The organism is Chthoniobacter flavus Ellin428 (genome assembly GCF_000173075.1).
Classification (GTDB): domain Bacteria; phylum Verrucomicrobiota; class Verrucomicrobiia; order Chthoniobacterales; family Chthoniobacteraceae; genus Chthoniobacter; species Chthoniobacter flavus.
Genome location: NZ_ABVL01000029.1, coordinates 1 through 56,954, shown reverse-complemented (window position 1 = coordinate 56,954; position 56,954 = coordinate 1). Strand labels below are relative to the sequence as shown.

Annotated in this window: 55 protein-coding genes and 1 pseudogene (1 of these 56 running past the window's edge); 32 read left to right on the top strand and 24 right to left on the bottom strand. The window is 61.2% G+C overall.

The window, feature by feature from the left end:
• The 22 genes from CFE428DRAFT_RS28255 to CFE428DRAFT_RS28145 form a co-directional block, all read left to right on the top strand.
• Positions 1-1,435: the 3' portion of a phage portal protein family protein gene (locus CFE428DRAFT_RS28255; RefSeq protein ID WP_006983127.1), read on the top strand. It extends 149 nt beyond the left edge of the window; the window shows 1,435 of its 1,584 coding nt (coding positions 150-1,584); its start codon lies off the left edge, out of view; it ends in the stop codon at positions 1,433-1,435.
• Positions 1,432-3,777: a phage protease gene (locus CFE428DRAFT_RS28250; RefSeq protein ID WP_006983126.1), complete on the top strand. Its 2,346-nt coding sequence runs from the start codon at positions 1,432-1,434 to the stop codon at positions 3,775-3,777. Before CFE428DRAFT_RS28255 ends, CFE428DRAFT_RS28250 begins: the two co-directional genes overlap by 4 nt.
• 124 nt (positions 3,778-3,901) lie before the next feature.
• A complete protein-coding gene (locus tag CFE428DRAFT_RS28245; protein WP_042725975.1) occupies positions 3,902-4,324 on the top strand; it encodes a hypothetical protein in 423 nt (140 codons plus the stop codon).
• A gap of 230 nt (positions 4,325-4,554) precedes the next feature.
• Positions 4,555-5,055, top strand: coding sequence for a hypothetical protein (locus tag CFE428DRAFT_RS28240; RefSeq protein WP_006983124.1), 501 nt, complete (start codon positions 4,555-4,557; stop codon positions 5,053-5,055).
• On the top strand, positions 5,052-5,471 hold the full coding sequence (locus CFE428DRAFT_RS28235; protein WP_006983123.1) for a hypothetical protein: 420 nt from the start codon (positions 5,052-5,054) through the stop codon (positions 5,469-5,471). Before CFE428DRAFT_RS28240 ends, CFE428DRAFT_RS28235 begins: the two co-directional genes overlap by 4 nt.
• Entirely contained in the window at positions 5,468-5,758 is a 291-nt protein-coding gene (locus CFE428DRAFT_RS28230) for a hypothetical protein (RefSeq protein ID WP_006983122.1), read from the top strand. Before CFE428DRAFT_RS28235 ends, CFE428DRAFT_RS28230 begins: the two co-directional genes overlap by 4 nt.
• Positions 5,755-6,648: a hypothetical protein gene (locus CFE428DRAFT_RS28225; protein ID WP_006983121.1), complete on the top strand. Its 894-nt coding sequence runs from the start codon at positions 5,755-5,757 to the stop codon at positions 6,646-6,648. The genes CFE428DRAFT_RS28230 and CFE428DRAFT_RS28225 overlap by 4 nt, the downstream gene beginning before the upstream one ends.
• A 334-nt stretch (positions 6,649-6,982) precedes the next feature.
• The gene (locus tag CFE428DRAFT_RS28215; protein WP_006983119.1) at positions 6,983-7,561 is read left to right on the top strand and encodes a hypothetical protein; all 579 of its coding nucleotides are present in this window, start codon (positions 6,983-6,985) and stop codon (positions 7,559-7,561) included.
• A gap of 138 nt (positions 7,562-7,699) precedes the next feature.
• A complete protein-coding gene (locus CFE428DRAFT_RS28210; RefSeq protein WP_006983118.1) occupies positions 7,700-8,503 on the top strand; it encodes a hypothetical protein in 804 nt (267 codons plus the stop codon).
• 92 nt (positions 8,504-8,595) lie between these two features.
• Entirely contained in the window at positions 8,596-10,686 is a 2,091-nt protein-coding gene (locus tag CFE428DRAFT_RS28205; RefSeq protein ID WP_006983117.1) for a hypothetical protein, read from the top strand.
• Between the two features lie 58 nt (positions 10,687-10,744).
• The gene (locus tag CFE428DRAFT_RS28200) at positions 10,745-11,449 is read left to right on the top strand and encodes a hypothetical protein (RefSeq protein ID WP_006983116.1); all 705 of its coding nucleotides are present in this window, start codon (positions 10,745-10,747) and stop codon (positions 11,447-11,449) included.
• Positions 11,450-11,506: 57 nt separating this feature from the next.
• Complete coding sequence (locus CFE428DRAFT_RS28195) at positions 11,507-12,280, top strand: hypothetical protein (RefSeq protein WP_006983115.1); 774 nt, start codon at positions 11,507-11,509, stop codon at positions 12,278-12,280.
• A 53-nt stretch (positions 12,281-12,333) separates the two neighbouring features.
• Positions 12,334-12,930: a hypothetical protein gene (locus tag CFE428DRAFT_RS28190; RefSeq protein ID WP_006983114.1), complete on the top strand. Its 597-nt coding sequence runs from the start codon at positions 12,334-12,336 to the stop codon at positions 12,928-12,930.
• Between the two features lie 3 nt (positions 12,931-12,933).
• Positions 12,934-14,055 carry a hypothetical protein gene (locus tag CFE428DRAFT_RS28185; RefSeq protein WP_006983113.1) on the top strand — a complete coding sequence of 374 codons (1,122 nt, stop codon included), beginning with the start codon at positions 12,934-12,936 and terminating at the stop codon, positions 14,053-14,055.
• 6 nt (positions 14,056-14,061) lie between these two features.
• Entirely contained in the window at positions 14,062-14,340 is a 279-nt protein-coding gene (locus tag CFE428DRAFT_RS28180; protein WP_006983112.1) for a hypothetical protein, read from the top strand.
• Positions 14,315-14,833 carry a hypothetical protein gene (locus CFE428DRAFT_RS28175; RefSeq protein ID WP_006983111.1) on the top strand — a complete coding sequence of 173 codons (519 nt, stop codon included), beginning with the start codon at positions 14,315-14,317 and terminating at the stop codon, positions 14,831-14,833. The genes CFE428DRAFT_RS28180 and CFE428DRAFT_RS28175 overlap by 26 nt, the downstream gene beginning before the upstream one ends.
• Positions 14,830-15,420 (top strand): hypothetical protein, encoded by a 591-nt coding sequence (locus tag CFE428DRAFT_RS28170; RefSeq protein ID WP_042725972.1) that lies wholly within the window; start codon positions 14,830-14,832, stop codon positions 15,418-15,420. Before CFE428DRAFT_RS28175 ends, CFE428DRAFT_RS28170 begins: the two co-directional genes overlap by 4 nt.
• A gap of 55 nt (positions 15,421-15,475) precedes the next feature.
• Positions 15,476-16,702: a hypothetical protein gene (locus CFE428DRAFT_RS28165; RefSeq protein ID WP_006983109.1), complete on the top strand. Its 1,227-nt coding sequence runs from the start codon at positions 15,476-15,478 to the stop codon at positions 16,700-16,702.
• Positions 16,703-16,742: 40 nt separating this feature from the next.
• Complete coding sequence (locus CFE428DRAFT_RS28160; protein WP_006983108.1) at positions 16,743-19,100, top strand: hypothetical protein; 2,358 nt, start codon at positions 16,743-16,745, stop codon at positions 19,098-19,100.
• A gap of 45 nt (positions 19,101-19,145) precedes the next feature.
• A complete protein-coding gene (locus CFE428DRAFT_RS28155; RefSeq protein WP_006983107.1) occupies positions 19,146-20,144 on the top strand; it encodes a hypothetical protein in 999 nt (332 codons plus the stop codon).
• Between the two features lie 42 nt (positions 20,145-20,186).
• Positions 20,187-20,504 (top strand): hypothetical protein, encoded by a 318-nt coding sequence (locus tag CFE428DRAFT_RS28150; protein WP_131989947.1) that lies wholly within the window; start codon positions 20,187-20,189, stop codon positions 20,502-20,504.
• Positions 20,501-21,250 (top strand): hypothetical protein, encoded by a 750-nt coding sequence (locus tag CFE428DRAFT_RS28145; RefSeq protein ID WP_006983105.1) that lies wholly within the window; start codon positions 20,501-20,503, stop codon positions 21,248-21,250. Before CFE428DRAFT_RS28150 ends, CFE428DRAFT_RS28145 begins: the two co-directional genes overlap by 4 nt.
• Before the next feature lie 306 nt (positions 21,251-21,556).
• Here CFE428DRAFT_RS28145 and CFE428DRAFT_RS34635 read toward each other — a convergent pair whose 3' ends face one another.
• From CFE428DRAFT_RS34635 to CFE428DRAFT_RS28040, 21 genes are all read right to left on the bottom strand, one after another.
• A complete protein-coding gene (locus tag CFE428DRAFT_RS34635; RefSeq protein ID WP_006983104.1) occupies positions 21,557-24,208 on the bottom strand; it encodes a VWA domain-containing protein in 2,652 nt (883 codons plus the stop codon).
• Complete coding sequence (locus CFE428DRAFT_RS28135) at positions 24,205-24,756, bottom strand: RNA polymerase sigma factor (RefSeq protein WP_006983103.1); 552 nt, start codon at positions 24,754-24,756, stop codon at positions 24,205-24,207. The genes CFE428DRAFT_RS34635 and CFE428DRAFT_RS28135 overlap by 4 nt, the downstream gene beginning before the upstream one ends.
• Positions 24,757-25,023: 267 nt before the next feature.
• Positions 25,024-25,845, bottom strand: coding sequence for a twin-arginine translocase subunit TatC (gene tatC / locus CFE428DRAFT_RS28130; RefSeq protein WP_006983101.1), 822 nt, complete (start codon positions 25,843-25,845; stop codon positions 25,024-25,026).
• A gap of 357 nt (positions 25,846-26,202) precedes the next feature.
• Positions 26,203-27,117, bottom strand: coding sequence for an alpha/beta hydrolase (locus CFE428DRAFT_RS28125; RefSeq protein ID WP_006983100.1), 915 nt, complete (start codon positions 27,115-27,117; stop codon positions 26,203-26,205).
• A gap of 169 nt (positions 27,118-27,286) precedes the next feature.
• Entirely contained in the window at positions 27,287-28,414 is a 1,128-nt protein-coding gene (locus tag CFE428DRAFT_RS28120; protein WP_131989946.1) for an Lnb N-terminal periplasmic domain-containing protein, read from the bottom strand.
• Positions 28,415-28,504: 90 nt separating this feature from the next.
• Entirely contained in the window at positions 28,505-28,888 is a 384-nt protein-coding gene (locus CFE428DRAFT_RS28115) for a response regulator (RefSeq protein ID WP_006983098.1), read from the bottom strand.
• Between the two features lie 233 nt (positions 28,889-29,121).
• Complete coding sequence (locus CFE428DRAFT_RS28110; RefSeq protein ID WP_006983097.1) at positions 29,122-29,391, bottom strand: cytochrome C oxidase subunit IV family protein; 270 nt, start codon at positions 29,389-29,391, stop codon at positions 29,122-29,124.
• Positions 29,388-30,032 carry a cytochrome c oxidase subunit 3 family protein gene (locus CFE428DRAFT_RS28105; RefSeq protein WP_006983096.1) on the bottom strand — a complete coding sequence of 215 codons (645 nt, stop codon included), beginning with the start codon at positions 30,030-30,032 and terminating at the stop codon, positions 29,388-29,390. The genes CFE428DRAFT_RS28110 and CFE428DRAFT_RS28105 overlap by 4 nt, the downstream gene beginning before the upstream one ends.
• Complete coding sequence (ctaD, locus tag CFE428DRAFT_RS28100) at positions 30,022-31,704, bottom strand: cytochrome c oxidase subunit I (RefSeq protein ID WP_006983095.1); 1,683 nt, start codon at positions 31,702-31,704, stop codon at positions 30,022-30,024. Before ctaD ends, CFE428DRAFT_RS28105 begins: the two co-directional genes overlap by 11 nt.
• Positions 31,701-32,654 (bottom strand): cytochrome c oxidase subunit II, encoded by a 954-nt coding sequence (gene coxB / locus CFE428DRAFT_RS28095; protein ID WP_006983094.1) that lies wholly within the window; start codon positions 32,652-32,654, stop codon positions 31,701-31,703. The genes ctaD and coxB overlap by 4 nt, the downstream gene beginning before the upstream one ends.
• Positions 32,651-33,454: an SCO family protein gene (locus CFE428DRAFT_RS28090; RefSeq protein ID WP_006983093.1), complete on the bottom strand. Its 804-nt coding sequence runs from the start codon at positions 33,452-33,454 to the stop codon at positions 32,651-32,653. Before CFE428DRAFT_RS28090 ends, coxB begins: the two co-directional genes overlap by 4 nt.
• Complete coding sequence (locus tag CFE428DRAFT_RS28085; protein WP_006983092.1) at positions 33,451-33,885, bottom strand: hypothetical protein; 435 nt, start codon at positions 33,883-33,885, stop codon at positions 33,451-33,453. The genes CFE428DRAFT_RS28090 and CFE428DRAFT_RS28085 overlap by 4 nt, the downstream gene beginning before the upstream one ends.
• Positions 33,878-34,312 carry a hypothetical protein gene (locus tag CFE428DRAFT_RS28080; protein ID WP_042725970.1) on the bottom strand — a complete coding sequence of 145 codons (435 nt, stop codon included), beginning with the start codon at positions 34,310-34,312 and terminating at the stop codon, positions 33,878-33,880. Before CFE428DRAFT_RS28080 ends, CFE428DRAFT_RS28085 begins: the two co-directional genes overlap by 8 nt.
• Entirely contained in the window at positions 34,305-35,000 is a 696-nt protein-coding gene (locus CFE428DRAFT_RS28075) for a hypothetical protein (RefSeq protein WP_006983090.1), read from the bottom strand. Before CFE428DRAFT_RS28075 ends, CFE428DRAFT_RS28080 begins: the two co-directional genes overlap by 8 nt.
• Positions 34,997-35,578 carry a c-type cytochrome gene (locus CFE428DRAFT_RS28070; protein ID WP_006983089.1) on the bottom strand — a complete coding sequence of 194 codons (582 nt, stop codon included), beginning with the start codon at positions 35,576-35,578 and terminating at the stop codon, positions 34,997-34,999. The genes CFE428DRAFT_RS28075 and CFE428DRAFT_RS28070 overlap by 4 nt, the downstream gene beginning before the upstream one ends.
• Positions 35,575-36,111 (bottom strand): DUF3341 domain-containing protein, encoded by a 537-nt coding sequence (locus CFE428DRAFT_RS28065; protein ID WP_006983088.1) that lies wholly within the window; start codon positions 36,109-36,111, stop codon positions 35,575-35,577. The genes CFE428DRAFT_RS28070 and CFE428DRAFT_RS28065 overlap by 4 nt, the downstream gene beginning before the upstream one ends.
• Complete coding sequence (gene nrfD / locus CFE428DRAFT_RS28060) at positions 36,108-37,436, bottom strand: NrfD/PsrC family molybdoenzyme membrane anchor subunit (RefSeq protein ID WP_006983087.1); 1,329 nt, start codon at positions 37,434-37,436, stop codon at positions 36,108-36,110. Before nrfD ends, CFE428DRAFT_RS28065 begins: the two co-directional genes overlap by 4 nt.
• 1 nt (position 37,437) lies before the next feature.
• Positions 37,438-40,242 carry a 4Fe-4S dicluster domain-containing protein gene (locus CFE428DRAFT_RS28055; protein ID WP_006983086.1) on the bottom strand — a complete coding sequence of 935 codons (2,805 nt, stop codon included), beginning with the start codon at positions 40,240-40,242 and terminating at the stop codon, positions 37,438-37,440.
• Complete coding sequence (locus CFE428DRAFT_RS28050; RefSeq protein WP_006983085.1) at positions 40,239-40,889, bottom strand: cytochrome c3 family protein; 651 nt, start codon at positions 40,887-40,889, stop codon at positions 40,239-40,241. The genes CFE428DRAFT_RS28055 and CFE428DRAFT_RS28050 overlap by 4 nt, the downstream gene beginning before the upstream one ends.
• Positions 40,890-40,997: 108 nt before the next feature.
• Positions 40,998-42,416: a phytoene desaturase family protein gene (locus tag CFE428DRAFT_RS28045; protein ID WP_006983084.1), complete on the bottom strand. Its 1,419-nt coding sequence runs from the start codon at positions 42,414-42,416 to the stop codon at positions 40,998-41,000.
• Positions 42,417-42,425: 9 nt separating this feature from the next.
• Positions 42,426-42,659 carry a hypothetical protein gene (locus tag CFE428DRAFT_RS28040; protein WP_131989943.1) on the bottom strand — a complete coding sequence of 78 codons (234 nt, stop codon included), beginning with the start codon at positions 42,657-42,659 and terminating at the stop codon, positions 42,426-42,428.
• Between the two features lie 293 nt (positions 42,660-42,952).
• Here CFE428DRAFT_RS28040 and CFE428DRAFT_RS28035 point away from each other — a divergent pair, with 293 nt between their 5' ends.
• Complete coding sequence (locus tag CFE428DRAFT_RS28035) at positions 42,953-43,153, top strand: hypothetical protein (protein WP_131989942.1); 201 nt, start codon at positions 42,953-42,955, stop codon at positions 43,151-43,153.
• 6 nt (positions 43,154-43,159) lie between these two features.
• On the opposite strand, the gene CFE428DRAFT_RS28030 is transcribed toward CFE428DRAFT_RS28035, so the two are convergent.
• Positions 43,160-43,960, bottom strand: coding sequence for a nucleotidyltransferase family protein (locus tag CFE428DRAFT_RS28030; RefSeq protein ID WP_006983081.1), 801 nt, complete (start codon positions 43,958-43,960; stop codon positions 43,160-43,162).
• A gap of 81 nt (positions 43,961-44,041) precedes the next feature.
• Between CFE428DRAFT_RS28030 and CFE428DRAFT_RS28025 the strand changes: the two genes are divergently transcribed.
• Entirely contained in the window at positions 44,042-44,821 is a 780-nt protein-coding gene (locus CFE428DRAFT_RS28025; RefSeq protein WP_006983080.1) for a metallophosphoesterase family protein, read from the top strand.
• Between the two features lie 282 nt (positions 44,822-45,103).
• On the opposite strand, the gene CFE428DRAFT_RS28020 is transcribed toward CFE428DRAFT_RS28025, so the two are convergent.
• The gene (locus CFE428DRAFT_RS28020; RefSeq protein WP_006983079.1) at positions 45,104-47,644 is read right to left on the bottom strand and encodes an FdhF/YdeP family oxidoreductase; all 2,541 of its coding nucleotides are present in this window, start codon (positions 47,642-47,644) and stop codon (positions 45,104-45,106) included.
• Between the two features lie 179 nt (positions 47,645-47,823).
• Between CFE428DRAFT_RS28020 and CFE428DRAFT_RS28015 the strand changes: the two genes are divergently transcribed.
• Positions 47,824-48,099, top strand: coding sequence for a hypothetical protein (locus tag CFE428DRAFT_RS28015; protein ID WP_006983078.1), 276 nt, complete (start codon positions 47,824-47,826; stop codon positions 48,097-48,099).
• Positions 48,100-48,104: 5 nt separating this feature from the next.
• Here the strand turns inward: CFE428DRAFT_RS28015 and CFE428DRAFT_RS28010 are convergent, their stop codons facing one another.
• The gene (locus CFE428DRAFT_RS28010) at positions 48,105-49,016 is read right to left on the bottom strand and encodes a DUF72 domain-containing protein (RefSeq protein ID WP_006983077.1); all 912 of its coding nucleotides are present in this window, start codon (positions 49,014-49,016) and stop codon (positions 48,105-48,107) included.
• Positions 49,017-49,542: 526 nt separating this feature from the next.
• Between CFE428DRAFT_RS28010 and CFE428DRAFT_RS38505 the strand changes: the two genes are divergently transcribed.
• The 7 genes and pseudogenes from CFE428DRAFT_RS38505 (at position 49,543) to CFE428DRAFT_RS27980 (ending at position 56,736) form a co-directional block, all read left to right on the top strand.
• Positions 49,543-49,884 (top strand): hypothetical protein, encoded by a 342-nt coding sequence (locus CFE428DRAFT_RS38505; RefSeq protein WP_049975777.1) that lies wholly within the window; start codon positions 49,543-49,545, stop codon positions 49,882-49,884.
• Between the two features lie 303 nt (positions 49,885-50,187).
• Entirely contained in the window at positions 50,188-50,709 is a 522-nt protein-coding gene (locus CFE428DRAFT_RS37895; RefSeq protein WP_157447663.1) for a hypothetical protein, read from the top strand.
• On the top strand, positions 50,693-51,130 hold the full coding sequence (locus CFE428DRAFT_RS37890) for a response regulator (RefSeq protein WP_006983074.1): 438 nt from the start codon (positions 50,693-50,695) through the stop codon (positions 51,128-51,130). The genes CFE428DRAFT_RS37895 and CFE428DRAFT_RS37890 overlap by 17 nt, the downstream gene beginning before the upstream one ends.
• 87 nt (positions 51,131-51,217) lie before the next feature.
• Positions 51,218-51,844 (top strand): annotated as a pseudogene (locus CFE428DRAFT_RS41420) (chemotaxis protein CheB); the annotation flags it as partial.
• A 14-nt stretch (positions 51,845-51,858) separates the two neighbouring features.
• Positions 51,859-54,282: a CheR family methyltransferase gene (locus tag CFE428DRAFT_RS27990; protein WP_006983072.1), complete on the top strand. Its 2,424-nt coding sequence runs from the start codon at positions 51,859-51,861 to the stop codon at positions 54,280-54,282.
• Positions 54,283-54,363: 81 nt separating this feature from the next.
• Positions 54,364-55,980 (top strand): PAS domain-containing sensor histidine kinase, encoded by a 1,617-nt coding sequence (locus tag CFE428DRAFT_RS34620; RefSeq protein WP_049975776.1) that lies wholly within the window; start codon positions 54,364-54,366, stop codon positions 55,978-55,980.
• A 6-nt stretch (positions 55,981-55,986) separates the two neighbouring features.
• On the top strand, positions 55,987-56,736 hold the full coding sequence (locus CFE428DRAFT_RS27980; RefSeq protein WP_006983070.1) for a response regulator transcription factor: 750 nt from the start codon (positions 55,987-55,989) through the stop codon (positions 56,734-56,736).
• Positions 56,737-56,954: the final 218 nt, after the last annotated feature.

Sequence of the window (56,954 nt, the reverse complement as noted above, 5' to 3'; positions counted from 1 at the left end):
CCTGCGCCCGCAAGCGGCCACCCGGTGGATGATGCCCATGGTGGCGGCAATCACGCCGCAATACATCGAGATGGTGCTGCGCAGCGCGCTCACCGGAAATCACGTCCAGCAATGGCAGCTCTTCGATCTCATGCTCGACACCTGGCCGGAGCTCTCGGCGTGTGCCCAGGAGCTCACCCTTGGAGTCTCTCGACTCAAGCTCATCTTCGAACCCTTCACCGAGGAGGATGAAGATCCGACCCCGAGCGCCATCGAGCGATGCAAGCTGGTCAGCTCCGCGCTGCGCCGGATGCAGCCCGACGCCGCCGCCGATGAGAACGACATGGAGGGCACGATCCAGGATCTCATCGACGGCTGGTTCCGCGGAGTCACCTGTCTGGAAGTCAACTGGCAGGCCGTTTCCTCGGCCTCGCAGGGCCGGATCCTCGCGCCGAAGAGCACTTTCGCCGTGCACCCCGTTTGGTTCGGCTTCGATACCTACGGACGTCTCGGCTTGCGCACTGATGGCCGGCAACAAATCGGCCAGATCGATTTCACCGGCGGCCCGCCTCCTGCCGACTCCTCGCTCATCGGCGCCTTCCCGCCGCACAAGTTTTTGATCGGTATCCACAAGGCACGCAGCGGCACGGCGCTTGGCGGCGCGATCCTTCGCCCGCTCGCCTGGTGGTGGTGCGCGGCCAATTTCTCCAGCGATTGGCTGCTCAATCTCGCCCAGCTCTTTGGCATCCCGTTCCGCTGGGTCAATTACGACCCGACCGCCTCGCAGGAAACCGTGGATCGCATTTGCTCCATGCTCCAAAGCATGGGGAGCAGCGGCTACGGCGCCTTCCCCACTGGGGCGATGCTCAACTTCGTCGAGACCGGAAAGCAAGGCAGCGACCACAGCCCGCAGGGCGAGTTGCTCGATCGCGCCGATCGCTACGCCCGCATGCTCATTCTCGGCCAGACGATGAGCGGCAGCCAGGACGCCAGCAAGGGCGGCGGCAAAGCCTTCGGCGAAGTCGAAGGCGACGTGAAGAGCCAGCGCATCGAAGCCGCCGGCCGCTATGCCTGCCGCGTCCTCAATACGCAGCTCATTCCTTCCATCCTCACCTTGAACTATGGCGACGCGGACGAAGCTCCCTCCGTGCGACTGCTGGAAGACGACGAGGGCGGATTGCCGGAAGCGCAGCGTGATCAGATCCTCAGCCAGCTCATGCCGCTCAGCCAGGCGTTCCTGCGCAAGAAATACGGGCAACCCGAGCCGCAGGATGAGGACGACGCGATCGGTGGCCAGCCCGATCCGGAACCGGACCCCACAGCCAAAGGCGAAAATCCCGAGCCCGGAAAAGCCGAAGAGGATCCGGAGAAAAGCGCCGCCATGGCCCGCATCCTCGCCATCGAGGACGACACGATTTTCGCCCGCGAGCTTTCCGCTTTCCTCGAAAAACCATGACCCCTCTCGATACCTCCATCCTGTGTCGCACATCCGTCACGCTGCCCGCCACGGCCAGCGGCGAGATGATGTATATGCCCGGCGGTCTGCAGGGCATCACGCCCATGGAAGGCGCGCCGGAAAACCAGCCGAAGATCAATGTCTTAGTGGACGCCTCGGGTGCGCAGTCCCTGGAGAAGCAGCGCAGCGCCCTCGCCGCCAAAGGCAAGCGTCCTTACTTCGATTTCAATCATGAAGGCGGCGAAGCGTCCTTCTGGCCGGAAGCCTTCTTTTGGAAAGAGTCCCCCGAGCCCGGAATCTATTGCCGCGGCGAATGGACAGCCGATGGAAAGGCCAAGGTGGAAGGCAAAGCCTGGCGCCAATTCTCGCCCGTCTTCCACGTGGACGACAAGCGGGCCAACCCAGCCCGCATCGTCGCCCGGGAATGGGCACATCCCAACATGGGCGGCTTGGTCAACGACCCCGCCTTTCGAACCATTTTGCCCCTGTGGGCAAAGAACGCCGCTGGAGCGCATCCAGACCAACCAAACCAAAACCACGCAGCAGCTATTGCAATGAACGAACAAGAACTGGCCGCGCTCCAGGCTAAAATTCAGGAGCAGAACCGCGAACTCGACGCCCTCAAGGCGAAGGAAGCGGACACCAAGCAGAAAAAGGAAAATGCCGATCTCGTCACCGCCGAGATCAAGGCCAAAGAGCACGAGATGAAAGTCAGCGAGCAGAAGCTCGAGATCGAATCGCTCAAGGCCAAGAGCGCGAAGCAGGATGAAACCATCAAGGCCCGCAGCAAAGCCGACGCGGAAGCGGCGGTGAAGCGCGCCGTTGAACGTGCGGCCATCGCCGCCAAGGACACCAAGACGCAGGAAACGCTGGTCACCAAGGCCACCGAAGACCCGGCCTTCCTCGCCGTGATCGACGCCATGCAGGGGCAGGCGATCAGCGCCCGCGTGACCGCTCCGGTCACGCGCCCCGAAGTGCGTGTCTCCGCCATCTCCGGCCGGGAAATGGTCACGGCGTTTGCCCGCCTGGTCTGCCAGAACGCCTCGATCCACGACGTGCGCAGCCCGGAAAAAGCCAAGCTCGCCAAAGCCGCCGCCGCCATCTTCGCAGCGGAAATGCGCGGTCAGGAAGATTCCTGGATGGGCGTTCCGCTCGATGAGGCGATCAAGGCGGCCGACGTCACCAACGCCGCGGTGGGCACGCTCGCCGGCACGCTGGTCCTCCAGCGCAACCTGCCGTTGCTCGTTTACCGCTACCCGATGTTGAAGACGCTCTTCTCCGACTTCAGCGATGCGGTCGGTCTGTGGCAGCAAGTCGAGACGACCCGCATTCCGATTACCCCCGCGGTCACGGAATACGATGCCACCCTCGACACCAACGGTCGCCCGAAAGGCTTCGTCGTCGTCACGCCGGCGCAGACCGTCGATGTGCCGATCCAGCTCACCAAGCATGTCGGCATCCCGATGGTTTTCGGCGTGCAGACGCTCGCCTCCACGGTGCGCGATCTCTTCGCCGAGCAATCGGCCGGGGCGATCAATGCGCTGGGCGGTTATTTCGTGGACATGGCCACGGCACTCATGACGTCGGCGAACTTCAACGCCTACGCCCAGATCACCGACGCGAGCTGCGGCACGACCAGCGGTTCCACCGCCATCACCCTGGGCAGCACGGCCGGTGTCTATCCCGGCCAGGAAATCAGCGGCACCGGTATTCCCACCGGCACGCACATTGCCAGCGTGCCCAGCTCGGGCAATGCGGTCATGACCCAGGCCGCCACCGCGACCGCCACTGTCACCGCCACGCTCGGCGGCGGCAAGGTCCCGACGCTCTACACGACCTATGTGAAGGCGCTCACCGACTTCAATTTCGCCAGCCTCGGCGATATCGGAGTCGCCTTCGATACCAACCGCGTGCCCTACGACGAACGTTACGCGATGCTCAATGCCAGCTACTATCAGCGGCTGGCGCAAGACCCGACGTTCAACACGTTCTTCGCGGCGATGCAAAATCCGGACATCATTCGCAAGGGCCAGTTGCCGGAGTTGAATAACTTCCTCCCGCAAAAGGCGCCGTTCTTCCCGGCCTCGAGCAATCGCGTGGGCTTCGCTTATCACAAGGCGGCCATCGCGTTGAAGTCCCGCTTGCCGGTGGACTTCACCCAGGCGGTCAGCGCCATGGTGCCCGGCTCGATCACCACGGTCACCGATCCCGATACCGGCATCAGCGTGCTCCATGTGGAGCGCGTGGATGTGGTCGGGCGTTATGCGGAAAGCAGCATCGAAGTGATGCTCGGCGCCAATGTCGGCGACCGCCGCGCCGGTCTCGTCCTCACCTCGCAGTAACCGATCGGCAGCCCCGCCCAAGGGGAAGCGTCCCAATCACCCGGTGCTGCGCAAGCGGCACCGGGTTGAGGCGGCGCAAGACCCAGTGGTCACATCAAAAACCAAACACAAAACCTTGATTCACATGAAATCCTTCCGCTCCTTCCTCGGCGCCGTCGCCTCGATCGCGCTGCTCTCCGTCCTCGCCCTCGCGCCTTCTGCGCGTGCCGGCGATCTCAGCTACACCACGTTGCCGCAACAGAACGACAGCGATCTCATCATCGCCCACAAGCTGGCCGCGGCGCCGGCGAGTAATCTTTACTCGAACGTCTCCACCGCCACGACCACCGTTTGCAAAAGCGGCTCCGGCGTCCTCGAGCGGATCATCATCAACACCGGCGCCAGCACCTCGACGGTCACCGTCTACGACAATACCGCCGGCAGTGGCACGAAGATCGCCACCGCCGCCACCACCGCGCAGGGCGTGCTGGTCTATGGCTGCCACTTCAGCACCGGCTTGACCATCGTCACTTCCAGCACGGCCGACGTCACCGTGGTCTACCGCTAACCCGGCCATGCCCACCAAAAACAAAACCGTGGCGGCGTCGGCCGCGTCGCCACTCGATTCCGAGAAAGGCCGCGACTGGGCTAGGCCGGGAACTCGCCGCCAGCCAGCGCGAATTGCAGACGGGCCCGGATAATCTCGGCTGGCGCTTCAACGAACATCTCCGGCACGCGCTCGAGGAACGCATCGCCTTCCTCGAAGCGCTCATCGCCCTCCTGCCGCGCTAAGCCGCCATGAACTGGATCGCCATCATTCCCGATGATCTCAAGGCCAGCGGCCATGGCACGATCATCGACAAGGCACAGACCCTCGCCGTGGGCGGTGTCGATCCAGTCGCGGATGCCATCGCCAACATCACCGCGGAAGTGCGCTCCGCCGTGCGAACCGGCAACCAGCTCGATACCGACCCGACGAAGATCCCGCGTTCGCTGAAGCGTCTCGCCGTGCAGATGATCCTCTTCGCTCTCATGGAGCGGATCGGCGTGCCGCTCAGCGATGCGCAGGCCAAGGAATCCGACCGCCACGCCAAGCGCCTAGAGCAGCTCTACGAGCGCAAGGAAGTGTTGGAACCGCCAGACAGTCCCGACACCACCGGCAGCCCGGTCAATCCCGGCATGTGGAACAGCGAGAACAAACTGATCATGCGCACCCACCCGACCCCGGTTCCGGGCGTGCAGTTTCCGCCTACCGGCGGCTACGCCAACCCCGACGCACCGCAGGATCCCACGTCATGACTCTGGAGCAGCATCGCCACGTGCAGCGCGTCGGCCGTCTGGCCTTGAGAGGCCAGATGCAGCTCACCACCGCCCGCCGAAGCATCGCGCTCATCTGCGCGACGGGCGATGCCCCGATCTCCGATCTCCCATCTCCCATCTCCGAGACGGAGTCTCTCGCCGATTTCTCGCGCCGCGCCGCGGCCGCTTTCGAAAGCGACCTCGCCCCGGTGCGCCAGGCGATCGTCGCCGCGCTCCTGGCCGGCGACGTCGCCGCCCTCAAGGGCCTGCGCGCCTTGCTGCCTCATCTGCTCCAGCAGGTCAACGCCGATCCCACCCTCGCCGATCTCCTCGCCCATCAGCTCGGCAAGGAAGTCATGGCCGGCCTCACGGAAGATCCGGAGAGCGAGGGAATGGGAGAAAGGGGGAACGGTTGAAACGCTTCATCATAGTCCTGCGTCTTACCTGGCGATTGATCGTCTTGGGCAAGAAGGGCACGGCCATCATCGAGCAGACGAACTTCTGGTCGAAGCAGCTCGATGCTATTTTCGACGATTTGCAGAGCGCTCATGAAAGACGCGACTATGTCGCGTTTTCGAAAGCTTACGCACGGTGGCAGATCTGCCGCCGCCGCTACTACGAGGAAGGCAAGGAGCTGCACCGCGGCCTCACGGAGGGTCCGGACTCTCAACCCTCAACTATCAACTCTCAACTCCTGCCGTGAGCATCAGCTTCCATCACGATCCCCAAGTGACGGCGTCCCTGCAGCATTGGCGCGGCCGTGCAGCGTTTCCCACGGACCTCTCCTCGAGCGACCTGCGCGGGCTTAGCTCGCAGTTGCATCTGCGCAGCGTCTTCAGCGCTCGCACGACCAATGCGGATTACCTCAACGAGGTGGCCTCGATCGTCGACAAGATGCTCTCCGGCGAAATCAACCTCGCCACCGGCCGGCTGGCCCTGATGAAGAAGCTCAAACAACTCGGCTACAATCCCGAGACCGGTTTCCCGCAGGACATGGCCGCGATCCCGCCGGCGGAGCGGGGGAGCCTGCGCGACATTTCCAGCGAGCAGCGAATCGATCTCATGCTCAAGACCAACATCTCCGTGGCCCGCAATTACGGGCGCGTGGTCGATGGCAACACCGAGGCCGCGCGTTATTCCTTTCCCGCGTGGGAGCTGACCCGCACCGGCCGGCGCATCGTCCCGCGGGGCGAACGCCGCGGGGAAGACGGCGCGCTCCTCCCCGATCCGGAGAACGCCTGGCCGGAACGCTGGCAGCAAGCCGGCGAAAGCGTCGGCTTCGAAGGGGCGGCGAAGTCGGTGATGATCGCCCTCAAAGACTCGCCGATCTGGCAGGCCCTGGCCGATGGCGTGGGCGGTTACACCGATACTTTGGGCCATCCCTTTCCGCCCTTCGCTTTCAACAGCGGCATGGGCTGGCTCGGCGTCCGCCGCGCCCAGGCCGAAAGCCTCGGTCTCCTCGCCCCCGGCGCATCCACCGGCCCGATGGCCGCCCAACTTTCCCCGACCAAACGCGAAGCGAAAAAGGTCCTCGATAGTCTGGGCCCGGACTTCCGCAAGCGCCTGCTCGCCGAACTGGAGGACGCCGCGTGAAAACATTTAAACGCAGAGGCGCAGAGACGCAGAGAGGAAAGGCATTTTCTGAGATTCAATTTTTGCGCAATTCCATCGACTGGCTGATCGACGTGGATCGAAAGATCAAACGCTTCGAGAACCGGATCCGCTATTGGAACGCGCAGGAAAAGAAATGGCGGCCGACTCAACCGAATCGCGCGTGGAGATGCGAACTCATGGCCGATAAAATCGGCAGCGAGCTTTTCGACCTGAGGTTGAGGAAAACGCAAATGGAGAAACACCTGCGCCGTTTCTACTCCTCCTCTGCGACCTCTGCGTCTCCGCGTCTCTGCGTTTTAAAAAAGGAGGCCCGGTGAAGATCGACGTCACCGTCCGCTCGCCCAAGCTCGCGCTCTTTGCGGCGAAGCTCTCCGGCGCCGGCCGCATGGAACTGCACGAGTCCATGGCGATCAGCGTCCGCGACCTCACCGAGCGGCACCTCGTCAATCTCGCCCAATCGCGGCAGAACAAGTTCGGCGCGCCCTCCTCGGATTTCTACAAGCAGGCGGCCGAGGCGGTGGAGAAAGCGCCGATCGATGCCGAAGCCGAAGGCGCGACGCTCACCATCAACGCGCTCGGTCTGGGGCGCGCCTTTCACGATGTGACCATCACCCCGAAGTCGGCCAAGGCCCTGACCATTCCCGTCTGCGCCCTGGCTTACAACCGCCGCGCCCGGCAATTTCCCAACCTCTTCGTTTTCAAAAGCAAGAGCACCGGCACCGCTTTCCTGGCGATGCGCGATCCCGGCGCGGGGAGCAAACCCATCCTCATGTATCTCCTCGTGCGCAGCGTCACGCAAAAGCAGGACCGCTCCCTCCTGCCCAGCGATCGCGACTGGGAGAAGGCCGCCAAGACCGGCGCCGCTGATTACATCCATTCCCTCGGTAACTGACCCAGATTTTATGAAACCGCAGATTCGATGCTTTGAGAGAAGTCCGCGGTGCCGTGGGGACAAACGCAGAGACGCAGAGGCGAACAAGAACGCGCGGCTCTCAACTATCCACTCTCAACCATCAACTTTCCCTGCTGAATGACTATTACGATTAACTATTCCGTCGCCACCGGCACCGCGAAGCTATCGACGACGACCATCGTCAAGCAAGGCAAGCAGATCCCGGTGCAGGTCATCTTTGACCAAGCGCCCGGCACGGTGAACAGCATTCAAGTGGCGCTGGGAACCGACGCCACGCCGCCGGCCATCCTCGCTTACGTCGACACGTTCACCCAGGAAAACGACACCACCTGGGCCGCGATCCTCGACGGCACCGATTCCCGCCTCGCGACCTTCATGACCGGCAAGGGCGCGACACAGCTCAACCTCGAGCTGGATCTGACCCTCGACGGCGTCGACATGGCCGCGCCGAACATGCAGGTCACCGTCCAGCCGCCGATCGTCGCCCAATCGGAAACCTCGCTCAGCACCCCGACCTATTACACCAAGGCCCAGGTCGACAGCGCCATCGCCGCCGCCATCCTCGGCCTCGCGCCGGCCGCGAATCAAAGCGACCTCACCCCCAGCGCCGCGACCACCGCAGCCCTCTTCGCCGCCACGGAGTTTTCGACGATCGATCGCAACATCATCGCGGGCGCCGGTAGCGGTGCCTACACTGCGGCTTATACGCTGCCCACCGCGAGCATGGTCACCGGCGCAATCGCCGAGGTGAATATCCAGCTTCCCGCCAGTGCGAACCCCACCATCGAGATCCACGATGGCGCTGGCACGCTCCTCGCCACGGTCACCAATCCCGCACCGGCCGCCGTCGCCTACTGGTATGGCCGTTTCCGCTTTGACGGCACCGCCTGGCATCCCCGATTCCGCGCCTTCCAACTCTAATTTCCGCCCTAAAAAACCTGTTTATGAAGTCACTGAAATCGTTGATTCGCAGCTCCCTCATTGGATGTTGGATGTTGGGTGTTGTATGTTGGATGTTCGCCCCCGTCCCCGCCCCGGCCGATCCCCCGACGACCACGCTCGCGCCCGTCACGATTAGCGGCAACCAATCCGTCTCTGGCGTTAAAAACTTTACCTCTCTGCAGGTCAACGGCGTCACCCAATTTCACACGCCCCAGGATTATGGCGCCAAGGGCGACGGCACTTCGCATCTGCTCAACACGGTCTTTGGATCGCTCGCCGCCGCGCAGGCCGCATTTCCCGTCTCGATCTCCGGGTGCACTTACAGCGGCGCGTCAACCACGATTGTCTGTGCCGATGCCACCTTCCTCAGCTCAGGCATGATGGTCAGCGGCAGCGGCATTCCCTCCGGCGCCACGGTGGCCAGCGTCACGGATTCGACGCACTTTGTGCTTTCCGCCAGCCCAACGGGCTCGGGCAGTTCGGTCGCGCTGACTTCCAGCTTCGTCACCGACATCTCCCAGGACACCGTGGATTTCGCGGGGCTCCAGCAAAGCATCTGGGTCAACGGCAGCATCTTCATTCCGGCAGGAGCTTATGTCACCAACAAGACGCTCAAAGTGAAGTCACCGCTGACCGATCTTTCGGTCAAAGCTGGGATCACTATCAGCGGCGCGGGTGTGGGCGTGACCGAGATCATCGTGGCCGCCGGAGTCACCGGTATGCAGGTCATGGAAGGTCACTGCCTGTTGCGCGATTTCCGGCTGCAGGCCATTTCCGATCCGGACGGGAAAGGCAGCTCCGGAGCCGGCATCCTGCTCAGCACCGGAGCGACGGAGCAGAGCCCGCCGAACTATACCCCCAACGCCAACTTCAACCACCTCTACATCGATGGATTCGCCCAAGGCATTTATAACCTCTACAAATTCGATGAGGTAAGCCTCTTTCAGAACAAGTTCCGCGACTGCGGGGCCGCGGTGAAAACGGTCGGTAATCTCGATACGATGCGGATCACCGATTGCGACACCTCATCGGGCATTACCAGCGTGTCGCTCACATCGGTATCTCTGACCAGCGGATCGCCCACCTTGACGTGTGCCAGCACCACCAATGTCGCGCCAGGGATGCTCGTGCAGGCCACCGGACTTGACGACAAGGCGACGGTGCTGACCGTGGTTAGCGGCACTCAGCTCACCCTGGATGAAAATTCTTCGGCGACCAATTCCGGCCTCACTGCGAAAGCGTTCTCTGTTGGATTGTGGGTGGATGATGTCGGTGCTGCCCATTGGTCGGGCGGCGTTCTCGGTGGCATGGGATACGATCTCTACGGTTCCGGGGAAAATGGCGCATTGGTGACCGGTGAAGATCTGCATCTCGAGGGAACGGCCGGAACTTACGTTTATATCCCAGTGAATGGCGGGGGACATTTGCTGCGCACTTATTGTGCGGATGCGGGTGCGACTTACATCGCTTTCGTCCAGCCTGGTGCATCATTCCACATGGATGGCGTCACCAGCGCGATGTATCCGCCGGCGATCTTCGCCGCTGGGCGCGGCGATGTGCAGGCGACGAACAGCAAGACGCCGGTAGATGTGAATTGGAACAACGTCTTTCACTACAACGCGATGCCTTGGCACACCGCGTCCTACGACGACGCCGCCGGTTCCGCACCGTTCTGGCCGGCCGCTTCCGCCTCGAGCGAAAACCAATTGGTTTCGCAAGCGGGTTTCCAAAGCGCCCCTTACCGGACGAAATTGTGGCAGTGCTTGAAGACCGGTGCCTCTACTTGGGCATGGCAGGTCATCAACGAGCTCGGTCCCAAGATCGTATCCAGTGGTGATGTCACCGCCCAAAGCGCTGCGGCCAGCTCCATCGCGACTTACACCACACCGAACGATTTCACGGTGCACAGCTTCCGCGCCGGCGCTTACGCCAGCGTCACCGCGATCTCCTCCGCGACCCTGACCGAGCAGGTCACTTTCACCGACGAAAATGGCACTGCGCAGACGATCACTTATGGCGCCGGAATCACCGCGACGGGCTTCAACGCTTTCGCCCCACTGAATATCCGCTGCAACCCCAATACCGCGATCACCGTCAAGACGAACTTCAGCGGGACATCGATCACCTACGACGCCGGCGGAACCATCGAGTCCCTCTATTAACGCATCCCTCAAACCCCACGTGGCTATCAACCATCAACTCTCAACTCTCAACTAATCCGTGAGCGCTTCCTCCGATCTCCAAAAAGCGATCATCGCCCAGCTCCAACAGCCGGCCGATCGCATCGTCTCGATCACCGGCCACCACGGCGCCGGCGCGATCCTCGCCGCCAATTGCACCTTGGGCGTGAACGTCACCAAGGTGCTCCGCGCCACGGACGCCGCCGATTTCTCCAGCCAATTCGAGAGCCAGATTTCGGTGCAAGGCCAGATCCAGCAGACCAGCATCACCGACCTTTCCACAACGCCACTCGCAATCTTCCTCAAGCGCAGCGGCCTGCGGGTCAACGTGGAGATCCTCGACCGGATTACGGGTGACCAGCAAAACGACATCCTCGCCGGGGCCGATAAGCAGGAAGGTCTGTGTGTCTTCGTTATGCCCGTGATGGAGCAGGACGCCAGCAGCATGCAAGGCGGCGATGTCCTCTTCTTCGATGCCGCCGAAGTCCGCGTGCGGATCATTGAACAACCGCGCGCCAACCCTATTGGAGCCACCGCCTTCGACCTGAAGGACGATATCATAAGCGCCCTCCACTGGAGCGGCGTCCCCGGCGACGGCAGCGCCCTCGCGGCGATCCTCGCCCACCCGCTGCAACTTGCTCCCAGGCCCCTCGATTTCATCGAAGGCATCATCGAGGAATCGAAGCAGGTGGTCCGCATCCTCGATGTGCTCTTCACCGCCACCTACGGCGCCCTCCCGAGCTAACCTGCATCGCAAACTCCACGTGGCTATCAACTCTCAACCCTCAACTCTCAACTCTCGATGAATAGATACGGTCAACCGATCACCTGGGGCACGACCAGCGCCCCGCACCTCTCCACCGGCATCTGCACCGGCTACACCTACGACCTGCAAGCGCAGGAGCAGCTCGAGACCGATGAAGGCGGCGACAACGTCGCCCTCATTCTCCACTCGAAAAAAGCCGCCATTTCCTTCGACGCCCGGGTGACCAGCGGCTCGACGGATTTTCTCAATCTCCACACCGCCGGCGCGGCGCTCGTCGTCGCCGGGATCAACGATAGCGACAACTCTTGTATCCTCGTCCAGCGCGCCGTCGAGCGCTGGCAGCTCGGCCAGTCCAAGACGATCAGTATCCAAGCCACGCATTACCCGGCGATGATCCAGGCCACGCCCACCCTGGCCAACGCCGCGCTCAGCGCCTTCACCCCCGACCAGACCGCCCTCGGCATCGTCTACCCGGGCGGCGTGATGCGTTACGGCACCTACGGGCTCAGCTACACCAATGCCGTCGTCCACATGCTCGAGATCACCCAGTCGCTGGAGATCACCGAAGACGACGTCGACCCGACCGGCGACATCCTCGGCGCCGCCACCCACGGCGACAAGCGGGAGATCAGCCTCGATCTGCTCATCAAGACCGGTTTCACCAAGCCGGTCATCGGCAACGCCCTCGCCGTCACCGGCGCCCCGACGCACGCCAGCAACTACAAGATCAAAGGCGTTAGCCAGAAATTCGCCGATCAACGCGGCGAGATGTATTCCGTCGCCGCCGTCTGGATCCCGCCGCTCGGATAAGCCTTGTCGCGGCGTAGCTGAAAGCGAAGCCGGATCCACCAACCACTCTCAACTTGTCAGACGACCTCACACCGCAGGACATCGAGGACCTGAAAGCCTTCGGCAGCGAGATCAGCACGGCCGCCAACGCGCCGCACGAGCCGCGCTGCATCGCCCGCGCTTTCGCCTCCCCGTTGGAGACCGACCTGCGCTTTACCATGCAGGTATGGATCGATCTTGAGGCCATTCAATCGCCAATCCTGCGCGGAGAAGCTTTCGAGGATGCCGCGCAGATCGAGCATGCCGCCCGCGCCTTCGCCATGGATCTGCGTCCCACGACGGTCACGCCGAAGGAAGCCGCCGCCTGCCTCGATGCGATGCGCGACGCCATCGCCGACGCCTTCGAGCTCTCGCTGAAGATGTCCCGCCCTGGCGAAAGCCAGACCGGCGACAGCGACGGCTTCGGAACCTGGCTGCCGATCTACGCCTGCCTCGTCACGCAGTGCCGCATCGATCCCGAAGCAGCCCTGCGCATGGACGTCGGCCGCGCCTTCGCCCTCATCTCCGCCTTCCGCCACAACGACGGCTACCGCGTCGCCGGCGGAACGCCCTACGCGTTGCGCGATGTGGCTTCCGAGACTCTCAACTCTCAACCCTCAACTCTCAACTGATCCATGGCCGAGGAAATCAAGATCAAGATCGGCACCGAATACGACGGAGCCGCTGCGCAGAAAGCGAAGAAGGACGAGGAAGCCCTGCAGAAGGGCGCCAAAGCCGCGCCCGGCACACCCGCCTCGCCCGCCGCCCAAGCCGCGAAAGCGCTCGACGCCGAGAAGCTCATCACCAAGGAGAACGAGAAGCAGCACGCCCTCGCCAAAGCCAAGGCTGGCCATCACAAGATGAGCGGCGGCCGGATGGTCGGCGACACCCTGGACATGGTTACCGGCCAGAACGGCTGGGTCATGCGCACCCAACAGCTCGGCAACCTCATGCACATGCTCAAGGCCGCGCCCATGCTCATCGCCCCGCTCATCGTCGGCGCCGCCGCCGTGGGTTTCCTCGGCCTGCGCAAAAGCGAGGAAGCCAAAGACCGAGAAGAGCAGCACCGTATCGGCCAGGCGCGTTTGGACTCCGATCTTCACTTTGCTAGATCTGGACGGTTTGGAAACAGCGAGCAGGCTTTTTCCGAAGAGCTGGATGCGGCCGATAACCAGAAGCGGCTGCAGGCCAAACGTGCGCAGCTTGTCGATCGTGCGCACTCAGGCATCGGCGGTGCACTATTCGGAGATTTCTTCGAGAAAGGAAACGCCTTATACCGGCCAGATTCCGCCCTGGAGATTCAGAAGGTTGATAACGATCAGCGAGAGGAAGTGCACAAGCAACGCAAGGCGCAGCTCGAAAAGCGCGCATGGTTCGAAAAAATCGGCAAGCGCGAGATCGAGATCGCCAAGGCCGAAGCCGCAGGGAACATGGTGGAAGCACGAGGCATTCAGGACGAACTGACCGCCGCTCAGGAATATCAGCGACTCGATAAGTCGGGCGCAAACGAACAGGAAATTCACGAAGGCGTGGTAGCCAAGCTGCAAAACGTCCAGCGCGAACGCGCCGGCCAACTCGCCCGCCTGGTCACCGCCCGCGACGGCGCCGCCGACACCGCCGCCGTGGCCCGCGAGGCCGGTTCCTTCCGCAGCGGCGGCAACGCCGAGGCCGTCTGGAACAAGATCCACGGGACGATGCAGAAGCAGCACGCCGAGGCCATGGCGGCGATCACCCACGTCGACCACACCAAGCGTTGACCCGCGATGATTTACGGAAATCCCATCATCAAAATCAACCGGGATGTGACCGACCGGGTCGGTCTGCGCACGCTCGTCCTTTCCCAGCTCTGGCAGCCCTCGCAGTCCGGTCTCTCGATCGAGGAATACGACGCCCAAAAACCCAGCATCCCGGACGTCCCCGGGGGCGTCGCTTTCATCGGCGACCAAACCGTCCCCAACGGCGGCGGCCTGCGCACATTCTGGACCTTCGAGGGAATTTCCCGGCAACGGCAAGGACGTGACTTTCAAGGGGCGCACGAATAGCCCCGATTATTCCTTCGAGCCCGGCTTCGCCCAGGTGTCGCTGATCAAGCATCCCAACTGGCAAGCCTTGAAGAAGGCGTGGAATGGGCAGGTGTTGGACGGCCAGGTTTTCTTTCCCGAGTTCGTCAGCAGCAACGGCAGCAGCAGCGGTGCGATCAAGGGCACGAGTGCGGGGGCAACTAATCCGCTTTTCGGTCACACCGATTTTCTCCGGATGGAAGGGACGTATTCCTTCCGTTATCTCGCCTTCGACAACGGCTCCGCCGCGCAAGGCGAAGGCAAGATCGCCACATCTCTTCCCGGACGTCCCCCGACGTTCGCTGATCGCAACTGGCTCAAGGCCCCCACCGTCTGGCGGCACGTCGGACCGGTCTATGAAATCACCGAAGTGTATTGGCTGAGCGGCATCGGCGGATGGCCCCCGCAGATCTACACCGACGACCCGACCTCGCAGAGCAAGGTCGCCAAAACTCCCACGCTATCCCTCTCGTGAGAACCGCCGCCATCTTCCACCACCAAGCGGAACAGCCGCGCGCCCGGAGCGTGATGACGCGCCCCGCCGAAGGCACCCGGGTGACGGTCAACGCGCTCGGCCGCGCCGTCGACGCCAACGCCGGCGGCGCGGCATGGAATCATGCCTATCGTCCCTTTCTCGCCGGGCAATCGATGACCTTCACCCTCGGCTTCGTGCAATCCTTTGCCGGGGCCACTCCGCTCGAGCCGGTGATCACCAGCAACGGCCAGACCCTGCCGATGAGCGGCAAGGACGGCACCGTGCCCACACCGCTCGCGCTGGATCCGAGCATCGCCAATGCGGACGGCGTCTCCTGGGCCGCGCTGGAAGTGAGCCCCGACCCAGCCACGGGCGAATTGTTCGCCGATTCGCTCGCGCAGATCGTCCACACTGCGACGCCCGTCTCGCACGCGCCCAATCTCGGCCGTTGCGCCATCGCCATGATCCTCTGGAGCCAGGGCCAGCCCATCCAGGCGCTGCCATTGGTCCATTTCAACCTGCGTTACCTGCGCGTCCTCCCGGCGGCCGGCAACACCACCGGCGGCCCGCGCCACATGTTCCTATGAACCGAAGAACGCGCGGCTATCAACTCTCAACTATCAACTATCCACTTTCTGCCGAATGAGCTGGCGCGCGCATAGTCATGCTCCTTCGCTCACGCGCCCGGCCGCGAACAGCGCCCTCGCTCTTTCCGAGCTCGGCGAGGCAATTGCCGCGCGCCCGTCGAACCAATTCAAGCACCCCTGGTTCACCACGCCCTCATGGTCCGGATCGGCACAACAATGGGTGGCCACCGTGCAACCCGGCTTCGTCAACGAAGCCTGCCCGATCTATCGCGCAACCGTCGCCGAGCAACAAGCAGTTGGCAATCCGTGGGAGATCAACCCGTTGACCGGCGAACCCTTCTTCAGCGCTTCCGTCTTTAACTCTCAACAATCAACTCTCAACTCTCAACTCTCAGTAGATCTGCCGCTCTACCTCACCCCCGCGATCGCCCTCAACTTCTACGGCATCGGCTGGGACGGCGACGGCAACGCCGGCGTGCCGGATTTCTTCGTGCAGCTCGGGGCTGCGCGTCTGCCGGCCGGGAAGAGCGTGGACACCGCACCGCCGCCCGACAATCTGCGCCTGCTCCGGGCCTGCGATATCTGGCTGCACCAGCCGCGCTCCGGACTGACCAGCAGTGTCGACCTGAATCCCAGCGGATTCATCACCGGCCAGGGCAGCGTGCAGCAAACCCTTTCCATCGCTTCGCCCGCGCCGAGCGACGTCCTGCGCGTCCTCGCCGGCACCTTCCAGCCCATCGATCAAACCGCCGCCATCGATCCGCTTTCCGGCGATTACACCGAGCCGAATTTCGACGAACTGCTCATCTCCACCGTCTACCTTTTAAGCCCGCCGAATACGCCCATCGGCACCGAGCCCGATGGCTCCTGGACGCCTTACGTCCGGCACAATCTTTTTTGGAATCTGCAATGGGCGCAGCCCTTCTTCCAGCCCATTAGCAACGACCCCGGCACACCCTTCATTCCACCGCTCGCCGGCGGCGTCGCGCAGATCGCCATCGGCTTCCTCGCCTCCTCGATCAATGACGCCGCGCAGCAGGCGCTGAACATCCTGCAGGGCCACAGCATGGCCGGCTCCTTCTGGACCATCACCGGCGGCGGGATCGACGGCAACTTCGCCCCGCTGGCCAACGCCCAAGCCGTCGCCGCCAAACTCGGCCCCGACAAACTGCAAAACGCCGCCGCCAAAGCCACCACCGCCGCCGCCCAAGTCGCCGCCGTCCAACTCGACCCGAATTTCCCTTATCGCGGCGTGGGATTCAACACCGCCCTGCTGCAGTGATCCCGATCTCCGATCTCCCATCTCCGATCTTCGCAACCGCATGAGACAATTAATCACGATCAATCTGACTACGCGCAACTCGGACTGGGTGCCTCCGGTGCTGACCTTCGGCGAGAGCCTCACGTTGCAGATTCGCTTCACCAAGACGATCAACGGCAACCCCATCGAGCCGAATCTGAGCATCACGGGCTCCAAGGCTTCCTTTGGCAACGTCGACGCCCGGCCCGGGGGAGGGAAGTTCGCGCTCTGCTTTAACAACGGCAATCCCGATACCAACTTCACCACCGCCGATCTCTCGCACGATTGCACTGCCACGCAGATGCAGTCCGCGATCAACGCCAAGACGGCCGTGACGGGTGCTTACGGCACGGCCGCCGTGAAGAAAGTGGAAGGATCGTGGTTGATCCGCTTCGGCGCCGGCGCTGTGCAGGTGCCGATCCAGATCGTCGACAACTCGCTCTGGCCGGTCAGCTTCGCGGACATCCGCGCCGGCACGCAGATTGATAATCTCTGGCTACACGAAGTGCGTCTCACCCAGGCCCCCGTGGCCTTTGTCGGCGGCCCTCCCTCGATCGGCTTGCCCTCCCTGCCCTCCTTCAGCGTCAAGATTCATGGCGGAGCCGGATCGGGCCAGGTCTGGGACACGGTGCAGCAGCTCTCTATCCCATCCGACTTCCGCGGCACCTATCGCATCGTCAAAGACAACATTCGAACCGAGCTGCTCGCCGAGGATGCCAGTGCGGACACCATCCAGGCCGCGCTAGTCGCGGCGCTCGGCAGCGGCATCGTCGTCACGCTGCCCTTCAGCCAACGTTTCTACGTCGATCTCGGCGGCAAATACGCGGGCACCGACGTGGCCGAGCTGACCGTCGAAGGCGGCGACGCCCCCGCGCAGGATTTGTTCCTGACGATTCCTTTCGATCGCCTCGAACTCGCCTCCATGCTGCGCTCCCAGCCGAGCGTAACCCTCCCGCTGGAGATCCGCATCGATTGCACCGAAGACGGCACCGGTGACCCGCAGGAAATCGTCGCGCTCTACACCCAGCTCACGGTTCAGCGCCCGGTCGCGTTGCCCATCCTCGATAGCCTTGCCACCATCGATTGGCTGCGCCTGCCCAGCCCGAAAACCTACGTCGGCCCGGGCACCGCCAACACCTTGGTGGGTAAAGTCGCCCGCGTCTTCAGCGAACAAGGCGACGGCGCAACCACGGTCTTCGATCTCGCCCACGATCTCGCTACCTCCGACGTCGAAGTCTTCGTTCGGATCGACGGAGCCAACGGCGTCCAGCTCAAGAACGGCGTGGATTACAGCGCGGCCATCACCGACGACAATCACGTCACTGTAACCGCCCTCACCGGCGCGCCAGCCGCCGGAACATGGCGCATCTCGGTGATCGGCTTCGTCGACACCGCAGTCTGGGCCGATGACCTCACCATCGCCGAGGACCAGGTCACCAACCTCCCCACCGACCTCAGCGCCCTGCAAACCGCCGTGACCGAGCTGCAAACGCTCCTCCCCGCCAACGCCTCGCTGCCCTCCGGGATCGCGCCCTCCAACGCCACCACCATCCAGCTCCAACCATTCAGCCAAATTCTTTTCGCCAAGGACGCGACCGGCGCACCGATCACCGATCCGACCAAGCTCCCGACCACGAAGCCGCCCTTCCTCCTCCCGGCGTTGAATACCACCACGAGCCTCGGCGCATTGCCCACGTCACCGCTGCCCGATCCCGCCGCCGGCGCACTCTACACCACCGCGGCCGCCACCCTCATCCCCGGCGGTGGCCACATCCGCAGCAGCATGTCGGAAGCAGGTGGTTACGTGATCAGCGACGGTCGCATGAATTACCCGGCAAGGAAGAGCGGTTCCAAGGACAGCTATTACCCGATTCCCTTCGAAATTCCCATCTTCGGCGGCACCGACGACATCCTCATTAACGACATGATGTTCCCCGCCGGGAAGACCCTCACCTTCCTCGGAAAACTCTCCTTGCAGATCCTCAAGGGAACTTCGGAAGCCGAATACCTGTTTGTCATCGAGCAGGGCCTGATCACCCAGGAAACCACGCCCGGAACACCCGACGCCAACCTGCTCGACATCACCTGGCAGACCGCCACGCCGCTCGTCTCGCAAATCGTCCGCGTCGGCCCGGCGATCCAAACCTTCGGATTCGGCTGCACCATCGCCAACACCAACGGCACCGTCTTCACCGCCAACGGGATGATCTATCAACGCGTCCTCAGCGCCACGGCCAACGTCCAGCAGACCGCCAACTTCGCCCTCCGCGCCATGTTCCGAAACTTCGACACCAAGAACAGCGTCACCGACGCCCGCGGCTGGCTGAGCTGGTCCTTGCTCCAGCCCGACAACGGCATCCTCGGCATCTCCATCAGCTAACGCGGCTCTCAACCCTCAACTCTCAACTATCAACTTTCCTCACCAATGGCCGCTCCCGCAATCGATCCTGAATCTGGAGTCCTGATCTACCCGCAATGGCTCACCTGGGAGCATCAATTCTCCGCCACCAATAATCCCTACGATTGGGCGATCACATCTGGCGCATTCCCCACCGGAATGACCTTCCAGCCCTCGGGCTCCGTCACCGTCTCGGCCACCGGCGACACCGTCAATTGGACCGCCCACGGCCTCGCCAATGGCACCTGCGTCGTCTTCCGATCGCTAACGGGGGGGACCGGCCTCGCGATCAACACGCGATATTTCGTCGTCAACGCCGCTGCCGATACTTTCAAGCTCTCTACGACGCCCGGCGGCTCGGCGATCGACGTGACCGTCGATTATACCGCTGCGCTCATCTATCGCCCAGGCTTCCTCACTGGAGCGGGCACGGTGCCCGGCGTATCCGACGTGCGCATCACTGCCACCAATGCCGACCCAGCGACCAGCGCCGAGGTGCTCTTTTCCCTGGGCATCATCTCTGCGGCCGCTGCACCTGATGCCAATGCCGACCTCGTCTGGGATTTAGCGACAGACAACCTCATTGTGCAGACCAATAGCACTCTCAATCTCACCCCGGCGGATCGCGCCACACCGATCCTATTCTTCAAAGAACACGACGATCGAATTCTGCGCCTGCGGACGGTAAAAAACGCCAGCATCATCGACTTGGGCGCGATCGATGACGACGCCTGTTTGATGGTGGTCAAAGAAGTAGAACCCGACGCCAAAATCGAGATCAGCACGAATTCGCAAAAGATCGGCACGGGAGACGCCAATTCAATCCTGATCTACATCAAGCTGAATGGCTCGTCACTTGCCGGCGCGTTGAGCAATTACGAGGACGATAAGGGCACGATCTTGAATGCCTTGGTGGAGATCGAGTTGACCTATCCGAATCCTTACTTCGCCAGCACGCCAGCGACCCTGCGCCGGACCAGCAAGACCTTCACCATCCAGATCGAGCGGGATCTCGGCGATCACTGATCGGGCTATCCACTATCAACTCTCCACTATCCTCTTTCTGCGATGCCTTGGTCTTTAGATTTGTTCGCCGCCGATGCCCTGGCTCAAACGGGAGCCAGGATTCGCCGCGCCGGTTGGATGGATAAAGTCTGGGTCTTCAACGGCCTCTATTTCGTCATCGATAGCGGGGGCCAGCGCTTGGTCGCGGCGACCGATTACACCCGTTCCGATCTCTTCGCCCGTGATTGGACAGACCAGCCGTTCACTGCCAATCCCTGCGCTGCCGTCCCCGCTTATAATACCGCGCCCATTGTCTATAGGCAGTGGACAGATCAGCCCATCCAACTTCCTCCGCCGCCGCCAGGCTTTCCTTCCGCATGACCATCCTCGAGGCGGCTGTCATCTCCATCGCTAATAACCTGCCCATCCGTCGAGCCTCCTGGGCCGCGGATAAATGGTTCTGGGTCTGGCGCGGTGGACATTGGTTCTCCTTCCCCGGCGGCCAGCCGCACACTGTCGTCGCGACCGACTACACCGCGGCCGATCTCCTCGCCACCGACTGGACCACCGTCCCAGCCCCCCTTGCTGCGTGCCCCATCACCCCCACCGAACCGCTAGGAGGCAACTCTCCCGACCCCGGCCAACGCGGCTTCGCCAGCGGCGGCGGTAGATTCCCCCCGCCACCCGGCAGTGGAGGCGGTGGCGGTGGCGGTGGTAGCGGCAGCGGTGGAACCCTCCCCACGCCCAATCCTGGAACATCATTGAACGTCGATATTACCGGAGTCACATGTGGCAATGACGGGCTGAACTTCTCCGAGGTCGATATTGACGGATCCCACTCTGTAGACTTCGAGTCCCCTGGAGTCTGGAAGACCACTTTCGATAGTGGCTATAGCAATCCAACTGATCCTCCGAACAAGAAGCCCGTCAATTGGACGCTCACGCTTACCAAGGATCTGACTACCCTCAAATTCACCGTCTCCGTGACCTCAACCGAGAGATACGGAGGCACATTTCTGGCAGCCTTCGCCACTCTCCCCGGCCAGGAACAGCTCCTTGGCGTCCCGATCAGTAATGCGCATGCAGTCGGAGACTTTGGAGATGGTGGAACAGCCACAGTCAGCTAAAGCGGCTTTAAAGCGCGTTTCCAAAGCGCCTTTAACCGCCCTTAAATCCCGTCCCAACCGCGCGGGATTCAATCCTTCAAAGCGCTACTTTTTCCCAGACCTTTGCGATTCTTTCCCAAACCCAACGCGCCGCTACTCCCGACCACCTTCGCCCGCCGGGGCACTCCGCTCAGGATGACGCCCTTTTTTTTCGAGCGCTTCGCGCATCTGTGCCGTACGTCTATTAATAGCAGCGCCGTTGCCAGTTCCTCTCTGCGACCTCCGCGTCTGCGGCCTCTGCGTTTTAATCCCCAACCATCGCCCCGCTCATTGCTTCATCGCCCGGGCCCGGTCCAGCAGGCTGAGAAACTCCGTACGGTAGCCGTGCTTGTCCGCGCCCAATCCTTCGCGCGCCCATTCGACAACGGATTGCCATGTGGCCTCGCCCAGATATTTCGAATCGCGCAGCAGCATGCCATAGCTGGCCACCGCGGCGGCGAAATGAAAGTCGGGCGAACTCTTTTCCCAAGTCGTCCCGGGATCGGTGAGTGGGAATTCCAACAGCTTGCTCTTCTCGCCATCAGGCTCCTTGTAACGCAGCTTGAGCGTGAGCATTTCTTTCCGCACCGACGCCGGTAGCGGACTCGGCTCGGCCAGCGCACTGGCCTGCGTGGTATTGTTACCACGATCCGCATCCACTATGATCGTCTTGTGGGGAGCATGCATCGTCACCGTGCGTCCATCCGCCGGCGCTGCACCCGGAGCAGGATTCAGCGCGATCTCCTCGGTGGCCGGTTTTTCGGCGCCCGTTCTCCCATCCGCGGCAGGCGTTTCCGCCTTGGCTGCAGGAACCGGTGCAGCCGCGGGCGCGGCCGAGGGCAGCTTCTCGCGTTCCTGAATCTCCGTTTCACGCTGCGGCGTGGGCTTCTCCACCGGGACCGCGCGCGGGATGCGCTGGTACTTCAGCTCGTCCACCTTCGCGATCTCCGGCCGTTCCTTTCCCACCGGCACGACCTCGTAAAGCGCCGTCACCGTGTGCCCGGCACCGATTTCGCCGGCATCCTTTTTGTCGTTGTTGAAATCCTCCTTCGCCAGCAATCGCTTCTCATAGCCGACGAGCCGATAGGAACTGACCTGCACGGGATTGAACTCCACCTGGATCTTCACGTCCTTCGCAATGGTCACCAACGTGCTGCTCAGTTGATCGACGAAAACTTTCCGCGCCTCCTGCTCGGTATCGATGTAGGCGTAATGCCCATTGCCGTGATCGGCGAGCTTCACCAGCATCGAGTCCTTCAGGTTATCCAGGCCGAAGCCGAGCACGGTGAGGAAGACGCCGCTCTTCGCCTTGCGGGTGATCATGCTCAGTAATTCGCTTTGGTTGGTGATGCCGATATTCCAGTCGCCATCCGTGGCCAGGATCACGCGATTGGTGCCGCCCGGAATGAAACTCTGCTGGGCCATGCGGTAGGCGAGATCGATGCCGCTCGACCCGTGGGTGCCGCCACCGGCGTGCAAGCCATCGATCGCCGTCTGCATCGCTTCCTTGTCCTGCGTGGGCTCGAGGACCAACTTCGTTCCGCTCGCATAGGTCACGATGGAGACGCGATCCTTCGGTCCGAGTTGCTCAACGAGCAGGCTGAAGCACTTCTGCAGGAGCGGCAGCTTGTTCGGCATATTCATCGAACCGGAGACATCGATGAGGAAGACGAGATTGCTTGGCGGACGCTCATCCTTCGGAATCTCGCGGCCCTTCAAGCCCACGCGCACCAGGCGATGTTCCGGCGCCCAAGGGCAGGTGGCCACTTCCATGGTCGCGGAGAAAGGCGCAGCGCCCTGCGGCTGGGGATAATCGTAGGGGAAGTAGTTCAGCAGTTCCTCGATCCGCACGGCGCCGGTGGGCGGCAGGTGGTTGTCGTTGAGATAACGCCGCACGATGGCGTAGCTCGCGGTGTCCACATCGATGCTGAAAGTGGAGAGCGGATTTTCGGGGACGTTGAGGAAGGCATTTTCCGTGAGCGTATCGAAAGAGTTGGCGTTGGAAGCTTTATCCGCGATTCCGCCCCGGTCATCCAAACCGTAGCTGTTGTCTCCTATGCCCCCCGAGGTGGCCGCAAAGCCCCGTCTCACGCGCGCCCAGGCAGCGACCGGCATCGCTTTCGAGGCATCCGCCTCGGCGAGTTTATCCTTGGGGGTTACAGCTTTGGATAGCGCGGCGCCTCCCTGCGGCTCCGCACTGTCGAGAGGCACACCGACCGGAAGCTTGATTGATTTCCTGGCCGCTGTCGCTGGCGCAAATTGGAACTCCGGTGGTGGAGGGCTCGTGGTCGTAACCGTGGTCGAAGATGTGGAAGACGCCGGGGATTGCGCTGGCACCGCCGGCTCTGCCCTGACCATCGGTTGCAGCGCCGGCGCCGCCGGAGCTGGCTGCAGGGCGGCGATCTGCGGCGCATCCTTCAGCTCCTCCTGCAACTTCCCATCGAAAGCGAGCGGCGTCGAAACCGGCGGCGCTGGATTCAGCGTCACCTTTGAGGCGAGATCGGCAGTCGGAGACGGGATGGGATCGGTGGGGGCGGGCGTGGCCAGGAGAACGAAATGGGAAGACGACGCCGGGACCGCAGCCACCGGTTTGACATCGGACCCCGACTCATATGCTCGAAAAAGAAGCCCATAGGAAATGCCCACGATCACGCAAGCCGCGATCGCCGCCAGCACTGCGGCCAGGCGCGGAAAGCGGACCACTTTCTCCGCCGATGCCGCCTCGAGCACCGCCGCACGCTGCTCCTCCTGGAGCGTCCCGGCTGCTTCGCCCGGCAGTTCGGCCCGCAGTCGGGCAACGAGTGCACGGGTCTCCTCTGCGGCGGCAGCCGCGGCAGGATCATTGGCGATCAGCGCCTCGATCTCGGCCCGCTCGGCGGGCGTGAGGTCATCGAATTCGCCCAGCACGTGGGCGGTAAACTTGGGATCGTCAGCGTTCATAGGACAGAGCGGGAAAGGTCGAAGTCCTCCGGCGACTGCTCGCGCAGCAGTTCGCGGAGTTTTTTCAGGCCGGAGTGGAGGAGAAAGCCGACGTTCGTCACGCTCAGGCGGGTGATCTCGGCGATCTCGCGATAGGAAAGGTCGTTCTGGAATTTCAGGCGGATGACTTCGCGCTGGTTCGGGCTCAGCGCGTCGAGCAGGCGAAAGAGCGCGGTCGCGGATTCCTGCCGTTCGAGCACGGCAGCGGGCCCGGGCTCCGCGCAGGGACGATCTTCAGGGAGCGGCATGGGAATGATGCGGCTGAATTTGCGTTGATGGTCGACCGCGCGATTGCGGGTGACAGTAAAGAGCCAGGCCTCGAGGTGCCGCGCATTATCCACCACATCGCCGCTTTCACTCATGCCGCCACGCGCCAGCTTGATGAACGTCTCCTGCACCACATCCCGCGCCGACTCGAGGTCGCCGGTGATGCTTTGCGCATAGCGCACCAGTGGGCGCTCAAAGCGGTCGAGAAGGGCGATCAATTCCAGCGCATCCGGGGCAGGCATAGGGTTCTATGGGCTACACGGGTGGGAGGCGGGGGTTATTAGAAAACAGGCAAAGTTTCTGGTTTCCGCTTCGGCAATGCGTTGCCTCAGTCGCACTTCGCCACCGCGAAGAGGTGGAGCATATAGACAACGAGAATGCCAATGATCAGCGGCCGTTCCAACTGCGTACGCAACCCTTCAATGGTCATCGAATCCACGGGAGGCATGACGGTATCCTGCCCCCTTTCGGGCGCGGACGCAATTCCGCTGGATGCTGCTCAGCGACGGTTAGTCCGAATGATCCTGGTCACGCTGCGCATCTTCCTCGTCCCGACGGCTCTGGCGGCGGCGGCCGATGAACCACACGACCCAGATACAGGCCTCGTAAAGCGCCACGATCGGCACGCTGAGAGCCACAAAGGTGACCGGGTCCGGAGTGGGCGCGATGACTGCGGCGAGGATCAGGATGATCGTGTAACCGAACGGGCGCGTCTTTGAGAGGAAACGGAAGTCCACGATGCCCAGCAGGCCCAGCAGAATGACGATGACCGGCAATTCGCACAGTAACCCGAAGCCAAAGCACAGCCAGGAAGCGAACGAAAAATACGCGTCCCACGTCCACAGCGTCTTGAACTGCATCTCCGCGGCATCGTGGTAAAAGAACCGAACGGTCGACGGCAAAATATAGAGATAGGCGATCGTGACCCCGGCGAGGAAGAGGAGGAATGCCGCAAAGATTCCCGGCAGCAGGTATTTGCGCTCCTTGCGAGTCAGCGCGGGCAGGACGAATGACGCAATGAAGTAGACGTGAAAAGGAAAGGCCATCGCAATGCCCGCAAAAAAGGCCAGTTCGAGGGAAATCAAAAACGAACCTGCGATGGTGGTAATGATGAGCTGTTCGGGCAGGTGCGGGTCGACTTTGTAGAGGGGCAACCGCAGGAAATGCATGAGGTCCTTCCGGAAGTAGAAGGACAGGACCATCATGATGACCTGGACGACGACCATCTTGATGATCGTCCAGCGCAGATCCTCCATGTGATCGAGGAACGGCTTGACGACATCGCCATCGGATTTCTCGCGGAATTGAAAAAATTTACTCAACCAGGACATAAAGGGGGCGCTACTGAGAGCTAAAACCGGCTCGCACGCAATTTCTTCTTACTTTCCTGCGTTTTCTTTCCCGGGGGCGGCAGGACCGATACCAGAGGATTCTCCGACACACTTCCATGAGAAGGCCCATTTAAGCGCAGAGGACCGAGGCGGAGGTGGGGAATAGTGGCAGCCGGTAATGGGCGAGCCGCTGAGAACGCAGAGGGCCGCAGAGAGGGGACAGGAAAAGACAATGAGACAATCGGACTATGGGACAATGAGTGTCCGTCACTCCCATTGTCCGATCGCCTGCTCTTCTTTTCCTCTCTGCGGCCCTCTGCGTTCTCAGCGCCCTCTGCGTTTAAGTCAGCCATACCGTCAGCGCGGGTAGTCGCGCCAGAGCCAACGCATGGTGTCCGGGAAAATCGAGGCGCCGTGTTTCGGGTTGTGCGTCCCCTCGCCCACCACGAATTTGTGATCGTAGCCCTTTTCATCCAGAGCCGCGGCCATGGCCTTGTTCGCCTCGGGCCACGAGCCGAACTGATTCACGATGTCGTTCTTTCCGTCCTGCTGGAACATGCGGATGGCCTTTTTTGGCGCCTGGCGCACCATGTCGGGATACGCATTGCCGCCGCGGATGTTCGTGAAACTGCCAACCCAGGTAACGACCTTGCCAAATTGTTCCGGATGCTCCCACGCCACGGTAAAGGCGCAGATGCCACCAGAACTGGAGCCGGCGATGGCGCGTCCCGCCGGGTCACTGGTGACCTTCACCGTCTTCGCCACCTCGGGGAGGATTTCCTCGAGCAGGAAACGCGAATAGGTACCGCCCAGCGAATCGTACTCCACCGAGCGATTCTTCGGCCCCGCGGGCCGTCCATCGGGTCGTTTGCGCGGCGGTTCACCGGGCTTGAGCGGCACATCCCCCGGATTGATGAAGACGCCCACGGTCACCGGCATCTCTTTTTTCGCGATGAGATTGTCGAAGACCACGGGCACGCGCCAGGTGCCATCCCGCTTCACGTAACCGCCGCCATCCTGAAACACCATGAGGCCGGCGGGTTTCGCCGGGTTGTATTGCGCGGGCACGTAGACCCAGTATTTGCGGACGGTGCCGGGGTAGACCTTGGAATCGTTCCATTCGTATTCGGTCACCTTCCCCTCGGGCACGCCAGCCTGCGGCTGGGAATCGGGGCCAAGTTTGTATTGGTCATCGGGCTTCGGTTCCTGCGCGATCGCCAGGACGGCCAGGAGGGAGGTGACGAGAGTGGCGAGGATGGTGCGGCGGGACATGGGGGGCGGCTGAAGGTTGATAGTTGAGAGTGGATAGTTGATAGCCGCGTCCAGTTTTCGAAAGATTTTGGCCGACAGGAAGAGTTTTTCTCGACGGTGGAAAACTAGAGAAAGCACAGCGCCACCAGGGACGGCTATCAACTATCCACTCTCAACCATCAACTCGCCCCTACTTCGCCGGCGGCTGCTCGGGCGCTGCCGCCTGATCAGGGGCCGTCGCTTGTTCCGGAGCCGGGGTTGGCGGTGGCGCCACTGGCGGGAAGCCTGGGCGGCCTTCGCGGATGCGTTTCGAGAAGTCCGGTGAATTGTCGGCAGCGATCGCGGCGTCATTGATGCGCGCGTTTTGCTTTAACTCGGCGAAAGGCAGGCCGCCGGCGAGCAATCCGCGCTCGTACATCATCTCATCGCCATAGCCATTGAAGAGCATGCGCCAATCCCACGGCGCGCGTTCCGAGGTGGCGCGCTGATTGCGGATGCTCGTGGTGCAATTCGTCGTCGCCGCATTGTACCAACGCGGATGCAGACGCAGATCATTCATGGCGGTGAGGTAGTCCATGAAAGCCTGGCGCGCCGTTTCCGGCGTGGTGGTGGTGCGGTAAAGATAGACGTCTTCGCCGTGGCGGAAGTTCGTCCGCACGCGCAGCACGTCGCGTTCATCCGCGCAGACATAGACGAGTTCAAATTGCCGGTAGAGCCCACCGATCGCGGAATAGTCTTCGCCGATCTCCTTGCGCGTCTCGATGGAAAAGCAAACCGGCGGCACGTTATCGAACTGGAAGCTCACGATGGGATGCGCCATCCACGCGGAACCCCAGTAGTCCATGGCGATGTCGATTCCACGCAGATGCGAGAGATCGACTTCACGCGTCTCCCAGCGCGGGGTGTAGTCCGTCTCCGTGCGATACTCACAGTTGCGGACGTTGTGCAACGTCACGTGGTCACCATTCACTTCGGCCCAAGCCGTCTCCGCCACATCGGGCTGCCACGGTCGCTCGTTCGTCGGCTTCAAACTCCGCCAGCAGAGGAGAACGGCGACGAATCCAACGATGAGTACGGCGATCTTCCGCCACGGCCCTTTAGCGCCGATCAACAACACCACCACACCGAGGGCGTAGAGTATCGCCGCTCCATGGGCCCAGGCCTTCAGCGGGAAATCGAACCACAGCGCGCCGAAAGCCCACACCGTGGCGCCGGCCATCAGCAACCACATCACGGCCAGGACGAAAAGCGCCGACCACGAACGCCGGGGCGGTCGGTTAGCGTAGACAGTGTATTGTTGACGAAGTAGCGGAGCCATCGCGCCCTCATCTTTGGCGAGTCCGAGCCGCGCGGGCCAGATAATCCTTCATCGAAGCCTGCCAAAAATTAGGCTGCGCCAAGAAGTTCTTTAATGAGCCACCGCCCGCGGCTTCTCGAGAAGCGCATGCAGCGAGTCTTCGAGATCGGGATGAATGAGGTGTTTGGCCACGAACCGATCGATGCCCGCTTCCTCGCCCAATCGCCGGGCGTCGTCGCTGCCCGAGATCATGATGATGGGCAACGCGTGCTTTTGCTTCCGCAAGGAGCGCACCAAGGTCGGTCCATCCATGTCGGGCATGTGGCAGTTTGTAATCAGCAAATCCACGGTGCCGGTTTCAACTTCGTGGAACACCTGACGAGCGGAAACATAATCGGCTACGATCGCACCCGCAAGCGACTGCCGTACGGTCTCGCAGATCACTTCACGAATGAGGTCATCATCATCGACGACGGCGATTTTGAGTCCGTGCATGCTTTAAGTCTCCCCTTCCTCCGATACGTGTCAATGCGCAATGCAAACCCCTACCCCTTTCTTCGATTAGCATAAGTAACACTAACGCTGGAACATTGCGCAGCCATTCTTAGAGACTGTGAAATAAAGCGGCAGCGAGATTATTTGGCCCGCGAATCACACAGATGGCGCCAACGAAAAATACGCCCATTTGTGTCATTCGCGTAATTCGCGGGCACTTTTTTCACAGTCTCTTAGGGATGCCGGGTCAAAAAATCGCTCAAGCTCAGCGTCAGCATGATCCCCAGCCAAAAGAAACCGACGAGAACGAAGATATGAATCAACGGATTCGAATGGCGGACGTGCATGAAAAACAGAACGATCAATGAGGCCTTGCTCAAGGAAATGAGCATGGCCACCGGAGTGTTGAAGGCACCGAGATTGACATAGGCCGCACCGACGGTGATCACGAGCAGGACAAAGAGCGCGCCGGTGACCATGACATAAGGCTTGATCGAGTTCATGAGTGTCGGTCGACGAGGTAAATGAGCGGGAAAAGAAAGACCCAGACGATGTCCACGAAATGCCAGTACAGGCCGAGCAGATCGACGGCCGTGGAGAGGCGTTCGAGTTTCAACGTCAGCATCGCGCGCAGAGCGAAGATCACGAGCATGATAACTCCGATGGTGACGTGCAACGCGTGCACGCCGGTCATGAGGAAGTAGAGATAGAAAAACATCCGCGCGGTGTAGGGATCCGCCTCGGTGAATTGGAAATGCGATCCGGGAAATAACCCCTCGTTGATCTCGTGCGCATATTCGAAGCCCTTGAGCACCAGAAAGGCGATGCCAAACAGCGCGGTCACGCTCAGAAAGGCAATCAACGCCATGCGGCGCTTGAACTCCGCGGCGCGCACCGCCAGCACCATGGTGAAACTGCTCAAGAGCAGGATGCCGGTGTTGATCGTGCCAATGACGATGATGGTGTGTTCGCTCGCCATCCGGAAGACCTCCGGATATTTCAATCGATATACCGTGTAGCCGAGAAACATCGCGCCGAAGAACAGCACCTCGGTGGCGAGAAATACCCACATCCCCAGCGTGGCCGCTTCGCGCTGCTGCGCGGCGTCTTCAAATTGATGGGCAACCGGAGATTCAGCGGACATACGCAGGCTCCCGTTGTTCCCGTTTTGCCGCCAGGGCTTCCTCCGCGGCCACGGGATCGTACGCATACGGCGGTTCCGTCACGATGGGCACGACAGTGAAGTTATGTTCCGGCGGAGGGGATTCGGTCGTCCACTCGAGACCCGTCGCCTGCCATGGGTTGGGGCCGGCGACCTTTCCATAGCGCAACGACCACAGGAAATAGGCGAGCGGCAGGAAGTAACCAATCGCGAGGATCGAGGCACCGGCCGTGGAAAGGACGTTGAGCACCTGGAATTCCGGCGCATAGGCATGATAGCGCCGTGGCATCCCGAGATAGCCGAGGATGAATTGCGGGAAGAAGGTCAGGTTAAATCCCGCGAAGATGAAAAGCGCGGAAAGCTTGGCGAGCAACTCGGGATACATTCGCCCACTGATCTTCGGCCACCAATAGTGCAGGCCACCGAGATAGGCCATTACCATGCCACCGACCATGATGTAATGGAAATGAGCGATGACGAAGTAAGTATCGGTGAGATGTACGTCGACGGCCAGCGCGGCGAGGAACAGACCGGTCAGCCCGCCGATGGTGAAGAGACCGATGAAACCCAGCACGTAAAGGAACGGTGTCTGGAACCAGATCGAACCGCGATAGAGCGTCGCGGTCCAATTGAAGACCTTGATCGCGGACGGGATGGAAACGAGGAAACTCAGAATCGAGAAGACCATCCCGGCGTAGATGGATTGGCTGCTGACAAACATGTGATGTCCCCAGACCACAAAACCGAGCACCGCAATCGCCACGCTCGAGTAGGCGACGAAGTAATATCCGAAGACCGCCTTGCGCGAAAAGCAGGCGATGATTTCGCTGACCACGCCCATCCCCGGCAGGATCATGATGTAAACGGCCGGGTGGCTGTAGAACCAAAACAAGTGCTGGAACAACAGCGGATCTCCGCCGATTGCGGGATCGAAAATCCCGATGCCGAAAGCGCGTTCGAGCGCCATGAGAACGAGGGTGATGGCCAGTACCGGCGTAGCCAGGACCAAAATCACGCTCGTCGAATACATCGACCACACAAAAAGCGGCAACCGATGCCACGTGAGTCCAGGGGCTCGCATTTTATGCACGGTGACGATGAAGTTGAGCCCCGTAGCAATTGAGCCGAAGCCGGCAATGAAAATTCCCGTCGCCATGGCAATGACGTGCCCGTTCGCGTAGGTAGAGCTATAGGGCGTGTAAAAGGTCCATCCGGTATCCACACCGCCGGCAATGATCGCCCACAGAGCGAATGCGCCGCCGCCTATGAAGAGGTACCAACTGGCGAGATTCAGCCGGGGGAAAGCCACGTCACGCGCACCGAGCATCATCGGCAGCACGAAATTTCCAATCACCGTCGGGACCGACGGGATGAGAAAAAACCAGACCATGATGACCCCATGAATGGTAAAGAGCTTGTTATAAGTCGTCGAGGTAACGAGTGCACCCTGGGGGGTGAGGAGATTCAACCGCATCAAGGTCGCCGCTGCTCCGCCGACGAGGAAGAACAGCGTGATACTGATCATATAAAGAATGCCGATGCGCTTGTGATCCGTGGTCAGCAACCAGGAACGCACCGTGTTCTCAACCGCAAGGTAACTGGGCTCGTGGCTGGGCGGTTGAGGGGGGGCTTGGGGAGTAGCAATCGCATTCATGGAACACCTCCGGATGTGGAACCGAGCGCCTTGATATAACCGATCAACTCCATGACTTCCTCCTCTCCCAATTGACCTTGGTAAGTCGGCATGAGATTATCGGGATAGCCGGCGACGATGTCCTTTTTCGGCTGGAGAATGGAGTCGTGAATATATTGCTCATCGGCGATGACGGTCTTGCCTGTAGAGAGGGCCACTGGGTGTCCGAAGATGCCATTCAACGGCGGCGCATGGACTGTGGCATTCGGCCCGTGGCAGCCCGCACAGCCGCGTGCCTGGAAAAGTCGCGCCCCGGCCGCGACCACCGACTCGGTCGTGCTCGTATCCGCGAGCCATTTGGCGTAGGCGTCCGGAGCCATCACGTGTACCCAACCGCCCATTCGCGAGTGGCCGTCACCGCAATATTCCGCGCAGAAAAGGTGATAGTCGCCGGTCTTGATCGGCGTGAACCATTCGATGGTATAACGCCCGGGCAGCACATCCTGCTTCGTGCGAAACGCCGGCACGAAGACATCGTGAATCACATCCTGCGATGTCATCAGCAATTTCACCGGCTGATTGATCAGCAGATGGATTTCGTTGATCTCGCGCCGTCCGGTGGGGTGCTGGATTTTCCACATCCATTGTTTGCCGACCACGTGAATCTCGGTGGCGTTATCCGGCGGCTTCGACATGTGAAAATACACCGCGCCGGCCCAGATGAAGAGCGCGATGAAGATGACCAAGGGAATGGCCGACCAGGTAATCTCCAGCGGAATGGTTTTCTGCTCCGCTTGCCGCGTCGCATTCGAACCTTGCCGGTAGCGCAGACAAAATACGATTACCGCCGCGCAGACTCCGATCGCAATGATCCCGCAGAGAACCAACAACCCGTAGAATAGCGCGTCCACCTCCCGCGCAATATCCGAGGCGCGTTCGGGCAGAAACCACACCGCGAGAAGGGCCGTCATGACATCCCCTCCCTTCTGCGCTCGTAGCGGAACATCCACACCATCATCGAACCCACCAGCAAGGCCGTGCCGATACCGGCGATTTGTATCACTCGCTTGATGATCAGCGTATAGCGACCGGACTGCGGATCATAATGGAAGCAAAGGAGGAGGAGGCGATTGGCCAGCGAGCCGATCTTGCTCTGCGAGGCTTGAAGGATGGCCGCCCGCACATCCTTCGGCGGATACTCGATCCCGAGAAAATAGCGGGAGACTTTGCCATCCGGCGTCACGATCACGATCCCACTCGCATGCGCGTACTGCTTGCTCTGCGGTTCGTAGACGTAGTGGAAGCCCACCGCATCGGCAAGTTGCTGGATGGAAGCCGCATCACCAGTGAGGAAGTGCCATCCCTTGGCCGAACCCGGCCGCCCATAACGCATGCTATAGGTCTGTTTCTTCTCTGCGGCCAACTTGAACGTTTCCTTTGGGTTGATGCTGACGACGACCACATCGAAATCGCGGCCGACGTCCTGCCGCAAATCCCGCAAGCTATTGAGCATGCCATTGAGCACCACAGTGCAGAGATTCGGGCACTCGTAATAAGCCATCACCAGGACCACCGGGCGCTCGCCGAAATAATGGCTCAGCATCACAGGTGCGCCCGTTTCGTCGTGGAAGATCGCATTGAGCGGCACACTGGCGCCGAGACGTTGCTCGAAATCGACGCGGCCAATCTGCTCCGTCGACAAGGTCTGGCCATGCGCAAGCGTCCCCGCGAGGAGCAAGGCCAGAGACAACATGGCGGACAGGAGTTTCATTGCGCGGATTTGGGCGCGGGGGTTGGGGTAGCAGGCGCAGGAACAGGCGTGGCGGCGGCGGTGGGCGTGCTCTTGCGCACCGGCAGACCGCGTTCCAACGCGATCTTGATCGCCGCATCGATCGGAATGTGGATCACTCCGTACTGACGATCCACCCAGCCATAGCTATGCAACTCTGCTTCCTCCTGGGCGCGCATCTCGGCAAATTCCCGGGCTGAGTTCGTTTGCAGTCGCGGCTCCGGAGGCTGCATAGTCGGCGACGATGTCCAGGTCGCCCGGCCCTGGTAGGCAAAGAATTGGTTTAGATCCTTTTCAAAATGGCGAATCAGAACCGCGGAGATCACGCAGACGACGATCAATCCCAAGCCGGACAAACCGACCGCCTTTGGGCTAAAGTCTTTCCGCTCGTAACGTGAGGAATCGTCAGCCATGCGTCTCCTCCTTTCCAGCGGGCAAAGCCGCGGCCAGTTGTCGCTTGGAGAAACCGAGAAACGCGCCGACCCAAAGTCCACCCAATCCGACGAAGGCCACCACATCCAGCCAGGCCACATGGAAACCCGTTGGGCGCAGGCTGGGCACGATGAGCCAGAAGACCTCGATGACGTTTGTGGAGAAGATCATCACCGCGACGGGCAGCAACCGTCTCGCGTGTTGTTTCCGCGCGCGGGAAAGGAGCAGGAAGAAGGGAATGAGAAATTGCAAAGTGGCGAGCGCCACCGCGATGTATTGCCAACCGCCGGCACTCCGGGGCAGATACCATGAAATCTCTCGCGGCAAGTTACCCGACCAAATGATGAGGAACTGACCGAAAGAGACGTAGATCCAGAAAATGACGAACGCGAGGAGAAGGTTACCCAAGTCGTGAAGTTGCTTGGTGGTGACGGGAAGTCCCGCGCGCGCCAGAGCGGTCACGATGATCACGGAAAACGCCAGGGCGGCGAGGAACTGCCAGGCCATCATAATAACGACCAGCATCGTGGTGTACCACCGCGGCACGAAGAGACATGATCCAATCCGTGCAGGCAAACAACATGCAGATGCCGTAGATGCAAATACCGGCGCCGCTCGCCAGGCGCGAGATGCGGTCGTCCCCTACTTCCGCGTGCACGCGAAAGATCCGGACCAGGGTGATGAGAATCGCAAAGTAAATGACTGCGCGAACGATAAACCACGGGGTGGTCAGGAAGACCCGTTTGTGCGGCATCGCTTGATCGAGTCCATGCACGGTGGCCCAGGGAAAAACGTCACCCATCGAGAAAAAGATGGGGATCATCAGCACCGCCATCATGGGGATGGTGAAGATCGCTGCGCGAATCGTTGGCCGGACGACATTCCCCCAGGCGCCGCCGCTCAGGATATGCAACATCAGGATTGAGAGCGCGCCGAAGCCGATGCCGTTCCAAAAGATCCAGGCAAACCAGTAACTCTGAAACGCGGTGTGGCGCGCGACAACGATGCCGATGAGCCAGAGGATGCATCCGACGACGCCCACGATCCACGCGGTGCGCTGCCACTTTTCGAAGCGGTTCAGGACCTGCTCGTTCATGGTGCGACCTCCTGTTGCAGTTTCGCACGCTCGTCGGGCGGAGCGTCCTTGAGGGCAGCGGTCCGGCTGATTTGCAAAACGCGGATATAGGCCGCAATCGCCCAACGATCCGCCGGCTCTACGCGGGAGGCGTAGGAATACATCAATCCATAGCCATTGGTAATCACTTCCACGAAATGGCCGGCAGGCGCCGCGCGCAGGCGGTCGAGATCATAGGACGGCGGCGCCGGAAAACCGCGACGCACGACCATCCCATTCCCCTGCCCTGTGCGTCCGTGACAAACGGCGCAATAGATATCGAAGCGCTGCTGGCCGCGCTCGATCATCTCGCGCGTCACCGGCATGGGGAAAAGATCCACCGCCTTGCCATCGATATGCCCGGTGTAGAAGAGTTCATCCTCTTGCAATTGGCCGCGGGCGACGGTGTGGGCCGGCAACCGCCGCGCCGACATGCCATCCGGGAAGAAACTGCTCTTATCGAGGGGGCGATGATAGGCTTGGTGTCCCATGTCGCGACGGCAAGCCACGCAGCAAACGGCCAGCGCCGCCAGGCAAAGGGTGGCCGTGCCGACATTCATGCCAGCACCTCCCAGACATGCGCGGGTTTTTGTTTGAGCAGGAATTCCTGGGTAATGGTGCGATCGAAAAGCGGATCCTTCGCCTCGATGCAGAGATAGAAATGGGATTGATTGCGTTGCTCGAAAAAGGGCGTCTCGAAGACCGGATGATGCGGACGCGGCAGACCATTGAGGATTAACATTCCAATGACCGTCCCAAGTGCGGCGAAGAGCACCGTGAGCTCGAAGGTAATCGGGATAAAGGCCGGCCAGCTATGCAGCGGTCGTCCGCCCACATTGATCGGATAATGAATGGCGGCGGCGAAATATTCCATTCCGTAACCGCCCAGGCCGCCGGTGATTCCACAGAGCAAGCAAATGAGCGGCACACCCGTATTGTGCATCCCGAGTTCTTCGGCGAGGTCTTCGACGAGGTAGGGTGTGTAGGCCTCGACGCGGCGGTAACCTGCCGCCCTGGCCTGCCGTGCCGCCGCCAACACCTGATCCGGTTCCTCGAACTCCGCGATGAGCCCGTAAATACCGTTCTCTTTCATACCTCTTTCCCCTCCTCAACGGTTTGTTTGCGCAGTTCGGCGATAGGAATCATCGGCAGCAAGCGCACGAACAGGAACATCAACGTAAAGAACAGACCGATCGTGCCACCGAAAGTCGCCCAATCCCAAACCGTGCCGTGGAATTTTCCCCAGGACGACGGCAGGAAGTCGCGGTGCAGACTGACGACGACGATCATGTAGCGCTCGGCCCACATGCCGACATTGACCAGCAGCGAGATGATAAAGAGCGGCAGCGGACTCGTGCGGATGCGGCGCCACCAGAGCAACTGGGGCACGAGGATATTGCAGGTCATCGTCGTCCACCACACCGGCCAGTACGGACCCAGCATGCGGTTCAAGGCCAGGAATTCCTCATTCGGTTCGTCGGAATACCAGGCCATCCAATGCTCGCTGGCGTAACCCAAAGCCACCATCAATCCGGTGGCCAACATCACCTTGGAAGCGAGATCGAGATGCCGCTCGCTGATCACATCTTCCAACTTATAGATCTTGCGGAAAGGAATGAGCAGCGTGAGCACCATGGCAAAGCCCGAGAAGATCGCGCCGGCCACGAAGTAGGGCGGGAAGATCGTGGAGTGCCATCCCGGCAGGACGGCGACGGCAAAGTCGAGGCTGACCACGCTATGCACCGAGAGCACCAGCGGTGTCGCGAGACCCGCGAGGAGCAGATAAGCCATTTCGTAGCGCGCCCAATGTTTTGCCGAGCCACGCCAACCCAGGGCGCCGATCCCGTAAAGCACTTTGATCCACCTCCGCGTGGCGCGATCGCGCATCGTGGCAAGATCAGGCACGAGGCCGATGTACCAATAGACGAGTGAAACCGTGAAGTAAGTGCTGACCGCAAAGACATCCCACACCAGCGGGCTCCGCCATTGCGGCCACAGCCGCATGGTATCCGGATACGGCAACAGGAAATAGAAGACCCACGGGCGTCCGAGGTGGAGCAGCGGAAAGAGCGCGGCACAGGCCACGGCGAAGAGGGTCATCGCTTCGGTAAAGCGATTGATCGATGTGCGCCAGTGCTGATGCAGGAGCAGCAAGATTGCGGAGATGAAAGTGCCTGCGTGGCCGATACCGATCCACCAGACGAAATTGACGATCGCAAAGCCCCAGGCGACCGGTTCATTGATGCCCCAGACGCCAACACCGCGGAGGAGCAACCATGAGATCGCCACATTGAGCATCAGCACCCCTGTGAAGGAAATCGCGAGACAGGTAAACCATCCGAGCTTGGTCGGGCGCTTGAGCACGACGGCGCTGAGGCGTTCGCTCAAGGTCTCGCAAGTCTGAACGGTGGTGGGCATATCAGCCGATCTCCGGGTTGGGGTTTTGCATGCGAGCCAGGTAAGTCGTGCGCGGCTTGGTATTCAGTTCGCCGAGCAGTGAGTAATTGCGGGGCGATTCCTTCATCGCAGCCACGCGGCTTGCCGGATCGAGGATATCGCCAAAAACAATCGCATCCGCCGGACAGGCCTGGGCGCAGGCGGGAATGACTTCCCCATCGCGAATCTTACGCTTCTCCTTCTCCGCATCGATGCGGGCCGCGCTGATGCGCTGCAGGCAATAAGTGCATTTCTCCATGACGCCACGCATCCGCACGGAGACGTTCGGATTACGCATCAGCTTGAGCGTCTCCGAGTGGTCGTCGTTGAACTTCAGGAAATTGAAACGACGGACTTTATAGGGACAATTGTTCGAGCAATACCGAGTGCCGACGCACCGGTTATAAACCATGACATTGAGCCCCTCGTGGTCATGCACCGTAGCACCTACTGGACAGACCAGTTCGCAAGGCGCATTCTCGCAGTGCATGCACGGGACGGGCTGATGCAAGAGGCGCGGCGCGTTGTTATCGCCGTCGAAGTAGCGATCCACCCGGATCCAATGCATCTCGCGACGGCGCAGCACTTGTTCGCGTCCAACGACGGGGATATTATTCTCCGCCTGGCAGGCGATGGTACACGCCGAGCAACCGATGCACGCAGAGAGATCGATCACCATACCCCACGCAGGTCCGGCATATTTCCACTTGGGATACAATGTCTCCGTCGTTTCGGGTAGATCCTCCCTGGCAATTTCCACCGCCGGCTTGCCGGCGGTCACCAAGCGCACGGGATCGCGGTCTTCCATGGAGCGTTCGGATTGGGTCGTCGAAAACCGATGTCCTCCGCCGATCTTGTGCACCTCTACTCCCGGACCGCCCCAAGGCGCATCGCTGGTTTGCAAAGTGAAGGCGTTGCTACCCAAGCCCGAGCCCACCGGCCCCGCATAGTTCCGGCCATAGCCCAGATGCACCGTTATGCATCCCTCCGCCTGTCCCGGCAGCACCCAGACCGGCGTGCGAATGGCGTGATCGCGGTAGCGCAACTCGACCACATCGCCGTGCTCCAGATGATTGGCCCTGGCCGTTTGCGGAGCAATGAGCGCGGCATTTTCCCACGTTAATTGCGTTAACGGCTTCGGAAGTTCTTGCAGCCAGGCGTTCTCCGCAAAGCGACCATCCAGCACGTGGGCGTCGGGGCGAATGACGAGTTCCAGCGACTTCGATTCCGCTGCGGCCTTTTCTGCCGACGCGGTCGCAGCCTCGGGCGTATTGGGGCCAGGGGTCTTCGGCAAGGCGGCGACGCCATCGTGCACCGACTTGCGCCAGAAGTTCTCGAAGTTATCCATCTTGTGGCGCGCCTCCCAGGCACCACGAATGATGTCGTATCCGGTCGTCGGCACCTGTTCCAAAAGGACGGCGACAAACTCGTGAGCGGACTTGCTCGGATAGAGCGGTTCGATCAGCGGTTGGGCGATCGATTCCGAGCCATCGGACGCCCGAACATCACTCCACGTCTCGAGAAAATGCGACTCCGGCAGATGCCAACGGCACACTTGGGCGGTCTCGTTCGGATACAACCCAAGATGCATGCTGAACGGCACCTTGGCGAGAGCTTCGCCGAACGACAGATCGACCGGTGAGTCATAGGCCGGATTCCCTCCGAAAATGAGGAGTGCGCCCACCTCTCCGCGCTGCATGGCCGTGACCAATTCCTGAAGGCCGGATCGCGGCAGGCTGTCATCCCCGGGGAGATAGTCGATCGTCTTGCCGATATTCCCGAGCGCTTCATTTATCTGGCGCGCCGCTTCATGCACACTCGGCGGCTGAAATTCGCCGGCCACGACGACACACTGCCCTTTGTGCTTCTGCAGATCGCGGAGGAGCGCGGCGCTCCAGTTATCCGATGACTTCGAGCCGTCGTGCAGGGTGACCACCAGGTCCTGGGCAAACTTGACCAACGCCGAAGGACTCAACGCCCGGCGATGATCCGCCATCGTTCCCGTAAACGTTGGCGTCACTTCCACGGCATAGAGACGCGCGGCGTTCTCTTCACGGCGACGCCCTTTCGCGAAAGCGAGCGCGTTCGGCACATTCGCCCCGCCATAACCAAAGAGTTCGGCATCGAGCGACAACACCACCTGCGCTTGCTCGAGACGCACCTTCGCCGGCATCGGCGAACGCGGAAACGCCGCATCGTGGAAATGCCATTGCGCCTTCGGAAACTTCGTCAGGAACTGGTGAACCTGCGCGAGCAGCGTCGGCGACGCGATCCGCTGGGTGAGTAAGTGCACCCCAGCACCGGCGCTCTCCTTCCATTTTTCAATTTCCGGCAGTAACTCGCCCAGCAAACCTTCCCATGTCTCGGGATGACCCAGTTTCATCGCCGCGTGCGAGCGAGCCGGATCGTAAAGCGTGAGCAACGCCGCCTGCGCGTGGACACTGCTGCGACCCAAGCTGGTGGGGTGATCGGGATTTCCCTCGATCTTCGTCGGCCGTCCTTCATTGCTGCGGACGAGCAAGCCATGCCCGACTCCACCGAAATCCATCGCCGTGGCAAAATAGAGCGGCTTGCCGGGGATGAGCAGTTCGGGTTGCCGAATGTAAGGCAGGATCTCCCCGTGCGGCAGACGCGTGCACGCGCCACCCGCGAGAGCGAGCGAAGCCGCCATGACTTGCAAAAAGCGACGCCGGCTCAAATCCTCCGGCCACTCCGAGGCTCCCGGGACAAACTCATCGTCATCACGCAGCGGTCCTTCGGAGTTCGCCGGGGAGAGTGAATCGCTCATCGATGACATACGGAGCAATCTTGAAGATGTGTTTTGTCGATTTCCTCCGCGCGGAGAAGCGCGGCACCTCTTTTTTCGTCAGGCACGGTTTCCTTCATCACGAAGACTTCGTTCGCCGGGCGCAAATGGACTTCTGGCGCTTTGTGACAATCCAGGCACCACCGCATGTAAAGCGTCTCCGACTTCGCCATCAGCGGCATGCGATCGACGTGCCCGTGACAACTAATGCAGCCCACGCCTTTCTGGATATGGATGCTATGATCGAAGTAGACGTAATCGGGTAAGTTATGCACGCGATTCCAATGCAATGGCTGTCCCGTAGCCCAACTTTGCCGCACCGGCTCGAGCATGGGAGCATCGCGCCAGATTTGAGAGTGGCAGGTCATGCACGTCTCCGTCGCTGGCAAACCGGCAAACGCCGAAGTCTCCACCCCAGTATGACAGTAACGGCAATCGATCCCGAGCCCGGAGACGTGATGCTGATGACTAAACGGAACGACTTGGGAAACCGGTTGGCCAACCTCCGTGGCGTACGGAGAGAAGATGATCGCATGCATTCCCCACACCGCCGCACTCAGTGCGATGAACACTGCGACGATGGACGCAGGAGCGAGCGTGTTCGTGTAGCGTTGGAAGAGCTGCGGCATATTGGGCTGCCATTTGCTCTTTCGTTTCCGTGCCACTGAATGCGGGCACGAAAAAACAGGATGCTACCTCTCCGTGAGGCACCCCGAAGGCCTGATCAGGGATGCCCCCTATCCCCTTCCCAAAACGCTCAGCGCCTGCCGTGCCGCGTGGTATCCGCACATACCATGAACGCCACCTCCAGGGGGCGTCGACGATGAGCAAAGATAAAGATGCGTGCGGCCTAATCGATAGGGATTCGCGCTCAAAGAAGGGCGCGCGAGGAGGTGCCAGAGATCACAAGCGCCGCCGCTAATATCGCCGCCGTCCAGGCTGGCATTGGCCGCCTGCAAACTCTGAGGGCGGGAGATGTGACGGGCGAGAATGCATCGGCCGAAGCCTGGGGCGAAGCGCTCGATCTGCGCTTCGATCGCCTGGGTCATGTCTGCATTATTCGAACGAGGAATGTGGCAGTAGGCCCAGGCAGTATGCTGGCCCGCAGGCGCTCGAGTGGGGTCGCAAATCGTCGGTTGCGCGAGCAACAAGAATGGGCGGACCGGCACCCGACCTCGAGCGACCTCCCGTTCCGCGAACGCAATCTCGGCCAGGGTGCCACCGAGATGCACCGTGGCCGCGTCGCCACATTCCGGCGCCTTCCACGGAATGCGTCGATCCAACGCGTAGTCGATTTTGAAAATGCTCGGCCCGTGGGGAAAGGCAGCGAGTTTATGGCGCAGCCCCGGAGAAATTCTTTTTCCTGCGAGTTCCGCCGCCTGCCACACGGAGGTGTCGAGGAAGATGGCGTCGGTCTTCGGCAAGTGATCCAGCGAAGTCACTTTCCTCCCCGTTTCGATTGCTCCTCCCAAGGCCCGCAGGTGCTCGGCGAGCGCTTCGCTAATACGGCTCGCGCCACCGCGCGGCAATGGCCAGCCCACGGCGTGGCCGAATATTCCCAACACGAGAGCGATCGCCGCCGAGGCGGGTGCTTCCAGCGGAATCATGGAATGCGCGGCCAGGCCCGCGAAGAGTGCTCTGGCCGGCTCCTGACGAAAGCAACGCGACGCCAACCCAGCCGCCGAGCGCAAGGCCAGCAAGCCGAAGCGGGCCATGAGGAACGGACGATAGGACACGTGCAGGAGCGGCTGTAGAAATTCATTCGCCAGTGCTTCCCACTGCGCCACCAGCGGGCGCATGAGGTTTCCGTAAGCGATGCCATCCTCTTTCAATCCTGCCTCCGTTTGCTCGATGGACCGATGCAGCACCGCCGCCGTTCCATCATCCAGCGGATGGGCCAACGGATACTTCGAATGCACCCACTCCAGACCATAAACGTGCAACGGCAGATCGCGGAAGAACGGCGAGCCAATTGCCAGGGGATGAATAGCCGAACAATGATCGTGCACGAAGCCCGGCAGCGTCAGTTCCATCGAGCGCGCTCCTCCACCCAGCGTTGGTTGCGCTTCGAGCACGCGAGCCTCCCAGCCGGCCTGGGCCAGCGTGATCGCCGCGGCGAGGCCATTCGGGCCCGAGCCGACCGTCACCGAATTCATTCAGGCATCTTAAGCCGGTTGAGCGGGCAGGAAACCGGGGCGCAGATCCTTGCGGATATAGGCGTCGGCCGCCACCGCTCCCCAATAGGTCGGCACGAGGAACCAGCCGAAGAACATCGTGAACGCGAAGGCGAATACAACGACGACCGGCACGCCGACCAAGAGCAGGAGCCATCCCATCAGGCGATAGCCCTTGAAATAGTGACCCGCTCCCGGCAACGCGAGACTTAAGACCGCCGCCAAAAGGTCGTGGGGGTTCCGCGGCTGGGGCTTTTGGGCCTCTTGATATCCAGGTACCCAGTCACATTTGGTGCATTCCGTGGCGTTGCTGGGCAAAAGCTCTCCACACAGTGGACAGTGAAATCCAGTCTCCTGAAGAGGTTCTGTATTCATAATACACTATCGTCTTCGCAGCGGAATTCGCAATTGGGTGTTGCCAAACCAAAAGATGGGTTATTTTCCCCGGTTCGCTCGTCTCCTACCGACGACATCGACCAGCGCGATCAGGACCCGGGCCGCGAACTTCTTATATGAAGATGATGACAAAGTCCTCGCAATCTCAGGGCGATGAAGGGTCGCCCGTTACGGAGCAGACCGAGCAGACGTTGATGCAAACCGACGATCCTCTCGCGGAATGGCGCGGGGTGCTCGAACTCGACCATGAGCACGGCACCGAAGTGCTCTTCGCCAAACGCGAATGCATCGCCCAGGGCCACTGCCTGTCCGGCGCGGAGTAATTACGCCTACCTCGACCGTTGCATCTGGTCGATGGCCGTCGTCCAGGCCATGATCTCCTGCGAGGTGATTCTCGCCCGCTCTCCTTCGCGTGCATCGCGATAGCCCCACCTTTCCACATCGGAAAGATACTGTGCTCGCGAAAGCAACGTGCCGCGGCAGAGACCGGTATCATTCGACTCCTCTTCGCTGCTCAGCCGTGCGATCAGCGAATTCATCACCGCTTGGGGAATGTCCTTGTGGTGCTGCGGATATACATAACCAAACAGAACAAGGTGGCTGAGCAACACCCGCCAATCTTCGCCAAAGCGGTTCAGCAAACGCTCCCAGTCCAATTTGGAACCCATGCTCCGCAGCAGGTGCAGCACATCCGCGCCATCGAAACGCTCGCGCTCCATGATAAACGCCTTTTGCCAGATCATCTCCTCCGGCGGGGCCAGCCGCAGCGTGCGCCCGAGAATCTGCGCCTCGCTGGCTTTCTCAAACCAGACGTCGTCCACTTCGCAGAGGCCATTCCCGGCGCGATAGATGAAATCGATGAAATGCTCGCCGAAATGCACTTTGGCCAGCCAGTGCGAGAAAGCGTAGTCGGCGTGAAAACCCGCTGCACGACAGGCTTTCAGCGCCGCATCCACGTCGCGTGGACGGATCATCAAATCGAAGTCCTTCGTGTCTCTTTCGATGCCGGTCAGGACGCGCAGTGCAAAAGCTCCGCCAAGCAGGAATTCCACCGACGCCGCTCCCAAGGCATCGACGATGTGTCCGTAAAAATCTTCACCGGAAGCGGTTGTTGGCAATTGACTGCTCATTACTGAGGAAACGCCCTTCGCCCCTCTTCCACGTGGATCGAAACGGCCAAATCCCCTCTTGGGAAACGATTCTTCAAGGAAATGAATACGGATTCCAAACCGCTGAGAATCGCCGCCGTCGCCGATCTGCATTGCACCCGGGCCGGCAAAGGCCATTTTCACCCCCTCTTCGAGGAAGCTTCACGCGTCGCGGATGTCCTTTTGCTTTGCGGCGATTTGACCGACTACGGCCTGCCGGAGGAAGCGCAAGTGCTGGCCCATGATATCCGTAACTATGTCAGCATTCCCGTCCTCGCGGTACTGGGAAATCACGACTACGAATCCGGGAAAGCCTCGGAAGTCGTCGAGGTCCTGAGCCACGTGGGCGTGACGGTGCTGGATGGCGAGTGTTGTGAAATCGGCGGGGTCGGCTTTGCCGGCGTGTGCGGCTTCGGCGGTGGCTTCGGCCGGCGTATGCTCAACCCTTGGGGCGAACCACTGATCAAATCCTTCGTCCAGGAAGCCATCGACCAGGCGGTGCGACTGGAACGCGCCCTCGGCCGTATCGAATCACCGCACCGCGTGGTGCTGCTGCATTACTCGCCGATTCGCGAGACCGTGCTCGGCGAAGATCCGGAAATCTTTCCCTTCCTCGGCTCCACGCGGTTGGAGGGCCCGCTCAATCGCTTCAATGTGCAATTCGTCTTTCACGGTCACGCCCACAACGGGCAACCGGAGGCGCACACCAGTACGGGAGTGCCGGTCTTCAATGTTTCGCTGCCGATCTTGAAACGGGTCCAGCCCCAACAGCCCTGGATGCGTATCGTCGAAATCACGCCCAATCAAACTTTGGAGCCGGCCCTGACCGACCCCGTCATTTAGTTAGGGCCACAATCCAGAACAGCCGAGGGCGAACGCTTGCGTTTTGGAGTGCGCGCGCTGCTGCGCCGCTTTGAGATCCCGTCCTCGAAAAACTGGGACGGGCGACTTTCTAGAAAAGACCCCGCGTCGCGGAGCGACGCCCCAAAGAAGGCGCTCCGCGCGTTTGTTTCGGTCGGCGACTGGAAAGTCGCCGCTCCCAAGGCGTATTCCGTATCGACGTCCAAACACCGAGCAAAGATGTGGGTGATGCTTAGCTTTGGTTACCGCTTAAATGCGCCTCACCTACGCATGCGCCATGCTCTCGCTCGCCCCCGCTTTCAGTTCAGCAAAGGCTTCCGCCGGATCCGGCGAGGGCGCAATGGTGATGAGCACACTCTTGCTCGTCGGCGTGTTGCTGCGCTCGGCGGTGCTATTGATCGGCACGAGCACATTGGCCTCGGGAAAGTAAGTCGCTGTGCAGCCGCGCGGGATCGCAAACGGCGCCACCATGAAATGCCGCGCCGTGCGCTCCTCACCGTGATAGTGGCTGGTAAGGTCGACGAATTGCCCCTGTTGCAATCCCAACTCGCGAACGTCCTCCGGATTCATGAAGACGACCCGCCGTCCGTGATAGACGCCGCGGTAGCGATCATCCAGGCCGTAGATCGTCGTGTTGAATTGATCGTGCGAACGAATGGTCATCATCAGGAACGTGCCCGCTTCGAGTTCGTGCCGGTCGATCTGGGAAACGATGAACTTCGCCTTGCCCAAGCCGTTGTTGAATTTCCGCTGATCGCGCGCGTCGTTCGGCAAATAGAAAACATTGCGGCGAATGCGCGCGTTGAAATTCTCGAAGCCGGGAATGACATGCTCGATGTGCTCGCGAATGCGGTCGTAATTCTCCACCAGGCGCTCCCAATCCACCGTCGTCTTCCCGCCCAGCGTGGCCCGCGCGAGATGCGCGATGATCGCCGGTTCGCTGAGCAATTGCTTGCCCGCCGGTTTGAGATGTCCGTGCGAGGCATTGATGATTCCCATCGAATCTTCGACAGTGACGAACTGATCGCCCTCCGCCTGCTGATCGATCTCCGAGCGTCCAAGGCAGGGCAGAATGAGCGCGATATCGCCGGTGATGAGATGCGACCGATTCAGCTTCGTGGAGACGTGCGCCGTCACCCGGCACTTGCGCAACGCTTTCGCCGTGAACTCGGTGTCGGGCGTGGCGGACAAAAAATTCCCGCCCATGCCGAAGAAGACGTGCGCCTTTCCCTGCCGCATGAGCTTGATCGCCTCCACCGTATCGGCGCCATGCGCGGCCGGTGGAGTGAAATGAAATTCCTCCCCGAGCTTGGCCATGAAGTGATCATTCATCCGCTCCCAGATGCCCATGGTGCGATCCCCCTGCACATTCGAGTGGCCGCGCACGGGGCACGGGCCGGCGCCGGGGCGTCCGATATTGCCGCGGAGCAGGAGGAAATTCATGACCTCCTGGATGGTGGCCACGGAGTTCTTGTGCTGCGTGAGCCCCATTGCCCAGCAGCAGATGATGCTCTTCGCTTCCATGGCAATCTCCGCCGCCGCACGAATCTGTTCGCGCGTGAGCCCGCAGCTCACGAGAATGTCTTCCCACGATGTGGCGCGCAGATTTTCGAGGAAGGCATCGAAGCCGATGGTGCTCTCGCGGATGAAGTCCAGATCGAAGACGCTGCCCGGTTTTTGATCTTCCTCGGCCAGCATTTCCTTCATGATACCACGCATCACCGCCATGTCGCCGTTGATGCGTACCGGCAGCCAGAGGTCGCTGATCGGCTCGCCTTTGTTGAGCAGCAACTTCACCGGGTAGAGGAGAATGTGGTCATATTCCTCGGGATTCGGATTCGAGACCCGCATGAGACCCGGCTCGGGTAGCGGATTGATCGCCACGATCTTCGCGCCATTTTTCTTCGCCACCTCCAGCGTGGTCAGCATGCGTGGGTGATTCGTCCCCGGATTCTGGCCGATGATGAAAATCGCCTCGGCCCGCTCGAGATCCTCCAGCGTTACGCAACCCTTGCCGATGCCGATGCTCTCGCTCAGCGCGGAGCCGCTCGACTCGTGGCACATGTTCGAGCAATCGGGCAGATTGTTTGTACCGAATTGCCGGACGAAAAGTTGATAAAGAAAGGCGGCTTCGTTGCTCGTGCGTCCGCTGGTGTAAAAGACCGCGGCGTCGGGAGATGGCAGTGCATTCAACTCCTGCGCGAGGAGTTGAAAGGCCTCCTCCCACGAGATGGGCTCATAATGGGTCCCGCCTTGGCGTTTCACCATCGGCTCCACCAACCGCCCCTGCTGCTCCAGCCAGTAGTCGCTTTGCTCCGCCATCTTCGCGATGGAGTGATGCCGGAAAAAGTCCGCCGTCACATGCTTGCGCGTGGCTTCACTGGCGAAAGCCTTCGCGCCATTCTCGCAGAACTCGAAGAGATGCCGATTCCCATCCGGGCTGGGCCATGCGCAACTCTGGCAGTCGAACCCATCCTTCTTGTTCACATCGAACCACGCCTCGATGCCGCGAATCGGCCCCATCTGCTCGAAGGTAAATCGCGCACCTTGCAAAATTGCCTTCAACCCCGCGGCGACGTGCTCCGCCTTGCCCAATTTCGGCGGATGCTCAATCGGCGGCTGCGCTCCGGGCGTCGGTGTCGCGCCATCTTCGTGAGCGTTTTGGTACTCCGCAGTGACCGGCGCACCGAGGCCGATATCCGTCGGCTTCTGCGCCACGGTGTCCAGACGTGACTCGTGCTTCGGGTCTTTTTCACGCGCCGCTTTCGGGCGGCGATGTCGATGCTTGGAATTGCTGCGGTCCATAGGTAGGCACAAAGGGGGTTCTCGTGATGATTCGGCCCGGGCGGATTTCTTGGGTGTGCAAACACAGGTACCGGTTCACAAACAAAAGAGACCGCAAGGGGAACGCGGGTCAGGCTATCCCCTAAACGCTTTTCGGGCAATCACCTGAGTGGGGTATCGCGATAATACGGCAAGACGTTATGAAATTTCCCCCTGACCTGGTCGGCCGGGTGCGCAGCGCACTCGCTAGTAAAGGCTTCTGCTTCCTCAATACCGACGAAATTCATCGGCTGCTCGCGAGCGTCTCTCACAACCGGACGGCCCGGCACCACGCCATCGAAGAGTTCGCCGAAATTTGCGGAGCTCATGTGGAGACCACGCCTCACTTGAAGTCGGCGCGCTTTGTCCCCGAGGCGGCGAGCCAGCGGGATGCGGTGCAGAGCGCAGAGGATCTGCGGCATTCGGTGACAGCCTGAAAGGATCAAACGCCTTGAGGCCCCGGCGGTGGCGGTGGGCCGAGACGGAGTTGATGCGCGAGGGCCATGGCATCAAAAGGCGCGTGCACTTTCGCGTCGTTGTCGAAATAGACGTAGACGTCCCGACCGTTCTTGGCGACGGGCAGACGCGGCGCGAGCCGCTTCGATGTACCCGGTGTACGTCCGCTCGCCCAGGCGCGAATTTTCGCCGCCCAGTCCTGAAGCGCAGCCGCGCTGTAACCGCTGCGATAGAGCTCCTCGTGCCCATGCAGCCGGGCGTAAATGAAATCCGCGGTGATATCCTCGAGGAATGGCCATTTTCCGGCGGTATCGGCAACGACGAGTCCGATGCGGTGTCGGCGCAGCAACTCGATGAACTCTTTCGTGGTGAAGGATTCGTGGCGCACCTCGAGGCAATGGCGCAGGCGGCGATTGCGGTCCACCTGCGTCCACGCGCGTCCTTTTACCCGTGCGTCGTGCTTTCGCGCCAGTTTCGCGGCGGCCCGGGTATCGCGCGGGAGCAGGTCGAAGAAAGCGGTCAGGCGCTCACGATCATAGGAAAAGTTCGGCGGCAACTGCCAAAGGATCGGACCGAGTTTTTCGCGCAGACAGAGCACTCCCGAGGCGAAGAAATTGGCCAATGGTTCCTCCACGTCTTTCAAGCGCTTCATGTGCGTGATGAAACGGCTGCCTTTCACCGCGAACACGAAGCCGCGCGGCGTGACTTCGTACCAGTTGCGATAGCTTGCCGGTCGTTGCAGCGAGTAAAACGAGCCGTTGATTTCGATCGAGGCCACCTGCGTCGCGGCGTATTCCAGCTCACGCTTGTGGGCCAGGCCTTTCGGAAAAAACACTCCGCGCCAGGGCGGGTAAGTCCACCCTGAGATACCGATGCGGATCGTCGCCTGGCGTTTCATTTTTGTCGAAGGATCGCCGCCGGATCAAGGCACGGTCGCCGTCCTTCAGGGGGAATCAGGCCACGACCTGAACCATCCCCCCGAGGATGCACGGGCACACTTATCCGTTTAGCGACTGCTGGTCTCAGCCCGGAGGGCTTTCGGACCGTAGCCGGGGGTAAGCGAGCTTGGCGAGCGCCACCCCCGGAAATCCGTCCTCCACAGGTTCCATCCCGGAGGGATGGCGGAATCTCCCATCCGCGAAAAATTCCGGCACCACCTTCCGGGGTGCATTCTTTTTTGGATGCTTTCCCGGGGAGTTGCGCTCGCCAAGCTCGCTTACCCCCGGCTACGGTCCGAGAGCCCTCCGGGCTGGGCGCGGCGCACGCTAAACGGATACGTGCGCCTTTTTCCCGACCCTTCAGCGAAAACTTTTTCGGACCAAGATTGAATAATTTTCCTACATCGCGGTCTATTAATTAACGGCATTAACAAATTCCCGTGACCTGCCCGTATGGGTGCGTTCCGGGGGCCGGCTTTCCGCAGTATGAACAAACGTAAAAACCACTTCCGACCCGGTCTCGATTTCGTGTCGGAGGAGATGGTGGCAGCTCTCCTGAAAAAGCCTTCCTACGATTTCAATGGACTCTTCGAAGAAGTCCTCAACCGCCTCCGCGCGCGCAATGCCGCCGGCAGCGGCAAGGAGATGTTGCGCCTGCGCGTGTATGAAAAGCTCCGCACGCTCGTCGGCGAAGGCCTCGTGACCAAGGGCGAAGACAAAACCTACACTGGCAACCGCGAGTCGCTACAGACCCGCCGGGCCGAAATGGCCGAGGCAAAAGCGCGCATCCTGCGACGCCGGGGAGGCGCGGTCATGAACGTCGAGTAAGCCGCAGAGCGGTGGTTTCTGGTCCCATCCTGCCGAATCGTAATCCAGATACAGCGTCGCATTCATAAAACCAGAAACGAGAAACCAGAAGCCAGCAACGCCCTTTTCGGCGGCAGCAGTGCAAACCTGCGGTATCCCGGCAATAACCCGGGCGGGGTTCAAATCCCCAGCCGCCACTATTTGACGCAATTCTCGGCGTCGCCCCGGATTTTTTACCGAGCAATCCCTCAGGAATTTGCTGACAAAGGGATCAGGAGACTACCCAATAGGCGGCGACCGTATGGATGCGTAGTTTGAATGGGCATGGCCGAAGCGCCCTTCCCGAACATCTACCCTGAGCCCGATCCAGCGGCTCCTTCTCCCTCCCTCTTCGTCGCCACCCTTTTCGAAGATCAAACCACCGCCGACTGCGCTCAGCGGCTCATGTGCCGCATCCTGGAAATGGCCGACCAGGCCTCGCCGGTCCAGGACTACGCGTGGGGACTGCAGGTGTTCGATCAACCCGATGGCATGGCCGCCGCTGCGCGCCGCGCCGCCGCGGCGGATGTCCTCGTGGTCGCGGCTTATCGCGATTCTCCCGCGCTCCATCGAATCGTGGAATGGCTCCAGCGCTGGCTCTCGCCGCTGCGCGAAAAACGCGGCGCCCTCGTCGCCGTCATCATTGAGCAAGGTGAGGCCGGCCACACCGTTTCGCGCAACGAGGAACTGCTCGCGCCGATCGCCCGGGAGATCGACATGGATTTCTTTTCCACCCGCGTGTCTCCCAGCGCGGAGTTTCCCCGAGGGACAATCCCCCACCCTTCCTCCCATGACGACCCGGGCTGATCCCACGCTCTCCTCCCCTTCGGCCATCAAGCACGTCCTCATCGTCGACCAGGACGATATGATTCGCACGGTCCTTTGCACCATGCTCCGCTCGTGGGGCTTCAGCACGTGTGCCGCGGCCACACTCATCGGCGCTTGCCGCACTGTGGTATCGGATGGCCCGTTCGACGCCATCATCTGCAACTACGACCTTCCGGACGGCACGGCCTTCAACCTCGTCGAGTGGATGACCACGCAACAGCTCGAAGTACCGACGTTGGTCCCCTATGGCGCCCTTCCGCCCACATCGCCCGCGCCCGATAATGTGCGGCTGGTCTCGAAGCCTTTCGATCCCGAGGAATTGCGCACGGCCATCGACCGCGCCCATCGGCGCGCCAAACCCGTCATCCGCCGCAAGAGCGCGCTCGGTCGCCGAAGATAGAGCATAGGCCGGGAAGACGAGGCATTGTCAGCCTCCCTCCGGGGGGTGTAGTTTGCCAGTTGCAATCGCCCGCGGCTTGCTCATCCCATGGCATCCAAAAAATCCCCGCCGAAATCCGCCTCCTCCGGCCGCCCGAAAAACCGCCCAGCCAAAAACCATGGTGCTCCTGGGGAAAACGGCGACGGATTCGACTCTCCGGCGGATGGCTCGGACGCTCCGGATCGGCACGGGGTGTCATTCCCCGTCGTCGGCATCGGCGCCTCCGCCGGCGGTTTCGAGGCCGCCCTCACCCTGCTCAAGCATCTCCCCACCGACACCGGCATGGGTTTCGTGGTCATCATGCATCTCGATCCCCGACACAAGAGCAAGCTCACGGAACTCTTCTCCCGCGTCACCGGCATGCCCGTCCGGGAAATCCGCAACGGCATGGCTCTCGAGCCCAACCACGTTTACATCCTCCCGCCAAACTCCGACACGGTCCTGGCCGGGAATCGCCTCCAGCTCATGCGCCGCGGCGAAAACGTGCGCGTGCACATGGCGATCGATCATTTCTTCCGGTCGCTCGCCGAGCAGCAAGGCGATCGCGCCATCGGCGTGGTGCTTTCCGGCACCGGCACCGATGGCACGCAAGGCCTCGGGGCCATCAAGGCCGAGGCCGGCATCACTTTCGCCGAGGCGGAAACCTCGGCCAAATATTTCGGCATGCCCGGCAGCGCCATCGATGCGGGATGCGTCGATGCGATCCTCCCGGCGGAGCGCATTGCCTCCGAGCTCGCCCGGATCGGCCCGGCATCCGGCTCATTCGCCCGCGCACCAAAGCCAGGGCGAAAGAGCCGGAGCCGTTCCCGGAATCCGCCGATGCGCTGGGCAAAATTTTCTTCCTTCTCAAGCAGAACTCCACGGTCGACTTTTCGCTCTACAAGCACACCACGTTACGCCGGCGCATCAGCCGCCGGATGGTGCTGCAGCGGATCGAGCGCGTGGAGGATTACGTCTCCCTGCTGCGTTCGAATCGCGATGAACTGGAGGCCCTTTTCCGCGATCTCCTCATCAATGTCACCTGCTTCTTCCGCGACAAAAAGGTCTACACAGCCCTGAAGAAAAAAATCGTCCCCCGCCTCCTCAAAGGCAAGGCCGAGGGCGGCGAAATCCGCGTGTGGGTGCCCGGCTGTGCCACCGGCGAGGAGGTCTATTCGCTGGCCATCTGCCTGAGCGAAGAAATCACCCGGACCTCACACAATCTCAAGCTGCAGGTCTTCGGCACCGACTTGAGCGAGCCGGCCATCGCGAAAGCGCGCGTGGGTCACTTCCCGGATTTGATTGCCAAGGATGTTTCCCCCGAACGTCTCCGCCGCTTTTTCATCAAGACGGCTACCGGTTACCAGATCAGCCGCGGCATTCGCGACCTGTGCACTTTCGCCCGGCAGAATCTCTGCGAAGATCCTCCCTTCTCCCGGCTGGACATTGTCAGTTGCCGGAACGTGCTCATCTATCTCGGGCCCGAGTTGCAGAAGCGCTGCATGCCGGTGTTTCATTACGCGCTCAATCCCGTGGGCTTTCTCCTTCTCGGCACCTCGGAAACCGTCGGCCCGGCGACCGACCTCTTCACCTTGATCGACAAACGCAACAAAATCTACGTGAAGAAAAACGTCACCTCGACGGCGAACCTCGAGTTCACCGCCAAGGCTTTCCTCGCGACCCGCCCGGAGCCGACCACGAATTCCCAAACCTCGCGCGCAGAGATCACCATGCCAGGACCGATCGACCTTCAATCCCAGGCCGACCGGATCATCCTCACCCAATATGCTCCCAGCGGGGTGATCATCGACACGCGCATGCGCGTCCATGAATTTCGCGGACGCACCGGCCGTTTCCTGGAACATGCGCCCGGCGCAGCGACGCTCAATCTCCTGCAGATGGTGCGTCCCGGCCTCGTCGTCGATCTGCGCACGGCCATTCACCGCGCCTTGAAGGAAGACGACACCGTCCGCAAAGAAGGTATCCCGCTCAAGATCAACGGCCACCCGTACGAAGTCACCATCGCGGTCGTCCCTTTCACTCTCGCCCCCTCCGGGGAGAAATGGCTGCTCGTCCTTTTTGAAGAAGGGCGCGCGATCGATACCGAAAAAACGCATTCCCTGGCCAAAGGCGGCAAAGTATCGTCGGACGGACGCGACACCGAGATTCACCGCCTGCGCTCGGAACTCGGCGCCAACAAGCAATCCCTCCAGGCAATCATCGAGGAACAGGAAGCGACCAACGAAGAGCTGAAGTCCGCCAACGAGGAAATCGAATCCTCCAACGAAGAACTCCAGAGCACAAACGAAGAACTGGAGACGGCCAAGGAAGAACTGCAATCGACGAATGAGGAGCTGACCACGCTCAACGAAGAGCTCAGCAACCGGAACATCGAGATGGCGCAGATGAACAACGATCTGACCAATCTTCTGAGCTCGATCAATATCCCCATTCTCATGGTGGATAACAGCCTGGCCGTCCGCCGGGCCACGCCGCTGGCCGAGAAGCTCTTCAACCTCATCCCCTCCGACATCGGCCGGCGTTTGAGCGACCTCAAGGCGAACCTCACGATCAGCGACATCGACAACATGATCCGCGAGGTCCTCGAATCGCTGACCACCCGCGAGAGCAAGGTGCAGGACATGCAGGGGCACTGGTACTCGCTGCGCATCCGCCCCTATCGCACCAGGGACAACAAGATCGACGGCGCGGTCATCACCCTGGTCGATATCGATGAAGAGCAGCAGAACATCTCCCGTTTGGAACTGGCCTCGCAACATACCGATGCGATTCTCGACACCGTCTACGAGCCCCTGGCGATGCTCGACGCCGACCTGAAAGTGCGCAAGGCCAGCCGCGCCTTTTACAAGACCTTCGATCTCAACCGGAAAAAGACCGAAGGCCTGCACTTCTGTGAAATCGGCGCCGGCGAATGGGATGTGCAACAAATCCGCAACCTCCTCGAAATCATGCTGCCCAAGACCAGGCGCATCATCGATTTTCCGGTCGAAGTCAATTTCCGGCGCTTGGGACGGCGCAAGCTCGTCTTCAACGCGCGGCGGCTCGAGTCCAAAGAGGAACCGCTCGTCCTGCTCGCCATCGAGGATGTGACCAACCACCAGACCAGGAGATAGATTCAAGTCCGGATGGCTTCTCGGAAATCTTCCCACTCAACCCCAGCCCGGCGCAAAAAAGCCGCCGCCCGGAAACCTTCCGTGGCCAAAAAGAGCGACGCGTCGGGGCATCCGCCGCGCGAGCCGAGGGCGGTGCGCAAAAACTCGGCCCCGCCAGCCACGAGCCGGACCGAAGCGGAGGTCCAATGGGAACACTTCGCCGATCTCTACAACTTCGCCCCCGTTGGCTTCCTGACCTTGAATCATCATGGGCAGGTGCTGGATCTCAACCTGGCTGCCTCGGGTCTCCTTCGCCGCAGCCGGCAGAGCATCATCGGCGCCCCTTTTGCGCTGTTCCTCGACCGCGGCCATCTCGATGCCTTTCTCGAGTACCTGCGGCGTTGCGATCGCGGCGAAAGCCAGGTGGTGACCGATACCGCCGTGCGCCACCCCGACGGACGCGTGGTTCCCATTCGCCTGGTGGGCGCGCAAATCCCTTTCCGCACTAGCGGCGAGCATAAGCTCTACCAGGCCGCTCTGATCGACATCAGCGAGCAAGTGAAGCTGGGGCGGACGCTGCGGGACAGCGAGGAGCATTTCCGGATGGCCCTGCGCTGCGCCCACGCGGGTTATTGGTCCATCGATTTTGCCACCCGTCGCACCGTCTGGTCCCCGGAGTTCTACACCGTGCTCGGCGTGGAGCCGGAACGGGTCTCACCCAGCGAGACCGCCTTTCTGGATTTGCTCATCGTCGAGGACCGGCTCGAGGCGGAGTGCGCGCTCGAGTCCGTGCTCTCCGGAGAGACCGATCATTTTGAGGGAGAGTATCGCCTCCGCACGTCGTCGCGCGAAGTTCGCTGGCTCGGCATCTTCGGCCGCATCACGCGCTCCAGCGGTGGCACTCCCCTGCGCATCGTCGGCATCGGCATCGACCTGACCCGGCAAAAACAGACGGCGGAGGACTTGCGGAAAAGCCGCAAAACACTCGAACAACGGGTGAAGCAACGCACCGCCGATTTGCTCGCCGCCAAAGCCGTTCTCGAGCGGGAAGTCGCGGATCGAAAGCAGCTCGAGCGCCAGATCCTGGAGATCAGCGAGCGCGAGCGGCGGCGGATGGGGCAGGACTTGCACGATGGTTTGGGGCAACAAATTACCGGCATCATCTTTCACGCGCATTTGCTCCACAAACACCTTACGACCCAAGGCCTCCCCCAGGCCGAAATGGCCGGACAGATCGTCGAGCTCCTGAATGAAGCCAAGATCCAGGCGCGCCACATCGCCCGCGGCTTGCAGCCGGTGGATCCTGCGCCGAATGGCTTGATGGCGGGCCTGGATCATTTCGCGTGCACCACTTCCGAGCTTTATCACATCGATTGCTGTTTCCTCTGCCCCGAGCCGGTCCTGATCGCCGAACACACCACGTCCATCCATCTTTTCCGCATCGCGCAGGAAGCCGTGGCCAACGCCTTCCGCCATGGCGGCGCCCAGAAAATCGAAATCCATCTGCGCGAAACCGGCGATCAACTCGTGCTGGAAATCCACGATCACGGCTGCGGCCTGCCCAAGCTGGGCCGTCGCCGGGAGGGGCTCGGCATGCGCTTTATGAAATACCGTGCGGAGACGATTGGCGGCGCGGTGGACATCAGGCGGCGCCCCGGTGGAGGGACCATGGTGCGATGCCGGGTACGCAAGCCAGACGGCACAAGCGAAGCTGAATAGGGACTTATGAATTCTTTTGTCAAAACCGACGATGCGCCGGCGCCGGAAAGCCGGCCATGGAAGGTTTTGCTCGTGGATGACCATCCCGTCGTCCGCGACGGTCTTGCGCAACGCATCGCCCTGGAACCGGACCTTTCCGTCTGCGCCGCGTGCGAGAGCGTCAGCCGCGCCCTCCGTGAGGTCACAGTGCATCACCCCGACCTGGCCGTGGTGGATCTCTCCCTGCCCAGTGGACACGGCCTCGATCTCATCAAGGAAATCCACGCTCGTTATCCTGAAGTGCGGCTGCTGGTTTTTTCCATGCACGACGAACAGACCTACGGCGAGCGCGCGCTGCTTTCCGGGGCGCAGGGTTATGTCATGAAGGATGAGTCGCCGGATGAAGTGCTGGCGGCCATTCGCAAGGTGCTCTCCGGCCGGATTTCGATCAGCGCGCACCTCTCCGCGCGCCTCGCCGAGGCCGCCGCGTCAACGCGGGGTACCCGGGCCCGGAAGCTGCCCATGGATCGCCTCAGCAACCGGGAGTTGGAAGTGCTCGAATGGATGGGCCAGGGCAAGAGCGTGAAAGCCATCGCCCAGCGACTCGAGCGCAGTGCCAAGACCATCGAGACCTACCGCCAGCGGCTAAAGGAGAAGCTCAATATCGAATCCAACTCCGAGCTCATCGCCCACGCCGCCCGCTGGGTGCAGGAGCATAGCAGCCACGCAGCGACCGCGAGCCAGCGGAAACCACGCGCACGCAAGGCGAAGGGTTAGATGTTGTTCAAACTACGCGTATGGCTCCGGAAGCGCGCAGCGCCCCAACAAAGGCGCTGTCATCCTGAGCGAAGCGGGGAAGCATGGGCGGAGTCGAAGGATCTCCGATCTCTGTGGGTTTTCGTGCGGAGCCATACGGCTTGGCCGGCATTCACGCGCCCGCCATCGCTCGTTGCGCCATAATTTGCGAAGCGAGAATGTCCCGCACCTCACAAGCA

Coding starts and splice junctions, on each gene's coding strand:
- CFE428DRAFT_RS28250 (WP_006983126.1), top strand. CDS start 1,432: ATGACCCCTCTCGATACCTCCATCCTGTGTCGCACATCCGTCACGCTG.
- CFE428DRAFT_RS28025 (WP_006983080.1), top strand. CDS start 44,042: ATGAATACGGATTCCAAACCGCTGAGAATCGCCGCCGTCGCCGATCTG.
- CFE428DRAFT_RS28090 (WP_006983093.1), bottom strand. CDS start 33,454: ATGAAACTCCTGTCCGCCATGTTGTCTCTGGCCTTGCTCCTCGCGGGG.
- CFE428DRAFT_RS28050 (WP_006983085.1), bottom strand. CDS start 40,889: ATGCCGCAGCTCTTCCAACGCTACACGAACACGCTCGCTCCTGCGTCC.
- CFE428DRAFT_RS28185 (WP_006983113.1), top strand. CDS start 12,934: ATGGCCGAGGAAATCAAGATCAAGATCGGCACCGAATACGACGGAGCC.
- CFE428DRAFT_RS28245 (WP_042725975.1), top strand. CDS start 3,902: ATGAAATCCTTCCGCTCCTTCCTCGGCGCCGTCGCCTCGATCGCGCTG.
- nrfD (WP_006983087.1), bottom strand. CDS start 37,436: ATGCCCACCACCGTTCAGACTTGCGAGACCTTGAGCGAACGCCTCAGC.
- coxB (WP_006983094.1), bottom strand. CDS start 32,654: ATGACGGCCCTTCTCGCGGTGTGGTTTCTGCCCGAACGCGCCTCGGAT.
- CFE428DRAFT_RS28125 (WP_006983100.1), bottom strand. CDS start 27,117: ATGTCCCGCCGCACCATCCTCGCCACTCTCGTCACCTCCCTCCTGGCC.
- CFE428DRAFT_RS28195 (WP_006983115.1), top strand. CDS start 11,507: ATGAATAGATACGGTCAACCGATCACCTGGGGCACGACCAGCGCCCCG.
- CFE428DRAFT_RS28015 (WP_006983078.1), top strand. CDS start 47,824: ATGAAATTTCCCCCTGACCTGGTCGGCCGGGTGCGCAGCGCACTCGCT.
- CFE428DRAFT_RS28035 (WP_131989942.1), top strand. CDS start 42,953: ATGATGACAAAGTCCTCGCAATCTCAGGGCGATGAAGGGTCGCCCGTT.
- CFE428DRAFT_RS28240 (WP_006983124.1), top strand. CDS start 4,555: ATGAACTGGATCGCCATCATTCCCGATGATCTCAAGGCCAGCGGCCAT.
- CFE428DRAFT_RS28115 (WP_006983098.1), bottom strand. CDS start 28,888: ATGCACGGACTCAAAATCGCCGTCGTCGATGATGATGACCTCATTCGT.
- CFE428DRAFT_RS28210 (WP_006983118.1), top strand. CDS start 7,700: ATGACTATTACGATTAACTATTCCGTCGCCACCGGCACCGCGAAGCTA.
- tatC (WP_006983101.1), bottom strand. CDS start 25,845: ATGTCCTGGTTGAGTAAATTTTTTCAATTCCGCGAGAAATCCGATGGC.
- CFE428DRAFT_RS28135 (WP_006983103.1), bottom strand. CDS start 24,756: ATGCCTGCCCCGGATGCGCTGGAATTGATCGCCCTTCTCGACCGCTTT.
- CFE428DRAFT_RS28145 (WP_006983105.1), top strand. CDS start 20,501: ATGACCATCCTCGAGGCGGCTGTCATCTCCATCGCTAATAACCTGCCC.
- CFE428DRAFT_RS28180 (WP_006983112.1), top strand. CDS start 14,062: ATGATTTACGGAAATCCCATCATCAAAATCAACCGGGATGTGACCGAC.
- CFE428DRAFT_RS28030 (WP_006983081.1), bottom strand. CDS start 43,960: ATGAGCAGTCAATTGCCAACAACCGCTTCCGGTGAAGATTTTTACGGA.
- CFE428DRAFT_RS28155 (WP_006983107.1), top strand. CDS start 19,146: ATGGCCGCTCCCGCAATCGATCCTGAATCTGGAGTCCTGATCTACCCG.
- CFE428DRAFT_RS28150 (WP_131989947.1), top strand. CDS start 20,187: ATGCCTTGGTCTTTAGATTTGTTCGCCGCCGATGCCCTGGCTCAAACG.
- CFE428DRAFT_RS28045 (WP_006983084.1), bottom strand. CDS start 42,416: ATGAATTCGGTGACGGTCGGCTCGGGCCCGAATGGCCTCGCCGCGGCG.
- CFE428DRAFT_RS28110 (WP_006983097.1), bottom strand. CDS start 29,391: ATGAACTCGATCAAGCCTTATGTCATGGTCACCGGCGCGCTCTTTGTC.
- CFE428DRAFT_RS28120 (WP_131989946.1), bottom strand. CDS start 28,414: ATGGCTCCGCTACTTCGTCAACAATACACTGTCTACGCTAACCGACCG.
- CFE428DRAFT_RS28105 (WP_006983096.1), bottom strand. CDS start 30,032: ATGTCCGCTGAATCTCCGGTTGCCCATCAATTTGAAGACGCCGCGCAG.
- CFE428DRAFT_RS28160 (WP_006983108.1), top strand. CDS start 16,743: ATGAGACAATTAATCACGATCAATCTGACTACGCGCAACTCGGACTGG.
- CFE428DRAFT_RS37890 (WP_006983074.1), top strand. CDS start 50,693: ATGACGACCCGGGCTGATCCCACGCTCTCCTCCCCTTCGGCCATCAAG.
- CFE428DRAFT_RS27980 (WP_006983070.1), top strand. CDS start 55,987: ATGAATTCTTTTGTCAAAACCGACGATGCGCCGGCGCCGGAAAGCCGG.
- CFE428DRAFT_RS28085 (WP_006983092.1), bottom strand. CDS start 33,885: ATGGCTGACGATTCCTCACGTTACGAGCGGAAAGACTTTAGCCCAAAG.
- CFE428DRAFT_RS28055 (WP_006983086.1), bottom strand. CDS start 40,242: ATGAGCGATTCACTCTCCCCGGCGAACTCCGAAGGACCGCTGCGTGAT.
- CFE428DRAFT_RS38505 (WP_049975777.1), top strand. CDS start 49,543: ATGAACAAACGTAAAAACCACTTCCGACCCGGTCTCGATTTCGTGTCG.
- ctaD (WP_006983095.1), bottom strand. CDS start 31,704: ATGAATGCGATTGCTACTCCCCAAGCCCCCCCTCAACCGCCCAGCCAC.
- CFE428DRAFT_RS28070 (WP_006983089.1), bottom strand. CDS start 35,578: ATGAATGTCGGCACGGCCACCCTTTGCCTGGCGGCGCTGGCCGTTTGC.
- CFE428DRAFT_RS34635 (WP_006983104.1), bottom strand. CDS start 24,208: ATGAACGCTGACGATCCCAAGTTTACCGCCCACGTGCTGGGCGAATTC.
- CFE428DRAFT_RS28010 (WP_006983077.1), bottom strand. CDS start 49,016: ATGAAACGCCAGGCGACGATCCGCATCGGTATCTCAGGGTGGACTTAC.
- CFE428DRAFT_RS28205 (WP_006983117.1), top strand. CDS start 8,596: ATGTTCGCCCCCGTCCCCGCCCCGGCCGATCCCCCGACGACCACGCTC.
- CFE428DRAFT_RS28235 (WP_006983123.1), top strand. CDS start 5,052: ATGACTCTGGAGCAGCATCGCCACGTGCAGCGCGTCGGCCGTCTGGCC.
- CFE428DRAFT_RS37895 (WP_157447663.1), top strand. CDS start 50,188: ATGGCCGAAGCGCCCTTCCCGAACATCTACCCTGAGCCCGATCCAGCG.
- CFE428DRAFT_RS28065 (WP_006983088.1), bottom strand. CDS start 36,111: ATGAAAGAGAACGGTATTTACGGGCTCATCGCGGAGTTCGAGGAACCG.
- CFE428DRAFT_RS27990 (WP_006983072.1), top strand. CDS start 51,859: ATGCGTCGATGCGATCCTCCCGGCGGAGCGCATTGCCTCCGAGCTCGC.
- CFE428DRAFT_RS28020 (WP_006983079.1), bottom strand. CDS start 47,644: ATGGACCGCAGCAATTCCAAGCATCGACATCGCCGCCCGAAAGCGGCG.
- CFE428DRAFT_RS28075 (WP_006983090.1), bottom strand. CDS start 35,000: ATGAACGAGCAGGTCCTGAACCGCTTCGAAAAGTGGCAGCGCACCGCG.
- CFE428DRAFT_RS28165 (WP_006983109.1), top strand. CDS start 15,476: ATGAGCTGGCGCGCGCATAGTCATGCTCCTTCGCTCACGCGCCCGGCC.